Annotated in this window: 61 protein-coding genes and 6 pseudogenes (1 of these 67 running past the window's edge); 34 read left to right on the top strand and 33 right to left on the bottom strand. The window is 71.3% G+C overall.

Going from position 1 to position 54,956, the window contains the following annotated elements:
* The 9 genes from BGP03_RS09240 to BGP03_RS09200 form a co-directional block, all read left to right on the top strand.
* On the top strand, positions 1-757 hold the 3' portion of the coding sequence (locus tag BGP03_RS09240) for a lipid-transfer protein (RefSeq protein ID WP_296368809.1). 386 nt of this gene lie to the left of the window's left edge; only the last 757 of its 1,143 coding nucleotides appear in the window; the start codon falls outside the window, past its left edge; its stop codon occupies positions 755-757.
* Positions 754-1,191, top strand: coding sequence for an OB-fold domain-containing protein (locus tag BGP03_RS09235; protein ID WP_296368811.1), 438 nt, complete (start codon positions 754-756; stop codon positions 1,189-1,191). The genes BGP03_RS09240 and BGP03_RS09235 overlap by 4 nt, the downstream gene beginning before the upstream one ends.
* On the top strand, positions 1,188-1,682 hold the full coding sequence (locus tag BGP03_RS09230) for a MaoC family dehydratase N-terminal domain-containing protein (protein ID WP_296368813.1): 495 nt from the start codon (positions 1,188-1,190) through the stop codon (positions 1,680-1,682). Before BGP03_RS09235 ends, BGP03_RS09230 begins: the two co-directional genes overlap by 4 nt.
* Positions 1,679-2,086: an acyl dehydratase gene (locus tag BGP03_RS09225; protein ID WP_296368815.1), complete on the top strand. Its 408-nt coding sequence runs from the start codon at positions 1,679-1,681 to the stop codon at positions 2,084-2,086. The genes BGP03_RS09230 and BGP03_RS09225 overlap by 4 nt, the downstream gene beginning before the upstream one ends.
* Positions 2,077-4,431, top strand: a complete 2,355-nt coding sequence (locus BGP03_RS09220; RefSeq protein ID WP_296368817.1) for an acyl-CoA dehydrogenase family protein — start codon at positions 2,077-2,079, stop codon at positions 4,429-4,431. Before BGP03_RS09225 ends, BGP03_RS09220 begins: the two co-directional genes overlap by 10 nt.
* 55 nt (positions 4,432-4,486) lie before the next feature.
* Positions 4,487-5,260 (top strand): enoyl-CoA hydratase-related protein, encoded by a 774-nt coding sequence (locus BGP03_RS09215; RefSeq protein WP_296368819.1) that lies wholly within the window; start codon positions 4,487-4,489, stop codon positions 5,258-5,260.
* Positions 5,261-5,415: 155 nt separating this feature from the next.
* Entirely contained in the window at positions 5,416-5,664 is a 249-nt protein-coding gene (locus tag BGP03_RS09210) for an aromatic-ring-hydroxylating dioxygenase subunit beta (protein ID WP_296368822.1), read from the top strand.
* Positions 5,665-5,699: 35 nt separating this feature from the next.
* Positions 5,700-6,878: a thiolase family protein gene (locus tag BGP03_RS09205; RefSeq protein ID WP_298800763.1), complete on the top strand. Its 1,179-nt coding sequence runs from the start codon at positions 5,700-5,702 to the stop codon at positions 6,876-6,878.
* The gene (locus BGP03_RS09200) at positions 6,878-7,294 is read left to right on the top strand and encodes an OB-fold domain-containing protein (protein WP_296368825.1); all 417 of its coding nucleotides are present in this window, start codon (positions 6,878-6,880) and stop codon (positions 7,292-7,294) included. The genes BGP03_RS09205 and BGP03_RS09200 overlap by 1 nt, the downstream gene beginning before the upstream one ends.
* A 30-nt stretch (positions 7,295-7,324) precedes the next feature.
* On the opposite strand, the gene BGP03_RS09195 is transcribed toward BGP03_RS09200, so the two are convergent.
* The 4 genes from BGP03_RS09195 to BGP03_RS09180 are packed head-to-tail and all read right to left on the bottom strand — an operon-like array spanning position 7,325 to position 11,587.
* A complete protein-coding gene (locus BGP03_RS09195; RefSeq protein ID WP_296368827.1) occupies positions 7,325-8,233 on the bottom strand; it encodes a CoA ester lyase in 909 nt (302 codons plus the stop codon).
* Between the two features lie 8 nt (positions 8,234-8,241).
* A complete protein-coding gene (locus tag BGP03_RS09190) occupies positions 8,242-9,426 on the bottom strand; it encodes a CoA transferase (protein ID WP_296368984.1) in 1,185 nt (394 codons plus the stop codon).
* Between the two features lie 2 nt (positions 9,427-9,428).
* The gene (locus tag BGP03_RS09185; RefSeq protein WP_296368830.1) at positions 9,429-10,211 is read right to left on the bottom strand and encodes a citryl-CoA lyase; all 783 of its coding nucleotides are present in this window, start codon (positions 10,209-10,211) and stop codon (positions 9,429-9,431) included.
* A 26-nt stretch (positions 10,212-10,237) separates the two neighbouring features.
* Positions 10,238-11,587: an LLM class flavin-dependent oxidoreductase gene (locus BGP03_RS09180; RefSeq protein ID WP_296368831.1), complete on the bottom strand. Its 1,350-nt coding sequence runs from the start codon at positions 11,585-11,587 to the stop codon at positions 10,238-10,240.
* 57 nt (positions 11,588-11,644) lie between these two features.
* Here BGP03_RS09180 and BGP03_RS09175 point away from each other — a divergent pair, with 57 nt between their 5' ends.
* Entirely contained in the window at positions 11,645-12,352 is a 708-nt protein-coding gene (locus BGP03_RS09175; protein ID WP_296368833.1) for a GntR family transcriptional regulator, read from the top strand.
* A gap of 699 nt (positions 12,353-13,051) precedes the next feature.
* Here the strand turns inward: BGP03_RS09175 and BGP03_RS09170 are convergent.
* Entirely contained in the window at positions 13,052-13,450 is a 399-nt protein-coding gene (locus BGP03_RS09170; protein ID WP_296368834.1) for a hypothetical protein, read from the bottom strand.
* Between the two features lie 185 nt (positions 13,451-13,635).
* Positions 13,636-14,085: an amidohydrolase family protein gene (locus tag BGP03_RS09165; RefSeq protein WP_296368985.1), complete on the bottom strand. Its 450-nt coding sequence runs from the start codon at positions 14,083-14,085 to the stop codon at positions 13,636-13,638.
* Positions 14,086-14,432: 347 nt separating this feature from the next.
* On the opposite strand from BGP03_RS09165, the pseudogene BGP03_RS35825 reads away from it, so the two are divergent.
* Positions 14,433-14,993 (top strand): annotated as a pseudogene (locus tag BGP03_RS35825) (FCD domain-containing protein); the annotation flags it as partial.
* A 94-nt stretch (positions 14,994-15,087) separates the two neighbouring features.
* Here BGP03_RS35825 and BGP03_RS09160 read toward each other — a convergent pair.
* The 5 genes from BGP03_RS09160 to BGP03_RS09140 are packed head-to-tail and all read right to left on the bottom strand — an operon-like array spanning position 15,088 to position 18,248.
* On the bottom strand, positions 15,088-15,333 hold the full coding sequence (locus tag BGP03_RS09160; RefSeq protein ID WP_296368835.1) for a hypothetical protein: 246 nt from the start codon (positions 15,331-15,333) through the stop codon (positions 15,088-15,090).
* Positions 15,330-16,703, bottom strand: a complete 1,374-nt coding sequence (locus tag BGP03_RS09155; RefSeq protein WP_296368838.1) for an AMP-binding protein — start codon at positions 16,701-16,703, stop codon at positions 15,330-15,332. Before BGP03_RS09155 ends, BGP03_RS09160 begins: the two co-directional genes overlap by 4 nt.
* A gap of 8 nt (positions 16,704-16,711) precedes the next feature.
* Positions 16,712-17,503 (bottom strand): enoyl-CoA hydratase/isomerase family protein, encoded by a 792-nt coding sequence (locus BGP03_RS09150; RefSeq protein WP_296368840.1) that lies wholly within the window; start codon positions 17,501-17,503, stop codon positions 16,712-16,714.
* Complete coding sequence (locus tag BGP03_RS09145; protein WP_296368841.1) at positions 17,503-17,859, bottom strand: MaoC/PaaZ C-terminal domain-containing protein; 357 nt, start codon at positions 17,857-17,859, stop codon at positions 17,503-17,505. The genes BGP03_RS09150 and BGP03_RS09145 overlap by 1 nt, the downstream gene beginning before the upstream one ends.
* Positions 17,856-18,248 carry a MaoC family dehydratase N-terminal domain-containing protein gene (locus BGP03_RS09140; RefSeq protein ID WP_296368843.1) on the bottom strand — a complete coding sequence of 131 codons (393 nt, stop codon included), beginning with the start codon at positions 18,246-18,248 and terminating at the stop codon, positions 17,856-17,858. Before BGP03_RS09140 ends, BGP03_RS09145 begins: the two co-directional genes overlap by 4 nt.
* A 175-nt stretch (positions 18,249-18,423) precedes the next feature.
* On the opposite strand from BGP03_RS09140, the gene BGP03_RS09135 reads away from it, so the two are divergent.
* The 6 genes and pseudogenes from BGP03_RS09135 (at position 18,424) to BGP03_RS35810 (ending at position 21,442) form a co-directional block, all read left to right on the top strand.
* Positions 18,424-19,146, top strand: a complete 723-nt coding sequence (locus BGP03_RS09135) for a Phenylacetic acid catabolic protein (RefSeq protein ID WP_296368846.1) — start codon at positions 18,424-18,426, stop codon at positions 19,144-19,146.
* On the top strand, positions 19,146-19,436 hold the full coding sequence (locus tag BGP03_RS09130) for a hypothetical protein (RefSeq protein WP_296368848.1): 291 nt from the start codon (positions 19,146-19,148) through the stop codon (positions 19,434-19,436). Before BGP03_RS09135 ends, BGP03_RS09130 begins: the two co-directional genes overlap by 1 nt.
* Positions 19,437-19,446: 10 nt before the next feature.
* On the top strand, positions 19,447-19,728 hold the full coding sequence (locus BGP03_RS09125; protein WP_296368849.1) for a hypothetical protein: 282 nt from the start codon (positions 19,447-19,449) through the stop codon (positions 19,726-19,728).
* 447 nt (positions 19,729-20,175) lie between these two features.
* Positions 20,176-20,571: pseudogene (locus BGP03_RS35820) on the top strand (2Fe-2S iron-sulfur cluster-binding protein); the annotation flags it as partial.
* Entirely contained in the window at positions 20,463-21,092 is a 630-nt protein-coding gene (locus tag BGP03_RS35815; protein WP_363093472.1) for an FAD-binding oxidoreductase, read from the top strand. The pseudogene BGP03_RS35820 and the gene BGP03_RS35815, both read left to right, overlap by 109 nt.
* Complete coding sequence (locus BGP03_RS35810) at positions 21,047-21,442, top strand: hypothetical protein (protein WP_363093470.1); 396 nt, start codon at positions 21,047-21,049, stop codon at positions 21,440-21,442. Before BGP03_RS35815 ends, BGP03_RS35810 begins: the two co-directional genes overlap by 46 nt.
* On the opposite strand, the gene BGP03_RS09120 is transcribed toward BGP03_RS35810, so the two are convergent.
* The gene (locus BGP03_RS09120; RefSeq protein ID WP_296368852.1) at positions 21,377-22,423 is read right to left on the bottom strand and encodes a BtrH N-terminal domain-containing protein; all 1,047 of its coding nucleotides are present in this window, start codon (positions 22,421-22,423) and stop codon (positions 21,377-21,379) included. The two genes, BGP03_RS35810 and BGP03_RS09120, sit on opposite strands and share 66 nt — an antisense overlap.
* On the bottom strand, positions 22,423-22,959 hold the full coding sequence (locus BGP03_RS09115) for a PaaI family thioesterase (protein ID WP_296368853.1): 537 nt from the start codon (positions 22,957-22,959) through the stop codon (positions 22,423-22,425). Before BGP03_RS09115 ends, BGP03_RS09120 begins: the two co-directional genes overlap by 1 nt.
* Before the next feature lie 51 nt (positions 22,960-23,010).
* On the opposite strand from BGP03_RS09115, the gene BGP03_RS09110 reads away from it, so the two are divergent.
* Positions 23,011-23,613: a TetR family transcriptional regulator gene (locus BGP03_RS09110; RefSeq protein WP_296368856.1), complete on the top strand. Its 603-nt coding sequence runs from the start codon at positions 23,011-23,013 to the stop codon at positions 23,611-23,613.
* Here BGP03_RS09110 and BGP03_RS09105 read toward each other — a convergent pair.
* The 3 genes from BGP03_RS09105 to BGP03_RS09095 are packed head-to-tail and all read right to left on the bottom strand — an operon-like array spanning position 23,583 to position 27,080.
* Entirely contained in the window at positions 23,583-24,323 is a 741-nt protein-coding gene (locus BGP03_RS09105; protein ID WP_296368858.1) for a TetR/AcrR family transcriptional regulator, read from the bottom strand. The two genes, BGP03_RS09110 and BGP03_RS09105, sit on opposite strands and share 31 nt — an antisense overlap.
* Positions 24,324-24,381: 58 nt before the next feature.
* Positions 24,382-25,932: an AMP-binding protein gene (locus BGP03_RS09100; RefSeq protein ID WP_298800761.1), complete on the bottom strand. Its 1,551-nt coding sequence runs from the start codon at positions 25,930-25,932 to the stop codon at positions 24,382-24,384.
* A complete protein-coding gene (locus BGP03_RS09095; RefSeq protein WP_296368862.1) occupies positions 25,929-27,080 on the bottom strand; it encodes a lipid-transfer protein in 1,152 nt (383 codons plus the stop codon). Before BGP03_RS09095 ends, BGP03_RS09100 begins: the two co-directional genes overlap by 4 nt.
* 135 nt (positions 27,081-27,215) lie before the next feature.
* On the opposite strand from BGP03_RS09095, the gene BGP03_RS09090 reads away from it, so the two are divergent.
* From BGP03_RS09090 to BGP03_RS09050, 10 genes are all read left to right on the top strand, one after another.
* Complete coding sequence (locus BGP03_RS09090; RefSeq protein WP_296368864.1) at positions 27,216-27,656, top strand: OB-fold domain-containing protein; 441 nt, start codon at positions 27,216-27,218, stop codon at positions 27,654-27,656.
* A gap of 814 nt (positions 27,657-28,470) precedes the next feature.
* Positions 28,471-28,608, top strand: coding sequence for a hypothetical protein (locus BGP03_RS09085; RefSeq protein ID WP_296368866.1), 138 nt, complete (start codon positions 28,471-28,473; stop codon positions 28,606-28,608).
* Positions 28,609-28,851: 243 nt separating this feature from the next.
* The gene (locus tag BGP03_RS35805) at positions 28,852-29,097 is read left to right on the top strand and encodes an AMP-binding protein (protein ID WP_363093468.1); all 246 of its coding nucleotides are present in this window, start codon (positions 28,852-28,854) and stop codon (positions 29,095-29,097) included.
* An 18-nt stretch (positions 29,098-29,115) separates the two neighbouring features.
* Entirely contained in the window at positions 29,116-29,712 is a 597-nt protein-coding gene (locus BGP03_RS09080) for a hypothetical protein (RefSeq protein WP_298800760.1), read from the top strand.
* 82 nt (positions 29,713-29,794) lie between these two features.
* Entirely contained in the window at positions 29,795-30,442 is a 648-nt protein-coding gene (locus tag BGP03_RS09075; RefSeq protein ID WP_298800759.1) for a TetR/AcrR family transcriptional regulator, read from the top strand.
* Positions 30,443-30,480: 38 nt separating this feature from the next.
* Positions 30,481-31,293 (top strand): enoyl-CoA hydratase/isomerase family protein, encoded by an 813-nt coding sequence (locus BGP03_RS09070; protein WP_296368874.1) that lies wholly within the window; start codon positions 30,481-30,483, stop codon positions 31,291-31,293.
* A gap of 70 nt (positions 31,294-31,363) precedes the next feature.
* The gene (locus BGP03_RS09065) at positions 31,364-33,025 is read left to right on the top strand and encodes an AMP-binding protein (RefSeq protein WP_296368877.1); all 1,662 of its coding nucleotides are present in this window, start codon (positions 31,364-31,366) and stop codon (positions 33,023-33,025) included.
* 1 nt (position 33,026) lies between these two features.
* Positions 33,027-34,193 (top strand): thiolase family protein, encoded by a 1,167-nt coding sequence (locus BGP03_RS09060; protein ID WP_298800758.1) that lies wholly within the window; start codon positions 33,027-33,029, stop codon positions 34,191-34,193.
* On the top strand, positions 34,190-34,621 hold the full coding sequence (locus BGP03_RS09055) for a zinc ribbon domain-containing protein (RefSeq protein WP_298800757.1): 432 nt from the start codon (positions 34,190-34,192) through the stop codon (positions 34,619-34,621). Before BGP03_RS09060 ends, BGP03_RS09055 begins: the two co-directional genes overlap by 4 nt.
* Before the next feature lie 230 nt (positions 34,622-34,851).
* Positions 34,852-35,943 (top strand): IS110 family transposase, encoded by a 1,092-nt coding sequence (locus BGP03_RS09050; RefSeq protein ID WP_298800772.1) that lies wholly within the window; start codon positions 34,852-34,854, stop codon positions 35,941-35,943.
* A 159-nt stretch (positions 35,944-36,102) separates the two neighbouring features.
* Here BGP03_RS09050 and BGP03_RS09045 read toward each other — a convergent pair whose 3' ends face one another.
* The 14 genes and pseudogenes from BGP03_RS09045 to BGP03_RS08990 form a co-directional block, all read right to left on the bottom strand.
* A complete protein-coding gene (locus BGP03_RS09045; protein ID WP_296368882.1) occupies positions 36,103-37,041 on the bottom strand; it encodes an LLM class flavin-dependent oxidoreductase in 939 nt (312 codons plus the stop codon).
* The gene (locus tag BGP03_RS09040) at positions 37,038-38,588 is read right to left on the bottom strand and encodes an AMP-binding protein (RefSeq protein WP_296368884.1); all 1,551 of its coding nucleotides are present in this window, start codon (positions 38,586-38,588) and stop codon (positions 37,038-37,040) included. Before BGP03_RS09040 ends, BGP03_RS09045 begins: the two co-directional genes overlap by 4 nt.
* Positions 38,585-40,231: an NAD(P)/FAD-dependent oxidoreductase gene (locus BGP03_RS09035; protein ID WP_296368886.1), complete on the bottom strand. Its 1,647-nt coding sequence runs from the start codon at positions 40,229-40,231 to the stop codon at positions 38,585-38,587. The genes BGP03_RS09040 and BGP03_RS09035 overlap by 4 nt, the downstream gene beginning before the upstream one ends.
* Before the next feature lie 5 nt (positions 40,232-40,236).
* Positions 40,237-40,965: a hypothetical protein gene (locus BGP03_RS09030; RefSeq protein WP_296368888.1), complete on the bottom strand. Its 729-nt coding sequence runs from the start codon at positions 40,963-40,965 to the stop codon at positions 40,237-40,239.
* A 36-nt stretch (positions 40,966-41,001) separates the two neighbouring features.
* Positions 41,002-42,039, bottom strand: a complete 1,038-nt coding sequence (locus tag BGP03_RS09025; protein ID WP_296368890.1) for a Rieske 2Fe-2S domain-containing protein — start codon at positions 42,037-42,039, stop codon at positions 41,002-41,004.
* Positions 42,040-42,763: 724 nt separating this feature from the next.
* Positions 42,764-42,874: a hypothetical protein gene (locus BGP03_RS35800; protein ID WP_363093433.1), complete on the bottom strand. Its 111-nt coding sequence runs from the start codon at positions 42,872-42,874 to the stop codon at positions 42,764-42,766.
* A 121-nt stretch (positions 42,875-42,995) separates the two neighbouring features.
* Positions 42,996-43,247, bottom strand: a pseudogene (locus tag BGP03_RS35795) (TetR/AcrR family transcriptional regulator); the annotation flags it as partial.
* Positions 43,248-43,561: 314 nt separating this feature from the next.
* A pseudogene (locus BGP03_RS09015) lies at positions 43,562-44,602 on the bottom strand (cobalamin-independent methionine synthase II family protein); the annotation flags it as partial.
* 359 nt (positions 44,603-44,961) lie between these two features.
* A complete protein-coding gene (locus BGP03_RS09010; protein ID WP_296368892.1) occupies positions 44,962-45,465 on the bottom strand; it encodes a MarR family winged helix-turn-helix transcriptional regulator in 504 nt (167 codons plus the stop codon).
* Between the two features lie 105 nt (positions 45,466-45,570).
* Complete coding sequence (locus BGP03_RS09005; RefSeq protein ID WP_296368896.1) at positions 45,571-45,867, bottom strand: hypothetical protein; 297 nt, start codon at positions 45,865-45,867, stop codon at positions 45,571-45,573.
* Positions 45,864-46,376 carry a hypothetical protein gene (locus BGP03_RS09000; RefSeq protein WP_296368898.1) on the bottom strand — a complete coding sequence of 171 codons (513 nt, stop codon included), beginning with the start codon at positions 46,374-46,376 and terminating at the stop codon, positions 45,864-45,866. The genes BGP03_RS09005 and BGP03_RS09000 overlap by 4 nt, the downstream gene beginning before the upstream one ends.
* Positions 46,377-46,389: 13 nt before the next feature.
* A complete protein-coding gene (locus tag BGP03_RS08995; RefSeq protein WP_296368900.1) occupies positions 46,390-48,291 on the bottom strand; it encodes an MDR family MFS transporter in 1,902 nt (633 codons plus the stop codon).
* 301 nt (positions 48,292-48,592) lie between these two features.
* Positions 48,593-48,739, bottom strand: a pseudogene (locus tag BGP03_RS35790) (MarR family transcriptional regulator); the annotation flags it as partial.
* A gap of 124 nt (positions 48,740-48,863) precedes the next feature.
* The gene (locus BGP03_RS08990) at positions 48,864-49,202 is read right to left on the bottom strand and encodes a hypothetical protein (protein ID WP_296368901.1); all 339 of its coding nucleotides are present in this window, start codon (positions 49,200-49,202) and stop codon (positions 48,864-48,866) included.
* Between the two features lie 223 nt (positions 49,203-49,425).
* On the opposite strand from BGP03_RS08990, the gene BGP03_RS08985 reads away from it, so the two are divergent.
* The 4 genes and pseudogenes from BGP03_RS08985 (at position 49,426) to BGP03_RS08970 (ending at position 51,074) form a co-directional block, all read left to right on the top strand.
* Positions 49,426-49,584, top strand: a complete 159-nt coding sequence (locus BGP03_RS08985; protein WP_296368990.1) for a WhiB family transcriptional regulator — start codon at positions 49,426-49,428, stop codon at positions 49,582-49,584.
* Between the two features lie 38 nt (positions 49,585-49,622).
* The gene (locus tag BGP03_RS08980) at positions 49,623-49,757 is read left to right on the top strand and encodes a hypothetical protein (RefSeq protein ID WP_296368903.1); all 135 of its coding nucleotides are present in this window, start codon (positions 49,623-49,625) and stop codon (positions 49,755-49,757) included.
* Between the two features lies 1 nt (position 49,758).
* A pseudogene (locus BGP03_RS35785) lies at positions 49,759-50,388 on the top strand (phosphatase PAP2 family protein); the annotation flags it as partial.
* A 401-nt stretch (positions 50,389-50,789) separates the two neighbouring features.
* Positions 50,790-51,074, top strand: coding sequence for a hypothetical protein (locus tag BGP03_RS08970; RefSeq protein WP_296369002.1), 285 nt, complete (start codon positions 50,790-50,792; stop codon positions 51,072-51,074).
* A gap of 48 nt (positions 51,075-51,122) precedes the next feature.
* Here the strand turns inward: BGP03_RS08970 and BGP03_RS08965 are convergent, their stop codons facing one another.
* Entirely contained in the window at positions 51,123-52,313 is a 1,191-nt protein-coding gene (locus BGP03_RS08965) for a tyrosine-type recombinase/integrase (protein WP_299736071.1), read from the bottom strand.
* A gap of 133 nt (positions 52,314-52,446) precedes the next feature.
* Positions 52,447-52,671 (bottom strand): helix-turn-helix domain-containing protein, encoded by a 225-nt coding sequence (locus BGP03_RS08960; protein WP_296368907.1) that lies wholly within the window; start codon positions 52,669-52,671, stop codon positions 52,447-52,449.
* 236 nt (positions 52,672-52,907) lie between these two features.
* Between BGP03_RS08960 and BGP03_RS08955 the strand changes: the two genes are divergently transcribed.
* A complete protein-coding gene (locus BGP03_RS08955) occupies positions 52,908-53,231 on the top strand; it encodes a DUF3024 domain-containing protein (RefSeq protein WP_296368909.1) in 324 nt (107 codons plus the stop codon).
* A gap of 29 nt (positions 53,232-53,260) precedes the next feature.
* Here the strand turns inward: BGP03_RS08955 and BGP03_RS08950 are convergent, their stop codons facing one another.
* Positions 53,261-54,292, bottom strand: a complete 1,032-nt coding sequence (locus BGP03_RS08950) for a DNA methyltransferase (protein ID WP_296368911.1) — start codon at positions 54,290-54,292, stop codon at positions 53,261-53,263.
* Positions 54,293-54,571: 279 nt separating this feature from the next.
* On the opposite strand from BGP03_RS08950, the gene BGP03_RS08945 reads away from it, so the two are divergent.
* Positions 54,572-54,913 carry a hypothetical protein gene (locus tag BGP03_RS08945; protein ID WP_298800754.1) on the top strand — a complete coding sequence of 114 codons (342 nt, stop codon included), beginning with the start codon at positions 54,572-54,574 and terminating at the stop codon, positions 54,911-54,913.
* The last annotated feature ends 43 nt before the right edge of the window (positions 54,914-54,956 follow it).

Here is a 54,956-nt window from a genome sequence, read left to right as displayed (position 1 = left end):
CCAGCTGGAGCATCCGCACGGGTTCACCACGCCCGCGCAGTGGTACTCGATGATCGCCCGGCGGCACATGCACGAGTTCGGCACCACCCGCGAGCACCTGGGCGAGGTCGCGCTCGCCATGCGCGCACACGCCCAGCTCAACCCGCACGCGCAGATGCACGGGCGGCCGATGACGATGGAGCAGTACCGCGCCAGCCGGCCGATCGCCGAGCCCTACCTGCTGCTCGACTGCTGCCAGGAGACGGACGGCGCCGGCGCGGTGCTGGTGGTGGCCGCGGACCGGGCGCGCGACCTGCGCCACCGCCCGGTGCGCCTGGCCGGGCTGGCCGAGGGCCACCCGGACTCGCCCGACGACCTGGTGAACCGCCGCGACTTCTTCACCGTCGGGCTGACCAGGGCGGCACCGCGCGCGTTCGCGATGGCCGGGGTGACGCCGTCGGACGTGGACGCGGCGATGATCTACGACTGCTTCACCTTCGAGGTGATCCAGCAGCTGGAGGAGGCCGGGTTCTGCGCACGCGGCGAGGGCGGCCCGTTCGTGGCCGGCGGCGGCATCGCGCTCGGCGGGCGGCTACCGGTCAACCCGCACGGCGGGCTGCTCTCGGACGGGCACATCGCCGGGATGAACCACGTGGTGGAGGCGGTCGTGCAGCTGCGCGGCGACGGCGGGGAGCGCCAGGTCCCCGGGGCGGAGGTGGTCGCGGTGACCGGCTGGGGCGACATGGGCGACGGCGCCATCGCGGTGATGACGCGATGACCGGGCGGAACGCGCCCACGCCGCCGTTGCCCGACCCGGACGACCCTGTGCTGGGCGGGTACTGGGCCGCGGTCGCCCGCGGAGAGCTGGTCGTGCAGCGGTGCGCAGCGTGCGAGCAGGTGCAGTGGCCACCCCGCGACAGCTGCGGGCGGTGCGGCCCGGCAGAGCTGCGCTGGCTGCCCGTCGCGGGCACCGGCACGCTGTTCACCTGGACGGTGGTGCACCACACCACGGTCGCGGCCTACGCCGGCGCGCTGCCGTTCGCGGTCGGTGTGGTCGAGCTCGACGACGCGCCGGCCCGGATGCTGGGCCGGCTGCGCGGCGTGCCGCCGGAGAAGCTGGAGATGGACATGCCGGTGGAGGTGGCGTTCGAGCCGGTCGCCCCGGGCATCGCGCTGCCCGTCTGGCAGCCCGCCGGGGGCGGTCCCCGGTGAGCGGCGGGCTGGTCACGGACGAGGCGCGGGCCTGGATCGGGCGCAGCGACCCGCCGGTGACCGTCCACGTGAGCGCCACCGACATCGCGAAGTACTGCCACGCGGTCGGCGAGACCGCGCCCGAGCACTTCGACGAGGCCGCCGCGCTCGCCGCCGGGTACCGCGCGATCGTGGCCCCGCCGGGGTTCTACGTGGCCGTGCGAATCGGCGCGGCGCTGATCCGGCCCCGCACCGAGCTCGCCGAGGACGGCACCCCCGACGCCGACCTCCCCCCGGTCGCCGTGACGCAGGTGATGGCCGGGGAGACCCGTGCGCGATTCCCCGGCCGGATCCACGCCGGCGACCGGATCACCCTGGAGAAGACGATCACCGGGCTGACCGAGAAGTCCGGCTCGTCGGGCCCGTTCGTGCTGATGGGGCTGCGGCACCGGCTCACCAACCAGCTCGGCGAGGAGGTCGTGGTGGAGGACTACTCCCGGATCCTGCGATGAGCGGGCTCCCCCGGATCGGCGACCCGCTCGGGCCGGTCGGCCACCGGCCCGGCGCAGTCGAGCTGTTCCAGTACTCGGCCGTGCTGTGGAACTCCCACCGCATCCACTACGACGCCGACTACACCCGCGACGTCGCCGGCCATCCCGGGGTCGTGGTGCCGGGACCGCTGCAGGGCACCTATCTCGAGCAGCTGCTCACCGGCTGGGCCCGGCCGGGCCGGCTGGTCGAGCTGCGCTACCGCAACCGGGCGCCGGCCTACCTCGGCGATGAGCTGCTCGCCCGCGGGCGGGTGCTGGAGGTCGGTGCCGACGGCCGGACCGTCCGCTGCGAGGTCTGGCTCGCCACCGCGCAGGGCCGCACCACCACCACCGGCGATGCGACGGTCGAGCTGCGATGGACCTGACCCCCGCCGAGGACGCCTGGCAGCGCGAGGTGCGCGACGTGCTGCTGGAGCATCTGACCCCCGAGCTGCGTGCGGCGCTGCCCGGCTGGCGCGAGACCGCCGCCGCCGACCGCCACCCGGCCGTCCGCGGACTCCTGGCGGCGATGGTCGCGCGGGGCTGGTTCGGCATCGGGGTGCCGGCCGAGTACGGCGGCCAGGGCCGCTCCGCGGTCGACCAGTTCCTGTTCTTCGAGGCGTGCGACTACCTCGGCGCCCCGCACCCGGACCTGATGACCACCGTGTCGATCGGCCCGACGATCGCCCGCGTCGGCACCGCCGCGCAGCGCCGCCGCTGGCTGCCGGGCATCGTCTCGGGTGAGGTCGAGTTCGCGCTGGGCTACTCCGAGGACACGGCGGGCACCGACCTCGCGAACCTGCGCTGCCGCGCGGTGCGCGAGGGCGACGACTGGGTGATCGACGGCCACAAGCTGTGGAACACCGGCGCCCACCACGCCAGCCACGAGTGGCTGGCCTGCCGCACCGACCCCGACGCACCGCGGCACCGCGGGATCAGCATCATCGCCGTCCCGCTCGACAGGCCGGGCATCGCGGTCCGGGCGCTGCCCACCTGGGGCGGGCTGCGCACCAACGAGGTGACCTTCACCGGGGTCCGGGTGCCTGCCGACCACCTGATCGGCGAGGCCGGGCAGGGCTGGGCCCACGTCACCACCGCGCTCGCCCTCGAGCGGGTCGGCATCGCCGGCGTCGGCACGCTGCGCCGCCTGTTCGACGGGCTCACCGCCGAGCTGTGCACCGGCTCCGGACCGGACGGGGCCACCGCGGTCCGGCTCGCGGAGCTGGAGACCCGGGTGCGCGCGGTGCGCCTGCTCGCGCTGCGCACGCTGCGCGAGATCGACGCCGGCCGGCTGTCGGACGCCGACGCGGCGATGCTCAAGGTCACGGCCACCGAGCTGATGGCGGAGCTGTCGGACGCGGCCCTGGAGACCTGCGGGGAACGCTCCCGGCTGGCCCACGACGAGCCGGGGGCACCGCTGGGCGGGCTCGCCGAGCTGGCCTACCGCCGGTCGCCGTACCTGCGCTTCGGTGGGGGCACGAACGAGGTGCAGCGCACGATGGTGGCGCAGCGCCGCTACGGCCTGCCCACGTCGGCGCGGTCCGCGCCCGCCGCCGTCGAGCGGGTGTCGCGCCGGACGGGGGAGAGCCCTGAGCACCGCGCGCTGCGCGAGTCGGCGGCGGCCTTCCTCGGTGACCACGTCGACCGGCGGCGACTGGCCGACGGCGATGCGGGCCACCGCGACGCGCTGTGGGCGGCCGTGGGCGAGCAGGGCTGGCCCGCGCTGGCCGTCCCCGAGTGCCACGGTGGGGCCGGGGCGGCGCCTGCCGACCTGGCCGTCGTGCTCGCCGAGGCCGCGCGGGCCGCGCTGCCCAGCACCCTGCGCTCCACGGCCGCGGCGGCACTGGCACTGGCGCGGGCCGGCTCGCCCGAGCAGCAGCGGCAGTGGCTCCCCCGGCTGGCCGCAGGCGCCGCCGCCGCCGTTGGCACACCGTCCGGCCTGCCGGGACTGCGCGCGGACGGGCCGGGGTACCGGCTCGACGGCCACCTGCCCCGGCTGGACGACGCCGGGCCGGCCGCCGTCCTGGTGGCCGTCGCGGCCGACGACGCCGGCGGTCACCGGCTGGTCACCGTCGACACCGGAGCAGTCGGTGTCACCGTGGCGCCGCTGCGGTCGATCTCGGACGAATCGCTCGGCACCGTCGGGTGCACGGGGGTGGCGCTCGGGGCAGCGGACGTCTCGGCGCCGCTCGCGCCCGGCCGCGCCGACGACGTCGCCGACGTGTGCGCGCTGCTGGCCGCGGTCGAGCTGGTCGGCCTCGGCGAGGAGCTGCTGGAGCGGACGGTCGCCCACGTCAGCGGGCGCGAGCAGTTCGGCCGCCCGATCGGCAGCTTCCAGGCGGTGGCCCACCATGTCGCCGACATGGGCTCGGCGCTGGAGTGCGCGCGGCTGCTGGTCGGCGTCGCCCTCGCCGACCTCGGCGCCGGGCGCCCGGCGCGGCGGTCGGTCGCGGCGGCCAAGGCCCGCGCCGGGCGCGCCGCGACCGCGATCAGCAGGCTCGCCCACCAGCTGCACGGCGCCATCGGCTACGTGACGGAGTCCGACCTGTACCTGTACTCACGCCGCGCGACCGCCGTCGCGCTGTCGGCCGGTACGGCGTCCGAGCACCTGGCGCTCCTCGCGCGGCGCTACCGGGCCGGGCCGCCGAGCACCCTGGGTCTCGACGTGCTCGACACCTCCGGTCACCCGCACAGCCATAACCGTGCCCTGACCGCGCACCCTCGCAGCTGAACGGAGACACCATGCACCCCGACCTCGTCCCGCCGTCCCGACCGGCACGGCCGCTGTGAGCGTCACCGTCGACCGCGACGGCGCGGTCGCCGTCCTGACGCTGAACAGGCCCGACAAGCTCAACGCGCTCGACCACGCGATGCGCAGCGAGCTCGCGGAACGGGCCGCGGAGGTGCAGGCGGAGACCGCGGTGCGGGCGGTGGTGCTCACCGGCGCCGGGCGCGCCTTCTGTGCGGGCGGTGACATCGCGGCGATGAGCGCGCGTCCCGACGCGGTCCAGGCCCGCACCTGGATGCGCAGCGCGAACGCCTCCACCCTCGCGCTGCTGGCCATCGAGAAACCGCTGATCGTCGCGGTCAACGGCGTGGCAGCGGGAGTCGGCTTCTCGATCACCCTCACCGGTGACGTGCGGCTCGCCGCCGAGGGCGCCCGCATGATCGCCAGCTTCGCCAACGTCGGGCTGGTGCCCGACGGCGGCGGCCTGTGGCTGCTGTCGAGGATGGTCGGCCTGCACCGCGCCAAGGAGATGTTCCTGTTCGCCGAGACGCTCGAGGCGAAGCAGGCGCAGCGACTCGGCCTGGTCCGGGAGATCCACCCGGCCGGCGAGCTGCTGCCGGCGGCGATGGCCATGGCGCACCGCTTCGCCGAGGGCCCGACCCGGGCGTTCGGTCTCGGAAAGGCGCTGGCCCACCGTTCGGTCAGCGGCGACCTGGAGACCTACCTCGAGCTGGAGCTCGCGCACCAGACCCTGGCGATGGGGTCCGACGACCACCACGAGGGGATCAACGCGTTCCAGGAGAAGCGGGCCCCCCGGTTCCCCAGTCGCTGAGCGCCGGCTCCCGCCGGTGCTCCCGCGGACAGGACCAACTCCGCCTGACTCTTGACCGGCCTCGCATCGAGTGTAATTCTCCTGACCAATAGGTCGAACTAATTCGACGGATCAGGGGGCGGACGTGGCCGACATCGAGGTCCAGCCCGACGGGGTTGCCGTTCTCCCGGACGGTGCGCATCGTCTCCGGTGTCGAGCGCGAGCAGGTCGGACCGGGCGCCGTCACCGTGTACGCGACCTTCGCTATGCACGAGTTCCGGATGGACCGCACCCACGTCTGGGCCGGACGGCTCGAGTTCGACCTGGTGAGCCCCGCCGGTGACGGCGGGCTGCGGATGACCCGCAAGAAGGTGCTGCTCGTGGACCGCACCGGAGCCGTCCCGTCGATGGCCTTCCTGCTCTGAGCGAGCAGCCACACCCCCGACCCGAGAGGGCGCACGTGCGCAACGACCCGGCCCTGGCGGCCGTCACCGAGATCAGGCCCGGCCGCTATCCCGAGCTCGACGAGCTCGCGCTGAACTCCGCGGTGATCTCGGCGTTCCTCGACCAGTGGGAGGTTCGCCCCGGCGACATCGACGGGGTGCTGGCCGCACCGACCGGTGTGCTCACCGACGGCGGTGCGGACGTCGCGGTGCACGAGAAGGTCGCCGACGAGCTGGGCATCCGGCCGCGGTTCTCCCAGACGATGTACGCCGGCGGCGCGGGTTACGCGCTGATGGTCGCGCGGGCCGCGGAGGCCATCGCCGCCGGCCGCGCCGACGCCGTGCTGTGCATCTCCGCCGGCAAGTTCCCCAAGGTGGGTGCGGCCAGCGGCGAGAAGATCGCCAAGTTCGTCAGCCACCCCGAGTTCGAGTACCCCTACGGGACCTACATCCCGGTGCTCTACGCGCTGTTCGCGCAGCGCTGGATGGCCGAGACCGGCGCCACCGGCGAGGACCTGGCCGCGGTGGCGGTGGCCCAGCGACAGTGGGCGCTGCTGCACCCGGACGCGTTCATGCGGGACAAGGGCCCGTTGACCGTCGCAGACGTGCTGGGCTCGCGGATGATCGCGAGCCCGTTCCACCTCTACGACTGCTCGGTGCCGCTGGAGGGAGGTGCCGCACTGCTGGTCACCAGCGGGGAGCGGGCGCGGGCGGTCAACCGGCGCCCCGCCTACCTGCTGGGCTACGGGGAGGTGCACATGGAGGGTGCGGTCAGCATGCGGTCGACCTTCGACACCGGCGGCGCGACGGAGGCGGCCCGGCAGGCCTTCGCGATGTCCGGGCTGGCGCCCTCGGAGATCGACGTCGCCCAGCTCTACGACTCCTTCTCCGCAAACCCGCTGATGTACCTGGAGGAGTGCGGCCTCGCCGGGCGGGGCAAGGCTCCCGAGCTCTACCACAGCGGCGCCACCGCGCCCGGCGGGTCGCTGCCGGTCAACACCTACGGAGGGTTGATGTCGTTCGGGCACACCGGAGACGCGTCCGGGATGAGCATGGTCGTCGAGGGCGCGCTGCAGGTGATGGGTCGCGCCGGGGAGCGGCAGGTTCCGGGGACGTCCACGGCGCTGGTGCACACCCACGGCGGGATGCTCTCCGAGCACGCCACGCTGATCCTCGGCGACCGGGCGGAGTCCTGATGGCCCCCGTGAAGCCCGCTCCCGAACCCACCGCGCTGTCGGCGCCCTATTGGGCGGCGGCGGCCCGCGGGGAGCTTTCCGCACCGTGGTGCGAGCCGTGCGCGGACTGGGTGTTCCCGCCACGACCGCGCTGCCCGCGCTGCGGCGGTTCCGAGATGGGCTGGCGCGCGCCGGCCAGCACCGGTCAGGTCGTGACGTTCTCGGTGGTGCACCAGGCCGCCTACGAGGCCTACCGCGACGACCAGCCCTACGTGGTGGCGATCGTCGCGCTCGACGGCGGGCCCCAGCTGATGACCAACCTCGTGGACGTGCCCGACCTCGGTGCCGTCACGGTCGGGCAGCGGGTGGAGCTCACCTACGAGAAGCGGGGCCCCGAGATGCAGATACCCCAGTTCCGCCCGGTCGGCCGCAGCTGATCGGTGGGCAGCGGGCTCAGGTCGGCGCCCCTAGTAGGACGGGATGCGGGCGGCCCGGGCCAGCGTGGCCTCGGCGAGCTTGACGTGTGCGGCGTCGACGAGGACCCCATCGACACCCACGGCGCCGAGGCCCCGGGCCTCGCCGTGGCGGTAGGCCGCGACGTTGCGTTCGGCCCGGGCGATCTCGTCGGGGGTGGGTGCGTAGACGTCGTTGGCGATCGCGACCTGACTCGGGTGGATGGCCCACTTGCCGGTGTAGCCGAGCATCGCGGCGCGGCGGGCGTCGCGCTCGTAGCCCGCGGTGTCGCGGTAGTCGGGGTACGGGGCGTCGACCGCGTCGATGCCGGCGATCCGGGCAGCCACGAGAACCTTGGCGCGGGCGTAGTGCCAGAAGTCACCCGGGTACTCCCCGACGGGCACGAAGTTGGTGTCCACCCGCGCTCCCTGGGAGACCGAGAAGTCGCCCGCGCCGAAGATCAGCGCGTCCAGCCGGGGGCTGGCGGCGGCAATCGCCTCGGCGTTGGCGAGACCCTCGACCTCCTCGATCAGCACCTCGAGGCGGATCCGTTTCGTCATCCCGAGCTTGGCCTCGAGCTGGGTGAGCAGGACGTCCACCCACCACACGTCCCGGGCGGTGCGCGCCTTGGGCACGATGATCGTGTCGAGGTGTTCACGGGCGCCGGTGACCACCTCGATGATGTCGTCGTGGCACCAGGTCGTGTCCAGGCCGTTGACGCGCACGGCCCGTGCGGTGCGGCCCCACTCCAGCTCCCTGAGCGCGGTGACGGCCTTGGGTCGGGACGCCTCCTTCTGCGCGGGGGCGACGGCGTCCTCCAGGTCCAGGAAGACCAGGTCGGCGCCGGCGGCGGCGGCCTTGGCGAACATGCGCTCGTTGCTCGCGGGTGTCGCCAGCTCGGAACGGCGCAGAATCCCGGACATCGGACTCCTCAGAGCACGCCGCGGGCGCGCAGGTCGTCGATCTCGTCGGTGGACAGGCCCAGCAGCTCGCCGTAGACCTCGTGGTTGTGCTCACCCAGCCGCGGCCCAAGGTGCTCGATGCGGCCGTCGGCGCCGGAGAAGCGGGGCACGGGCGCCTGCACCGTCATCGCGCCGAGTTCGCCGTCACCGACCTCGACGAACACCCGGCGGTGCACCAACTGCTCGTCGGCCACCAGCTGGGTGATGTCGTAGACGGGCGCGGCGGCCACCTGCGCCGCCTCGAAGACCGCCATCGCCTCGTCGAGCGTCCGGGCGGCCACCCAGTCGGCGACGACCCGGTCCACCTCCCCGGCCCGCGCCAGGCGACCCTGGGGGTCGGCGAAGTCGATGTCGTCGGCGAGGTCGGCGCGGCCGATCGAGCGGAAGACGCGAAGCGCCACGGTGGGCGAGCTGCCCGACATCGCCAGCCACCGCCCGTCAGAGGTGCGGTAGGTGTTGCGGGGCGCCGAGATGTCCCACCGGTTTCCCGCGCGCGTGGGAACCAGTCCCAGCTGGTCGTAGCCCAGCAGGGTCTGCTCCAGCAGCCGGGTGAGCGGGTCGATGAGGTTGACGTCGATCAGCTGTCCCGGCACGCCGTGCACGTCGCGGTGGTAGAGCGCCATCAGCACGGCGTACGCGGCGTTCAGCGACGCGACGCCGTCGGCCAGCATGAACGGCGGCAGCGTGGGCGGCCCGTCGGCCTCGCCGGTGATGTCGGCGAACCCGCTCATCGCCTCCCCGAGCGTGCCGAAGCCGGGGCGCTCGGCCTTCGGCCCGGTCAGCCCGTAGCCCGTGACGTGCAGCATCACGATCCGGTCGTTCACGGCGCGGAGGCTGCCGTAGTCCAGCCCCCACCCGGCGAGGGTCTGCGGGCGGGTGTTGGCCACCACCACGTCGGCGTGCTCGACGAGCCTGCGCAGCAGGCCCTGGCCCTCCGCCACCCGCAGGTCGAGTGTGACGGCCCGCTTGTTGCGTGACACCGACTTCCACATCAGGCCGACGCCGTCGCGCTGGTGGCCCCACGAGCGGATCGGGTCGCCGCCCGTTGGCTGCTCGACCTTGATGACGTCGGCGCCGAACTCGCCGAGGTAGGTCGCGGCCAGCGGGGCGGCCGCGAGCGTGGCGAGGTCGAGGACCCGCACGCCGTCGAGCATGTTCACGAAGTGGCCGACCGCAGGTGCGCCGACGCCTCCTCGTCGGCGCGCTGCCACAGCTCCACGGCCATGGGCTGCTCGCTCTCCTCCAAGATGTGCCCGACGAGACCGATCGCCCGGGCCATCACGCCGAGCCCGCGCACCACCTTGGGCGGCAGGCCCAGCTCGTTGGTCAGCGCCCCGATCGCGCCGGTGGCGTTGATCGGCAGCGCCCGGTCGTACACGTGCTCGGCCTCGGCGCCGACCAGCCTCATCAGCGCAACGTACCGGCCCGACAGCCCGTTCTCCTCGGCGATCGCGAACAGCCGCGGGGTGCGGGGGTCGATCGGCTTGTGCAGCGGGTGGCCCAGCCCCGGGATGATCGCCCTGCGCTCCCGGACGCCGGCCACGATCTCCGCGGCGACCGCGGGGAGATCGGTGCTGCCGTCGGCCAGCGCCGCGTGCAGCATCGACGCCGCACCCTCGGTGGTCCCGACGAACACCGAGCCCAGCCCGCACAGCCCGGCCGCCACGGCCGCCTGCAACGACTCCGGTGCGCCGGCGTAGGTCATCCGGGCGGCGATCACGCTCGGGGTCAGCCCGTGTTCGACCAGCGTGATGAGCAGCGCGTTGTAGACCCGCGACTGCTCGGGCGTCGCCTCCCGCCCGGTCAGCTGCAGGAACGAGAAGTCGGCCAGGTTCATGTGGCCGAGGATCTCGCCGGGGAGGTCACGACCGCGGACGACGATCCGGTCGGAGGTGCTCCAGGCGATGTCGGACCGGATCGGCCGCGGCGTGCGGGACATGCGGGGTTCCTCTCGGGCGAGCACGGTCAGACGACGGCGGTGGGGCGTTCGAGACCGAGGTGGTGGCGCAGCGTCGGGCCGCCGTAGGCGGTGCGGAAGAGGCCGCGGCGCTGCAGGTGCGGCACCACCATGCGCGTCACGTCCTCGAACGCCCCGGGCAGGTGCGTCGCCGCGAGCACGAACCCGTCGCACGCGCCGCCGTGGAACCACTCCGCCATCTGGTCGGCCACCTGCGGGCCGGTGCCCACGAACCGCGGGCCCTGCAGCAGCGTGGCACGGTGCCCGGCGAGGTCCCGGACGGTGACGGTATCGCCGCCGATGTGCGTGCGCAGGTTCTGCACCAGGCCGCGGATGCCCGAGACGGACCCGATCAGCTCGTCGGTGACCGGGTCGTCGAGGTCGTGCACCGAGAAGTCGTAGTTCATCAGCTCGGAGAGCAGGGTCAGCGACGCCATGGGGTGCACCAGGTCGTTCAGGAACACCTGCTCGCGCTCCTTGGCATGCGCCTCGGACTCCCCCACCACCGCGTAGGCCATCGGGCACAGCTTCACCGAGCCCGGATCGCGCCCGGCCGCTGCGATGCGCTCCTTCTGGTCGGCGTAGTGGCTGCGCGCGACCTCGACGCCCGGGTCGCCGGTGAAGATCAGGTCGGCCCAGCGCGACGCGAACTCCCGGCCGCGGCCCGACGACCCGGCTTGGATGATCACCGGGCGTCCCTGGGGCGTGCGTGGCACCGTCAGCGGCCCGCGGACGTCGAAGTACTCGCCGTGGTGGTTGAGCTCGTGGACCTTCGACGGGTCGGCGTAGACCCCGCCCTCCCGGTCGTGGACGACCGCGCCGTCCTCCCAGGTGTCCCACAGTCCGGCCACGGCGTCGAGGAACTCGTCGGCGCGGTCGTAGCGGGCGTCGTGACCGAGGTGGGCGTGGACGCCGAAGTTCTGCGCTTCGCTGTCGTTGACCGAGGTCACGACGTTCCACGCGGCCCGACCACCGGAGAGGTGGTCCAGCGTGGCGAACGTGCGCGCCACGTGGAACGGCGGGTAGTAGGTGGTGGAGTAGGTGGCACCCAGCCCGATCCTCGACGTCGCCTGCGCCAGCACCCCCAGCACGACCGAGAGGTCCAGCTTGACCGGCCTGGCTCCGTGCCGCACGGCCTCGGCCACCGACCCGCCGTAGATGCCCGGCATCGCGAGCCGGTCGTCGAAGAACATCAGGTCGAAGCAGCCCTCCTCGAGCTGGCGCCCGATCTTGGCGTAGTACGAGGCGTCGAGGTAGCCGTGCTCGGTGGCGGGGTGTCGCCACGACCCTGCGTACACCGAGGTACTGCCGGCCTGCATGAACGCGACGAGCGACATCTTGTCGGTGCGTGGAGCCATCCCTGCACTCTCACATCTGATATGCCAGATTTCAAGTATCAGATGTAGTGTGACCGCGTGACGCGACGTGACTTCGGCATCTCCGGGACCGTCCGGGAACGGGCCGCCCGCGAACTGCGGGACCGGATCCTCACCGGGGTCCTGCCCGCGGGCAGCCGGGTGGACATCGACGCGATCACCGAGGAGTTCGCCACCAGCCGCACCCCCGTCCGGGAGGCGCTGCTGGAACTGTCGTTCGAGGGACTCGTTCGCGTCGCGCCGCGCAGCGGGGTCACGGTCGTCGGCATCGGTCCGCAGGACGTGCTCGACAGCTTCGCGATCCTCGGCGCGCTGGCCGGCAAGGCCGCCGAGTGGGCGGCCGAGCGCATCGACCCCGCGGGGGTTGCCGAGCTCCGGTCGCTGGCCTGCGAGGTGGCGACGAGCGCCGGCAGCGCCGCGATCGTCGACGCCAACTGGCGGCTGCACCGCCGCATCCACCTGGCCGCCGGATCACCCCGACTGGAGGCCCAGATCCGGCAGGCCGTGCGCGTCGTCCCGTCCAATTTCTTCGAGCTCATGCCCGCCCAGGAGGACCACTCGCTGGCCGACCACGACGACCTCATCACCGCCCTCGCCGAGGGCGATGCGGCCCGGTCGCGGACCGTCGCCGAGCGCCACGTGGTCGACGCCGGGCGATCGCTGGCCGGCTGGCTCGGTGGCGGCTCGGCTTCGCTGCGGACGCTGACCCGAATGCCCGCACCGGTCAGCGACACGACCGCTCGGTGAACGCCGCGGCGAGGGCGGCCTGACCGCGTTGCGACGATCGTGGCAGTTGAGTGTGTGGGCGGATTCTGGGGATCATCGCAACACTGGTGTCCTGGCCCTGGTGCGGAGGAGCATGGCGAGGCGCTGGGCCGGGCTGTCCCATCCGAGGGTCTTGCGGGGCCAGGTGGCCACACCGAAACGGATGTCGGCGGGCCGCGGCTGGCGCCGTAGCCCACCATCTCCGGGGCCAGCACCCGGTAGTCCCGGGCCAGCACCGGCATGGTGAGCCGCCCCGTCCGGCCACGCGCTCACCCCGGGCCCGACCCGTGCAGCAGCACGACGGTCCGCGCGCTGGCCCCGGCCTCCAGGTAACGGTGCGGATCCCGCCGACGTCGACGAACTTCCCGGCCAGCTCGGTGGCCACCACGGTGGTGTTCATGACTTGCTCCCCTCGAACATCACCCGCGGCCAGGGACTCGTAGAGGGCGCGGTCAGCGGCGGTGTCGGGGCGCAGGTGCCAGTTCCGGTCGACGAGGAACGCGTGCCACCAGCTCGACGACGCGACCAGCGCCACCCGGTGCGGCCCGTCGCCCAACGCCGATGCACTGCCGCGCCGAGCGCGTAGCAGCGCGCCGGTGTGGGGCCAGGCGGGTCCAGCCGCTCGGTCGCGATGTCGGCGAACTTCGCGATGGCGCCCTTGCCGGCGGTCACGCGCCAGCCCTAGCAGTTCACCGCCATCCGCAGCACGGGGTAGGGGAACTCGGTGCCGGCGTTGTCGTGGTCGAGCTGAGTGTTGGCCATCGCGTGCGGGAACGGCACGCCCTCGGGCTTGCGGTAGGAGTAGGCGATGTCGAACCCGGCGTCGAGCAGGCGACACGCGACCTCCCGGCCGATATCGGGAGCGCGGCGCATCAGCATCGGCATGTCGAACGGGCGGCCCCACGGGTTGGGCACCCCGCGCGAGCCGGCCGGTTCCGGCCGCCGGATCTCCATATCCTCGTAGGCCATCAGGCAGAACGACGGCACGACCTCCTCGCGGAAGGTCTCGTACTGGTCGTCGCCCGATACCAGGACGACGTCGGGCGCGAACGCGTCGAGGGCCTCGCGGCACCTCGCCATCCGGCGGCCAGCTCGGCGCGGTGCCGTGTCGCGGCCGCAGTGCCGCCGTCGTCGCCCCAGTCAGTGCGCATCCGCTCCGGCCAGTTCGCCGGGTCCTTCTGCTCGGCAGGGATGTCCGGATCCGAGAGCGTGCCGCAGGATGTCGGCCATGTGCTCGTCGGTGACCGCGAGCGGCGGGCAGTGCGTCAGGCCGAGGCCGAGGATCTCGCCCACGAGGGGCCTCCCGTGTCGTGGACCGCGCTATCCCGGTAGATGGCGGCGATCATGTCCAGTGCGTTGTCACGACCGATGGGATCTGCGCAGGTCGTCGTCGAGGCCGTCGAGGCCGGCCACGCAGGGGTCTCCAGCGCGGCGAACGGGTAGCCGGTGCCCAGCACGACGTGACCGGGACCGAACCGGGCGACCGCACGCCTCAGGCTGTCGGCGTCGTAGGCCAGCGAGTCGCACCACAGGTCCCGGGCACGCACCGTGGGTAGGCGCTCGCCCGCGCGGCCTACGAGCAGCTCCCCGCGGTCGAGGCGGGGCAGCACCGCCGGCAGTGCCCCGCCGGCGTGGGCGAGGCACAGCCGCATCCCGGGCCGCCGCTCCCGGCTGATGAGCAGGGCTGCCGACGCGGCAGCGGCCTCGCCCGGCATCCCCACGTCGAACCCGATCCCCAGGCCGCTGTGACGGCACCCAGGCCGAACAGCTGGCCGCCGCCCGGCCCGACCAGCTCCGCGAAGAACTCGTTCTGGGCGGCGGCCAGCACGACGGTCCCGTCGGCGGGCTCGCCGTGACACAGCGTCACAGGGATCGGCGATACGAGCTGCGCCGCCATGCCCTCGACGTCCACTCGGCCAAGCGGCCAGACGGCGCTCCGCCGACCAGCACCGGTTGTCGATCTCCCCGTACGGGCGCCCGGCGAGCAGGATGCGGGCGCTAGTCTCGTCGATCCGCTCCGTCCAGGGGCCACCGGCCGGGGTGGCCGGACAGGACGGGGAGGGTGAGCGCGATCGCGTGGGTGTGCACTCGATCGTCCTGGCGGGCATGGCCTTGGCGGTGGGCACGACGCTGGGACTGCGGATCCTGCGCGACCGTGGGCTGGTCGAGGTCCGTACCGGGCGGCGGGAGTTCGTCGCCTCCCTGCCCCACACGCCCGGCTGGGCAGGCTCGACCTGTGGTTCTCCGACACCGGCCGCGATCCGTCGGAGCTGTTCGAGGCCCGCTCCCATCTCGAGGACCTGCTCACCAGGATGGCCCTCGACCGCGCCGGGCCCGAGGACATGCGCGACATGGACTGGGGCGCTCGACGAGATGCATCGCGCCACCGACGCGGCGGGGCTACCTCGCGGCCAACCTGCGCCTGCACCGGGCGCTGGCCCGGGCGTCGCGACTCGCCGTACTCGCCGACGTGCACGAGACCTTCGTGACGTTGATCGACGCCGGCCTCGTGCGGGCGGTCCTTGTCGGCGGCACCGATGACCTCCTGCGGCACAACATCGATGTACACCGGGGGATCGTGTCCGCGGTACGTCACCGCGACGGCGAGGCACTCGACGAGGCTCTGCGACTGCACCGCCACGACCTCGTGCGCGAGACGACCCCGCCCACTCATCCGCTCCCGGGACCTGAGCGGTCCATCTCGGCGCGGGCTGATGTCACGGCGGCGACGCCTCCGGACCCGACTCCCCCGGGAACAGCTCGTCGGTGTGGCCCAGGTAGCCCAGGGCGAGGAACAGGTACGCGTCGGCCATCTCCAGCGCCCTCCCAACGGCCGGGCTGACCGCGGCGGCCTGCTCGGACAGCAGGCCCGCCCGCAGGGCGACGAGCCGTTCGCGCTGGAGGTCGGGCAGGAACCCGAGCACCGGCGGGGCCGCCTGCGCCGGCGTCTGCACGGTCGTCACAGGTTCCCTCCCAACGTCACGGTGGGCCGCTCGTCGACCGACCGGCTGTCGAAGATCCGCTTGGTCTTCAGCTCGTAGCGCGGCAGCGCCCCACTCGGGAGGACCTCGGTCTCGAGCCGGACGCCGAGGCTCTCGCGGAGGTGCCCACCGAGCGCGCGGCCCAGGTCCGCCGCCTCGGCTCCCGGGGTCGCGGCCTCCACCTTCACGAGCATGCGGTCCATCCCGTCGACACGGCTGATGTGCAGCTCGTAGTGGTTGGACAGGCCCGCCACCTCGCCGACCAGGTTCTCCACAGCCGTCGGGTAGACGTTGACGCCACGGATGGTGACCATGAAGTCGGCGCGGCCGAGCACGGTGCCGGGCATGTGCTTCCACGTCCAGCCGCAGCCGTGGTCGGGGGCATCGTCGATGCGCACCAGGTCGTGGGTGCGGTACTTGATGAACGGCTGCGCGAAATGCGTGTAGCTGGTCAGCACGTGCTCGCCCACCGCGTCCGACGACGTGACAGGCTCGCCGGACGCCGGGTCGACGGAGTAGGAGTGGCAGACGTCCTCGATCACGTGCACCCCGCCGCCCCACTCGTTGCAGGACTGGCCGATGAACAGTGCCTCGCCCACGCCGTAGGCGTCATAGACCTGCTCGGCCCCCCACGCCCGCTTCAGCTGGTCGCGGGTGGCGGGGATGGAGAAGCCGGCCTCGCCGCCACCGGCGAGCATGCGCACCCCGGCGTCGCGGACGTCGAGGCCCTCGCGCTTGGCCACCTCGGCGAGGTGCAGCAGGTAGGTAGGCGTGCCGCAGACGACGGTGGGCCGCCGCTCCAGGATCTGCCGGACGCGCTGCACACCGGTCGCCCCGCCGCCGGAGACGATCGTCAGCCCGAGGTTGCGGGCGCCCCAGTAGAAGCTCCAGAGCCCGATCCACATACCGAAGTCGAAGCAGAAGTACATCGAGTCCGACGGCCGGATCCCGTGGTCCCACATGCCGTAGCAGTACTGCGACCCCGCCTTGTGCAGCTCGTAGTGGGTGAAGGCCTCGTTGAGGAACCGGCCGGTGGTGCCGGTGGTGTGGAAGTACTGCTGCCACGTCTCCGGCCCGCGGGCGATGCCGCCAAACCCGTCGGCGCTGGCTTCCTGGTCGGCCACGTAGTGTGGCTTGTCGGTGAAGGGCAGCTTGTGGTGGTAGTCGTCCCAGGTGCGGATGTCAGCGGGCTTGACCCCGGCCGCGTCGTAGATGCGACGGTGCAGCGGCGAGTTCTCGTAGGCCCAGCCGACGAGGTGGCGGATGCGTTCGAGGTGCAGCGCGTCGAGCGTCTCGCGCGGGGCGGTCTGGGTCGGCGCGTTCCAGAACCGGGCCTTCTCCGGTGCGGTCATGGTGTCCCCTACCGGCCCTGCCACTGCGGCGGGCGCTTCTCGAGGAATGCCAGCGCGCCCTCACGGTGGTCCTCGGTGGTCTTGAGCACGCTCTGCCCCAGCCGCTCCAGCTGGCGCCCGGTCTCGGCGTCGACATCGGTACAGGTGTTGAGCACGAGCTTGGCCATGCCCAGCGCCAGTGGCGCCATCGTGGCGAGCCGGCCGGCCATGGCGACGGCGGCCTCCAGCGCGCCGCCGTCGGCGACCACCTCGGTGGCCAGCCCCAGCTCCAGGGCTCGCGGCGCGCGCAGCGTGCCGCCGAGCATCACGAGCTCCTTCGCCCGTCCCAGCCCGACGTGGCGAACGAGCCTCGAGCAGCCGCCCGAGCCGGGGATCAGGCCGACCTTGGCCTCGGGCATGACGAACCGGGCACTCTCCCCGGCCACCCGGAAGTCGCAGGACAGGGCGAGCTCGAACCCGCCGCCCGCGGCGACCCCCTCCACCGCCGCGATGACCGGCACCTCCATGGCCTCGACCGTGTCGAACACGTCGTGGATGCCACGGGCCAGTGCGCGGAACCCGCGCGTGCCCATCGCGGTGAGGTCGCCCATCTCGCTGACGTCCTCGCCCGCGGAGAACCCGCGACCGGCCCCGGTCAGCACCAGCACCCGGACCTGCGGGTCACCGGCGGCGTCCTCGACGGCATCACGCATCTCCGAGCGCATCCGGGAGTTCCACGCGTTGAGCCGGTCCGGGCGGTTCAACGTCAGCACGCGGACCCCGCCCGCGCGCTCCTCGACCATGAGGTGCTCGTAGCCCATCAGGCACCGTCCGCGGCCGGGGCGAGCGTGAGCGCCACCGTAGCGACGACCGTTCCACTGGCCTTCCTGACCTCAACGCCGGCGTCCGTGGGGACGACAAGCAAGACATCGCCGGGAAACACCGGGGCTGATAGCCGGGCAGTCGCCGAACGCAACGCAGCCGGGCCGAGCTGCGCGACGACGGCGTCGAGAGCGAGGGCAATGGTCAGCGGGCCGTGCGCGATCACAGAGGGCAGGCCGGCGGCCTTCGCGAACTCCTCGTCGACGTGCACCGGGTTGTAGTCGTCGACAGCGCCCGCGTACCGGGCGATCTGCACCCGATTCACCGGCCCTCGGGTGCACTCCTCGATATTCACGCCTGGGCCACCCTCTCGACGAAGGTGATCGACTGGCGCTGCACCAGGGCGCCGTCGCTGCCCGTGTACTCGGCGACGACCACCCCAAACTGGTTGGAGCCCTTGGTGAACACGTCATCGACAGTGACCCGGACGTGCACGGTCTCGCCCGCGACGAAAGGTCGCTCCCACTCGTAGCCGAGCCCGCCCAGCAGCGCCCGCGACAGGTCCATTCCCAAGCCGTCCACGACCGTGGTCTCGCCTCCGACCGTCGCGGCGAACGAGGGGACCAGGGTGGCGGTTCGTGCCCCGCTGTCGGTTCCGAGCGCACCGGTCAGGCGGACCAGCAGCTCCGGTGTGACCGCCAGATCCGCCTCCGCCAGGGTGCGCCCCTTTGCGCCTTCGTCCACGTCGACCTCCGTGTCGCTGGGGGGCCACGTTTTGCCCAACCCCTTGGTCGGGAGAATGTCTGGGTGGGCGCAGGCACGTCAAGAGGTGACCACCATTTAATTCGCCCGACCCGTCGGTTGACGAAACGCCAGGGTCGTGGATATGGTCCACGTCACTACGATGGAAGGAGTGCCGGTGACGGTCACCGAGGCGCCGCAGCGGGTCTACCGCGAAGGCGATCCCGACATGCCGGAGGAGTTCCACCAGCTCCTGGTGCGGATGCTGAGCCATCACCTGGAGAACTCCACCAACCCCCACTACACCGAACTGCTCGGCAAGCTCTGGAACAGCTGCATGACGCTGTGCCCAACTGAGCGGCTCAAGACCACCTTCGCGAAGCTCATGGCCCAGGAGGTGGAACACGGCGTGATCACCGCCCGGATCCTGGAGGGCCTGGGCGTCGGTCCGATCGACGCACCGATCAAGCAGTACCTGTTCCACCTGCCCATCGACACGTTCTGCGACTTGGCCTACTTCAACGGCCTGGGCGACCGGGTGGGCTGCTACATCGGCGAGACCTGGGAGGGCGTGCCCTACGAGCCGCTGCTGTCCGTCGCCGAGCGACTGCACAAGGACGAGGTCTTCCACGCCACGTTCGGCATGAGCAACCTCAAGCGCATCTGCTCGACGCCCGAAGGCCTCGATGAGGCGAACGAGAAGATCAAGATCTGGTGGCCGGCGGCGCTCGACATGTTCGGCCGCTCGGATTCGGACTTCTCCGACGCCTACGTCCGCTGGGGCCTGCGCACCAAGAACAACGAGGACCTGCGCCATGAGTACATCGCCGACACCCGCCCGATTGTGGAGGCGATGGGCATCGAGGTGCCCGCCGACACCGCGAACCGGCGGTTCCTCTGATGAGTACCGCGGACCCGCTGCTGACCCGCGCGCGCAGCGGGTGGCGGGTCCAGGTGACCCGGCCGGACCCGAAGGTGTCGCTGTTCGAGGTGGCGCTATCCGACTACAGGGAGTTCTTCTTCGTGGCCGTCGGAGAACGATCGGTCTCGGTCACCATGTACGACACCAGCGACGCGACCTACCCCGAGCCGCAGACGTTCATCTTCGCCAAGCCCTACGGCTGGGACAGCGGTCTGTCCGACGAGGAGGCCCTGCTGCAGGTGTGGCAGGCCGTCGGGGTGCAGCGATGACGGTGCGGCGATGACCAGCTTCACCGTCAAGGGCTCACGCAACGGGAGCCTTGTGCACATCACATGGACCGACGGGGAGATCAGCGGCGACTTCCCCACGGTGGACCTGCTGCTAACCGAGGCCGAGCTGGTCCCGATCCTGCACGCGGACGCCTACGCCGCCCGGGCCATGCCCGACCTCGACGGGCTGGCCGACGCGCCGCTGCGCGACCCGACCACGGCCTACCGGCTGATCGCGCACGTGATGGACAGTGTCCGCGAGACGACGGGCGACGCACCCGTCCAGACCTGAGCGACGAGCCCGACCGGCACGACGGCACAGAGCTCCGGTGCACCCGGCGCGATGAGCGGATAGCAGGTCGCCGGCACGACGCTGCGGTCGGGTGAATCGGGGCGGTGACCAACCTGCCCATCTCCCGCGAGCTGATGCACCGGCGGCACTGGTTCCCGGCCGCGGTGTCGAAGATCGATCTTCAACACGGTGTACCTCGACCCGAATCGCGACGTGGGGCACAAGCTCGGCCAGACCATCTACGCCTTCATTCTGCAGGCCTCGTACGGTGTCTGGAAGGGCGGCAAGGACGGCCTGGTCACGAGCGTCCGCTCCCTGCGCAAGCGCGACCTCACGATCTTCCGCCCGCGCGCTGACGTGTACGCCGAGATCCTGCTGCTGGCCGTCCTGTGCGCGACCGTGCTGTACTTCGCCGGCTGGACCGGGCTGCTCGTCGGCGTCGCGACGATGGTCTTCTCCAAGCTACTGGTGGAGGGCTTCAACTACCTCGAGCACTACGGCAGGGTCCGGGCGCCCGGCGCACCAACAGTGCGCAGATGCCGAGCGCCTTCCTCTGCTTCGTCTGTGCGCTGGTGCCCCCGCTGTGGACGAGCTACATCGCCAAGCCGTGGCTGCAGGACTGGGATACGGGGTTTGCCTCCCCCGACGAGCAGCGCATGGCGATGGACGAGAACCGGAGGATCGGCTGGCCCGAGTGGCGAGATCCCGTTCCCGCACAGCTGCACCGTGGGTACCTGCGGCACCTGCAAGTCCCGGCTGGTCAGCGGCAAGGTCCGGGAGATCACCGACTCCCCGATCGCGCTGTCGTCTCAGGAACTCAAGGACCGCTTCATCCTCCCCTGCCAGTCGCTGGCGCGCGGGCCCGTCGAGCTCGACGTCGCCGACCTCGCCGACATGCCCGGCCATCCGCTGGTGCACACCGACGTCGAGATGGTGGCGCGGCGCGAACTCACGCACGACATCCTGGAGGTCACCGTCCGGGTCAACGAGCCGTTGCCTACTCGGCGGGCCAGTACGTCGAGCAGAGCGTCCCGGGGCTGTCCGGCCCGCGCAGCTACTCCTTCGCCACGGGCGCGGCCGACCGCCCCGAGGACGAGTTCGCCTTCTTCGTCCGCCGGACCCCCGGTGGCGAGTTCACCGAGTGGCTCTTCGCCGACGACCGGACGGGCACGAGACTCGGAGTGGTCGGACCGTTCGGGAACCTGGGGCTGCGCCCGTCGGCCGTGCCCGTGCTGTGCGTCGCCGGGGGCAGTGGGCTGGGCCCCCATCAAGTCGATCCTGGAGGCCACCCGCGACGACGGCGTCCAGCGCGAGGCTCCTGTTCATCTTCGGGGCCCGCAGCACACGCGACCTGTATTGCCTAGAGGAGTCCGAGACGCTGGCCGGGTCCTGGGACGCCGACTACACGTTCGTCCCCGTGCTCTCGGAGGAATCGGCCGACTCGGTCTGGACCGGGGCCCGCGGCATGGTCACCGACGTCATCGCCGGGCTGCTCGCCGAGCTGCTCGCGTCGTGCGACGCCTACGTCTGCGGCCCGCCGGCGATGGTCGACGCGGTCGAGGAGCAGCCGCGAGCGCTGCGTCCCGGGGCAGCTTCTTCTACGCCGACCGGTTCCTGGACAAGAAGACCCAGCGGAAGGGGTGAGCGGTCAGGGCGCCAGCCCCTCCGCCGCCTCTGCCAACTTCTCGACCCCTTCGCGTTCCAGGGCAGGTAGTGCGGCTGCGATGTGGCGCACCGCCGCGAGGCGGTCCGGGGCAGGGGAGTCCCCCAGCCCGGCCGCGGCCACCGCCGACCAGGTCGCCGCGATCTGCTGGTAGACGTCGCGCGCAGCGCGGACCACCGGATCGGGGATCTGCCCGGCGAGATCGGCGAGGAACTCTCCCTGAAGGCGGCGGAACAGCCCGCCGCCAGTGCCGGCCTTCTCCACGAACACCCGCAGGGTGAACAGCGCCTTCTCCAGCTCCGGCCCGTCGAACTCCGCGAACCAGCGGTCCAGGTCGGCCACGAACGCCGTCACCCCGTCGACGCCGGCGGCCGACACCACACCGTCACCCAGCGCAGGGGCCGGCGCCGTCATTCCGCGGACCGCGTCGGCGCAGGCCGAACCGGCCACGGCCCGCAGGTCCGGCAGGCTCTTGGGGAAGCCCAGCCGGAAGCAGGTGTGCCGGGTCGGCATGGGGAACCCGCGGGCCGAGCGGGCCCTCGCCAGGTTGGCGCGGCTGATCGTCTGCGGCTCGGGCCGGTCGTTGTCCACCACCATGACGGTCCCCGCGTCGTCGTCGTAGCCGATCACGACGATGTCGTGGCGGCTCATCCGCATCTTCACCCGCAGGTAGGGCAGCTCGGCCATCTCGGCCCAGCACAGGGCCGGGCGGCCGGCGTCGAGCTCATTGCGCACCCAGGCCCACCCCTCGTCGGGATCATCGGTCGCCCGCAACTCGTGCTCGATGCCGAGCCGCCCGCAGAGCTGCTCGGTGAGCGACGAGCCCCGACCGACCAGGTAGAACGGCGTTCCGAGGCCCGGCCCGCGCAGGTAGCTGAAGCTCAGGGCGCCGCCCACGCCGAACACGAAACCCTCACCGAGCGGATCGCTGCCGTAGCTGAGCCCGGCCCACTCCAGCAGGTCGCGCAGCGCCCCGGAGCCACAGTGCCCCCCGAGCCGGTGCGGGTACCCCGCCACCAGTGATCCGCCCATCAGGCCCCCTCCGCCATCGTCTGGGGCACCGCCGCGCGGAAGCGGGCGATCGCGTCCTCGCCACCACCGGAGCCGAACCGCTCGAAATGCGACAGGTCCACCGTGACGAACACCGCTTCGGCCGAGAACCGCACCGAGCCGTCCGCCGCCGTTCCCCGAGCCGACATCATGACCCTGCGCCCGTCGCGGGCAGCCACCCGGCCCACCAGACGGTGCAATTCGCCGACCGGTACCGGCGCCATGTAGTCGACCGTCAGGCTTCTCGTCACCGCCGGCTCGTTCAGAACGTAGAGCAGAAACGCCACGAGATCGTCGCAGGCCGAGGCCAGCACGCCGCCGTGGACGACGCCGTGCGCGCCGGCGTGCTTCCGCTCGAAGCGGATGTCGGCCATCACCTCGTCACCGACCCGGAACACCTCCATCGCCAGGCCGGCGGGGTTGTCCGGTCCGCATCCGAAGCAGCGGGCCCCGTGAGGCTCCAGCAGGACGGCGTCCGCGGGGCGCGGTGGCAAGTCGGGCATGGTGGACTCCTGCATCCTTCGCGTCAGACTTCTTGACAGCTGTGACGGACCTGTCAGGCTGACATCATGACACAGCGTCGGCAACGGTTCCCCGGCGTTGCCCGTCGACTGCTGCACGAAGCGATACTCGATGCCACCGAGACGCTCGGAGGCCAGGCCGGGTGGGACGCCCTGCGGATGGCCGATGTGGCGACAGCCGTGGGGATCAGCCGGCAGACGCTCTACACCGAGTTCGGCTCCAAACCAGCACTCGTCCGAGCCGTCGTCCTCGATCGAGCGAATCGGCTGACGGCGTCCCTGACCGGAGTGCTCGCCGCGGCCGACAGCGACGTGCACGGCGCTATTCGCGCCGCCGTGCGGTTCCTGCTGGACGCGGCGCGGGCCGACCCGCTGGTCAAGTGCCTGGTTTCCGGGCCTGACGGTGATCTACTCGCCCTCGTCACCACCGGCTCCGCGCCGATCATCGACGGCACCACCCGGGCGCTCACCGACTACGTGACCGAGGTGCGCCCGGGCACCGACGCGCGCCGCGTTGCGGTGGCCGCGGACGCGTTCACTCGGCTCGTGATCAGCCACGTCGTCCTCCCCGACCGCGAGATCGACGACGCCGCCGACGACGTGGCCGACGTCATCGGACCCTACCTGATGGAGGTGCTGTCGGCGACCTGAACGGGCCACCCGCAGGATTTGCCGCTGTCGGCGTCATCCGGACCCACCGGAGGGCCAGACCCAAAGTCGACCTGTGCACCGAGCACGAGCCTGACCATCGTGCGGGCCACGTCGTCGATGTCATCGCGACCCGGATCGAACCACTTGTAGACCCAGCTCGTCATGCCCAGCAGGGCGTGGGCGGCATGCCGGGCGTCGACGTCGGGAAGCCCGCCCTCCGCGACGGCGGCGTCGACGATCTCCGCGATCCGCCGCACGTAGGCGCGCTCCTTCTGCCGGATGGCGACGTCGAACGAGCCGTCCAGACGCGGCCTCTGGTCGAAGAACACCGAGAACAGGCTCGGCTCCTCGGCCATGATCCGAACCTGGTGTTCGATCAGCGCGGCCACCCGGACCCTCGGGTCGGAGATCTCGGAGAGCTGGTCGAGCCGCTGCAGGGAGAGCGTGATGGCCCGGTCGAAGATCAGGTACAGCAGTTGAGCCTTGCTGCGCACGTAGTGGTAGAGGCTGGCCTTACGCAGCCCCAGGACGGTGGCGACATCGTCGAGCGACCCGGCGTCGTAGCCCCGCTCGTGGAACACCCTGGTGGCGGTGTCGATGATCTCCTCGAGCCGCCTGCGGTACTCGGGCGACGGTTCGGTGAGCCGTGGACGCCCGGGCCGACGTCGCGGAACAGCCGCTGTGTCGTCCCGACCCGCTGGTGAGGCCACTCGGTCACCCCCTATGCCGCCACTGTAGTGACTGCGACGACCAGCCGGGGCCTGCGGGTCAGGCCGGACCGCGGACGACCACCCAGCGCTCGACCTCGTGCCGCTGGATCTTGCCGGTGGTGCTGCGGGGCAGGTCGGTCTCGGCGACGAACCGGACGTCCTTGGGTACCTTGTATCCGGCCAGTTGCCCGCGCAGTACGCACAGCAGGTCCTCGGCGCTCAGCTCCGCCCCCTCGACGCGTGCGACGACCGCCACCGGCACTTCTCCCCACCGCTCGTCGGGCCGGCGGACGACGACCGCGTCCGCGACCCGGGGATCGGCCAGCAGGAACCGTTCGATCTCCGCCGGGTAGACGTTCTCCCCACCCGATTTGATCATGTACTTGACGCGGTCGACGAAGTCGAGGGTCCCGTCGGGGTTGCGGCGGAAGCTGTCGCCGGTGTGGAACCAGCCACCGCGGAAGTCCTCGGCGTTCGCCTCGGGTGCCGCCCAGTAGCCGCTGAACAGCGTCGGGCCCCGGAAGGCCAGCTCGCCGGGCGACCCGTCGGGCACGTCCTGGTCGTCCGGGTCGACCAGTCGCACCAGGCACAGCGGATTCTGCCGTTTCGTCAACGACACCGGTGCCTCCCCCACCGGCAGCCGGTTCCCCGAGGCCGGTGCCATCCCGCTCTCCGTCGAGCCGAACGTATTGGCGTAGGGACAGTCCAGCAGCCTGGTCAACTCGGCGATCTGCCATCGCGGCACAAGGTCCGCCATCGCGCCGACGAGCTTGATCCCGCGCACCGCGGACCCGTCGGCCAATGCGGCCAGCAACGGGTCGATCATGCCCGGCATCGCCACCAGCCAGCTCAACCGGTGCCGCGCCAGCGCGCCGACGATCGTATCGAGGTCCAGGCCGTCACAGACCACGACGCGCCCACCGAGCATCAGCGTGATCAGGCTCTGGTCGGTGGAGGCCATGTGGAACATCGGCGCCCACGCCACGAACGCGTCGTCGGCAGTGGCACCGGTAATCGTGGCGAACAACCCGGCGCGGGCGATCATCGCCCGGTGGCTGATCAGCGCCCCCTTGGGCAGACCGGTCGTACCGCTGGTGTAGAGGATCGTCAGGCCGGCCTCGGGGTCGACAGGTCCGGTGGCGCCGATGCCCACGGGCTCGGCAACGGCGATCCGCGCCTCGAGGTCCTCGCCCAGCACCACCACCGGGCCGACCCCGTGGTCGACCGATGCCAGCAGAGCACCGAACCGGGCCGAGACCAGTATCAGCACCGGCTCGACGAGCCCGATGCAGTGAGCCAGCTCGTCGGTCACCAGCCGCCAGTTCAGGCAGGCGGTGATGGCGCCCAGACGCCCGGCCGCGAGCTCCAGCTCGAGGTACTCGTGGCGGTTCTCGGCCAGCACCGCGACCCGGTCGCCACGGCGCACCCCCCACGCCACCAGTACCCCGGCCAGCCGCGCGACCCGGTCGTCGAGCTCCCGATAGGTCCAGCTCCGCGCGCCCTCCTCGATCGCGACCGCGTCCGGCGCTGCCCACGCCTGCTCGGCGACCAGGTCGGCCACCGTCACGGCGAAGCACGCGGACGGCACGCCGGGCCCGGCCCCGCTCATCGGCGGTCGGCCGTCAGGACGAGGGCGGAGCCGTCGGTGAGCGCCCCGGAGGTGACGACGCCGACCTCGTGACGCGGCACCTGCCGGTCCCCACCACGACCCTGGATCTGCAGGACCGCCTCGGCCACGGTGTTCATGCCGTGCAGGTACCCCTCGGCGAGCAGGCCGCCGTGGGTGTTGACCGGCAGCGGCCCTTCCAGCGACGTGTTGCCTGCACGGACGAACGCGCCCGCCTCGCCGCGCCCGCAGAACCCCAGCCCTTCCAGGCCCATCAGCACGACGCTGGTGAAACAGTCGTAGATCTCGGCGAAGTCGACGTCCGCCGGGGTGATGCCGGCGCGGCCGTACAGCTCGTCGCGCAGCCGATAGGTGAAGTTGCGGCTGTAGTCGTCGTGCATGATCTGGTCGCCGACGTCGAGCCCCGGCCGCGGACCGGCCCGGTACACGGCCGATGCCACGACCGCCGGCGGGTGCCGGAGGTCCCGGGCACGCTCGAGCGTGGTGACCAGGACGGCGCAGGCACCGTCGACCTCACTCGTGCAGTCCGCGACGCGGAACGGCTCGGCGATCATGGGCGATGCCAGGTAGGCATCGAGATCCAGCGGGCCACGCAGGATCGCCCGCTCGTTGGCCTGCGCGTAGCGCCGCTGTGCCATCGCGACGGCCGCGAGGTCACGGTCCGAGCCGCCGGTCTCGTGCAGGAAGCGCTGCGCCCACATCGCGATGTACATGAGGTACGCCGAGTAGCCGATCGGGTACCGGTACTGGGCGGCGGGACCGGGCAACGGCGTGCTGCCGACCCTCGATCCGGAGCGCCCGTTGAGCGCGCGGAACACCAGGACGTTTTCGGCATAGCCCTGCGCGACGGCCATCGCGGCCTGCTGCACCATGAAGCACGGGGACTGGCCGCCCTGGTTGAAGTCCATCACGAAGCGCAGCTCCGGCAGGGCGAGCGTGGTGGCGACCGCCTCGCCGGACACGGAGTCGTTGGAGAGGCTGAAGGTGACGACCCCGTCGATGTCGCTGGGCGGGATGCCCGCGTCCTCGGCCGCCGCTGCGGCTGCCGAGGAGGCGAGGTCGAGAACCGATCGGCCGGACTCCCTGCTGAAGGGGGTGTAGCCGACGCCGGACACCGCTGTCGCACGCATGTCGCCTCCTGCGGCGACCGTACGTATGCCCCCGGCGGTCGTCAACCGAGCGTTCGAGATTCGTCTGTGCCGTCGAACAGCTGTGCCGTCGAACAGCTGTGCCGTCGAACAGCTGTGCCCTGTTAGGTTCGCCCCATGCCCGACCAGGCCGTACCCGCGTCCCCCGCAGCGCCGGCCGCCGACGTGGACAGCGCGGCGCACTGGCGCACCCTGCGTCAGCACCGGCTGGCGCTGCAGGAGTGTGAGGCGTGCGAGCGCAGGAGGTTCCCGCCGACGCCGCGATGCCCGTTCTGCGCCGATCCGCGCTCGCGGTGGGAGACGGTCGCCGGCACGGGGACCGTCTACTCCGCGGTCACCGTCCACCGCACCCTCGACGCGGCCTTCGACGGCGAGACCCCCTACACGGTCGTCACCGTCGACCTCGACGGCGGTGGCCGGATGCTCGGCCGTGCCGCAGACGGACGGCTCGACATCGGCGACCGGGTGACGCCGAGCTACCTCGACCACGACGGCTGGACCGAGCTGCGCTTCGGCCTCGCGCGACCCTCTGCCCACGGCCGGACGGCACCCCGATGACCACCGATCCATCTCGACGTCGGCCGACCGGCCGCGGGGCCCTGCAGGCGGCCCTCGCGGTGGGCGGGGCCGTGCTGGGCGGCGCGGCCGCGCCAGGCCGGCGCCGCGTGCGGTGCCGGCACCCCCTCCCCCGCACCGCGGCGGGCACGGGACCCCCTGGTGCTACTGCACGGCGTCGGCGGCACGTGGCAGGTTTGGGGGGAACCCGTGCTGCCGCTGTTTTTGGGGGGAACCCGTGCTCCCGCTGTTGGAGCCGCATCACGACGTTATCGCGGCAACGCTGCGCGGCCGCGGCGGCGAGCCGTTCCCGCCCGGTGCCGAGGTGTCGCTCGACGTGATCGTCGACGGGTCGAGGCGGACCTCGACCGGGCCGGTCTCACGACGGTGCACCTGGTCGGGAACTCGCTGGGCGGCTGGGTCGCGCTCGAGCTGGCCTGCCGGGGGCGGATACGCTCGGTCGTGCTGTTCGGCCCGGGCGGCGCGTGGGGTCCACCGCGCGGAACACCGCCGTCACGACGACGATCCGCTGGACGCTGCTGGTCTTCGCCCGGCTCTCCGTCACGCGGATGCCATCGCCGCGCAGCCCCGCCTCCGCTCCGCGCTCCTGGGGATGAAGGTCGAGCACCCCGACAACGATTCCCGCTGCCTTCCTCGCCGGCGCAATCCGCTCGGCTGCCGAGTCACCGTCGATCCCTCGGCTGCTCCAGGTGCTCACGCGCCGCCAGCTCGCTCCGCTGCCCCCCGGGAACCGGTCCAGGTCGAGTGGGCCGAGCGCGACCGCGTCATCCCGTTCGAGCACTTCGGTCGACCGCTGATGGAGCGGGTCCCGGGAGCCGAGCTCGTCCGCGTGGCCGGCATCGGCCACGTCCCGATGTTCGACGATCCCGACGCCGTCGCCCGGCTGATCCTCGACGTGACGGGCGCGGTGGACCGGTCCGCGACGCCCGGCTGACGGAGTCCCTACGGTTGTTCCCTGAACGTCTACCCAGCGATGTAGCGGCCTCGACACGTCCTGACACGACGAACGGTCTTTGAGAATCCGCCGGCGACCGCCAACCCGAACTCATGCGGTCTCTCGGGCCGGGTGGACAACCGGCGCCCGTGCCGTCGGTCTCGGCCGAGGAGCGTGAGCGGTGAGCTGGAAAGCATCCGGAAAGGACACGATCGGCGACGTCATCGCGGCCAACACACAGGCATGTCCGGACAAGGTCGCCGTCCACTTCGACTCGGGCGGGATCTCGTTCGGCGAGCTGGACCACGCTCGACCGCCGTCGCCAACACCCTGCTCGGGTGGGGCGTGCGGTCCGGCGACGCGGTTGCCGTTCTGATGGAGAACCGGCCGGAGATGCTGGACTCCTGGTTCGGCGTCGCCATGACGGGCGGCCTGTACGTCTCAGGGCCTGGGCGATCGGGGGCGCAGGCGGCTACGGCGCCGGCCTGACCCGCCACCTCGCCGAGGGTGGGGAAAAAGGTCGTCGAGCTCGACCGCCCGCTGCGACCGGCACGCCGCGCCGGGGCGAAGTCCGACGTGATCGACGCCGAACGCCCCGCCCGCGACGCGCGGGCCCGCACGAAGCTGGCGGCACCGAAGACGGAACCACACCGGACGGCGTTGGCGGTGTTGCTGGCCGGGCGACGCAGCGCCGTGGACGCCGCCAGCACCGCGCAGCGGCAACTCCGAGCGCTGGTGATCACCGCCCCAGAGCAGGTGCGGGCCCGGTTCCGCGGCCACTCCACCCCGCACACTGATCGATATCGCCAGTCGGGTTCGACCCGGTCGTGCGGTCCTGGCGGCCTGCGTTGTTCGGCGTTCGGTGTGCCCAACGAGATCGCCGAGGACGAGGTGATGGCCTGCGTGGTCCCCGCGCCGGGCGCCACGTTGACCCCGGCCGAGCTGGTGGATCCCTGCGTCGCCACCATGCCGTCGTTCGCAGTACCCCGGTGCCTGGACTACGTGGCAGAGCTCCCGAAGAACCCGATGGGACGGGTACTGACGACCGAGCTGCGCGATCGCGGCGTGACAGAGACGACCTGGGACCGCGAGAAGACCACATAGTCTGTCCGACATGTAGAATGTGCTTCGATATTGTGTGCTAGCGTCGACGAGTCCGTCAGTACTCGATATCCAGGGAGTTCCTGTGGTCAGGACCGGTGCAGCAGGCGTGCCGGGCGCCGATCGGCGTGACCGGCGCGTGGCCACCCGTCGCCACATGATCCTCACCGCCGCCGCCACGTCGATGGCCGAGCACGGGTACGAGCGGGTGACGCTGGAGCAGATCGGTGAGCAGGTCGGGCTGTCGGCGACCGGGCTCTACCATTACGTCGGCGGCAAGGAGGACATCCTCGCCCAGCTGATGACCGACACGATCGCGGAGATCGGCCGCGAGACCGACGTGCTGGCCGCCGGCTCCACCGACCCCGAAGTGCTGTTGCGCGCCTTCGTCCGCGCGCACCTGCGGGTCGCGGTGACGACACCGGCCGGACGGGTGCTGAGCAACCACCAGGACATCGTGGTCAGCGAGACCTACAGCGACGTCATCCGGGACGCGCGCCGCCGCCACGAGCGGCGACTGGAATCCATCCTCGCGGATGGAGCGGCCGCGCAGGCGTTCCGCGCTCCCGATCCGCGGACCACCGCTCGGTTCGTCCTGGGCGCTCTCAACGGGGTCCCCCGATGGGCAGGCCCGCAGGCCACCGCCGCCGCCACCGACAAGATCGGTGACCAGCTCGTCGACCACCTGATCAGCGGCATCGGGGTCGGTGCGTCTCCACCGGGCTCCCGATGAACGGGCAACCGACCGGATCGATCCACGAAGGGGTGGGAATGACCGAAGTCCGAGAGGTTCCGCAGGCCGAGTCGCGCTTCACCGAGCTGACCTATGCCGTGATCGACGGCGTCGCCCGGATCGCGCTGAACCGTCCCGCCGAGCTCAACTCCTTCAGCACCAACCTGTACCGCGAACTCCGCGACGCGGTCCGGTTGGCCACCATCGACGACGGGGTCGACATCGTCGTCATCACCGGCACCGGCCGTGCCTTCGCCACCGGCGGCGACCTCAAGGAGGTCTTGGCGTACCTCGAACCCGGTGCCGATCCGCTCGACATCTACCGCTTCGAGGACAACCTGCCCTTCGAGACCGTACGGCAGTGCCCGAAGGTCACGATCGCGGCGGTCAACGGGATCTGCATGGCCGGGGGCCTCATCACGACCATGTCGTGCGACATCTCCGTCGCGGTGGCCGACGCCGTCTTCGCCGCTCCGGAGGGCAAGGTCGGCGTGGCCGAGGGCTGGATGCCGGCCGTCATGTTCGGCCGGGTGAGCCTGTCGAAGATGCGCTACCTCGCCCTGACCGGCACCGCGATCCCGGCCGACAAGGCCGAGCGCTGGGGTCTGATCACCGAGGTCGTGCCCGACGCCGCCGCGCTCGACCGCCGCGTCGACGAGATCATCGCCGAGGTCCGTGGCACCTCGCCCGCTGTGCGGCGGTCCTACAAGCAGACCATCAACGACATCGCCCCGGCCGGGAAGATGGGCGACTTCCGGGAGGGCACCGGCACCCCCGACGGCATCGAGGGCCTGCGCGCCTTCGCCGAGAAGCGACCGCCGCGGTACCGCAACGGCTCGCACCCGATCTGACGCCACCCCGCAACCGCAACGGGCCGGATCGGGCCGACCCTTCCGAAGGATCGACACACGGGAGACGACGATGCGTGACTGGAACGGACTGCTCACCCAGCTCACCCCGGAGAAGGCCGCCGACTTCCGGTCGCAGGGGTACTGGGCCGAGGATCGGCTCTGCCACCAGGTCGACGAGGCGGTGTTGCGAACGCCGGAAAGGGCGGCCGTCGTGGACCGGGGCGGCTCCACCAGCTACGTGGAGCTGCAGCGGCTGAGTCACGTGGTCGCGGCCGGCCTGGCCGGGCTCGGCGTCAGGCCCGGTGACGTCGTGAGCTGGCAGTTGCCCAACCGGCTCGAGGTGGTCACGCTGATGGTGGCCTGCACCCGCCTCGGTGCCGTGTTCAACTCGCTCGCGCCGATCTTCCGCGAGCGCGAGGTGTCGACGATGCTGGCATTGGGCGCCCCGAAGGTGGTGGTCACCGTCGAGTCCTTCCGCGACTTCGACCACGCCAAGATGATGAGCTCCATCGCCCGGTCCCTGCCCGAGATCCCCACAGTGGTGGTGATCGACGGTGCCGGCGGTGACCTCGGCTGGCCGCAACTGCTGTCCGACGGGGAGGCACGGCTCGACGCCGAGGGCCCGGTCGACGCCGGGACCAGCGCGGACGCTGTCGCGCAGCTCGCGTTCACCTCCGGCACCACCGGCGAGCCCAAGGGCATCCTGCACACCCACAACAGCCTCTACTACGGCGGGCGCGTCATCGTCGAGCGCCGCGAGCTGACCGCCGACGGGGTCTACCACATGGCCTCCACCCTCGGGCACCAGACCGGCATCCTGTTCGGCATCCTCGCCCCGATCCACCTCGGTGCGACCATGGTCCTGCAGGACGTGTGGGACGCGGGCGACTACCTGGACATGGTCGAGGCGAACGGCGTCACCATGACCAACGGGGCGACGCCCTACCTGCAGGACACACTGGAGCGCGCCGACTTCGCGGCCAGGGACACCACCACGCTGCGGCAGGTCGGCTGCTTCGGGTCGGGCTTCCCCAGCCCGCTCGCCCGCCGGGCCGCGGAGATGCTCCCCGACGTCGAGTTCTACGGGATCTGGGGGATGACCGAGGTCGGCCTCGCCACCTCGCACTCCCCCGGCGATCCGCGCGAGATCGTGTGCGACACCGACGGCCACGCCGTGTTCCCGATCGAGGTGGCGATCCGCAGCGACGACCTCACCGAGGAGCTCGGCCCCGACGAGGAGGGCGAGATGGTCGTGCGCGGCCCGTCGCGGCACCTGGGCTTCCTGCAGCCCGGTCTGGCTCCGTCGCACTTCCTCGACGGCGACTGGTACGTCACCGGTGACCGGGGCCGGATCCGTTCCGACGGCCGGCTGGTAATGACCACCCGGAGCAAGGACATCATCATCCGAGGCGGCGAGAACATCCCCGTTCTGGAGGTCGAGAACGTCCTGATCGAGCACCCCGACGTCTGGTCCGCCGCCGTGGTGGCCGTGCCCGACGAGCGGCTCGGCGAGAAGGCCTGCGCCTGCCTCGTCCTGCGCCACGGCGCCTCCTTCGACCTGGCCGAGCTGCGACGCTGGCTGGCGGAGAAGAAGGTCACCCGCCAGTTCTGGCCCGAGTACGTGCAGGTCTACCCGGAGTTCCCGGTCACCCCGAGCGGCAAGATCAAGAAGTTCGCGCTGCGCGAGCAGGTAGCGGCGATCGCTACCGGACCCATCGGTCGAGGAGCCTGACGTGATGAGCGACAGCCCGCTGCGGGATGCGATCGCCATCGTCGGCGTCGGGGAGTCCGCCTACTCCCGCCGGTCCGCGGTGCCGGTGCCGACCTTGATGGTCGAGGCGGTGCGCGACGCCATCGCGGACGCCGGCATTGACGTCGACGAGGTCGACGGGATCGTCTCCGACGCCGCGGTCGCCCCCCACCTGCTGCCTGCCGACGAGCTCGCCGCCAACCTCGGCCTGAGCGACCGGGTCTTCACCGCGCAGATGTCGGTGGGCGGCGCGGGCAGCGTCGGGGCGCCCCTGCTGGCGGCCCAGGCCATCGCGACCGGTGCGGCGAAGACCGTGGTGTGCTACTTCGGCGTCGACTGGGGCTCGGCACCAGGCGGCCCGTACCGGTTCCACGGCACCGACCCGTACAAGGCGAGCCTCGAGATGCCCTTCGGCTTCTACGGGCAGCCGGTCTACTTCGCCGCCGTCGCTCGCCGCTACATGCACCGCTACGGCCTCACCCCCGAGGACCTCGCCGACGTCGCGATCTCCACCCGCGCCTGGGCGGCGCTGCACCCGGGGGCGATGAAACGCACACCACTCACCCGCGCGGACTACCTGGGCTCACCCATGATCGCGGACCCGCTGCGGGTGCTGGACTGTTGCCTACTCACCGACGGCGCCGCGGCGTTCGTGATGACCTCGACCGCGCGGGCACGCGACTGCCGACACCGCCCGGTCTCCGTGGCCGGCGTGTCGTTCAGTGGTGCGGCCATGTCCGGGCACTCCTACCTGGCCCAGCACGAGGACTACCTCGCCACACCGGCTCAGGTGACGGGACCGCGGGCGCTCGGGATGGCCGGAATCCGCCCCGAGGACGTCGACTTCGCCGAGATCTACGACTGCTTCACCATCAGCTGTCTGCTGCAGGCCGAGGACCTGGGCTTCGCGCCGAAGGGCGCTGGTGCCGCGCTGTTCGCCGACGGGCAGGCCGCCCCGGGCGGATCGCTGCCGATCAACACCCACGGCGGCCTGCTCTCTCACTCCTACGTGCTGGGGATCAACCACGTCGTCGAGGCGGTGGCGCAACTGCGCGGCGGGTGTGGCGACCGGCAGGTGCCCGGCGCGGAGGTCGGGCTCGTGTCGGGATACGCGGGCTGGGAACACGCGAGCCTGGTGCTGACCGCATGAGCGCGCCCGATGACAGCGCCGCCGGCCCGTGGGTCCCCGACACGACGTGGCCGGTCCTGCAGGAGTTCTGGGCCGCCGCACGCACGGGTCACCTGGTGTTCCCGCGCTGCACGGCGTGCGGCCGGTACCAGTGGTACCCCCAGGCGATGTGTCCGGCGTGCCGCGCAATGGCGTTCGCCTGGGACGAGGTCGCGCCCGACGGCTACGTGTTCAGCCACACCACGCTGCGGCGCAGCTTCGTCCCCGGTGCGGACGGCCAGCAGGCTCGGCACATCGTGTTGGTCAAGTTCCTGCACGTGCCGGGCGTCACCCTGGTCACGAACGTGCGCGAGGACGTCGAGCCCCGGGTCGACCTGCGGGCGCGGATCGCCTTCGACGAGGTCGGGCCCGGGGTGTCGCTTCCGGTCAGCGAGCTGTACGAGGTCTGACAGTGAGGATGTAGGGGAGCCCCGCAGCGGTCGTCCTGACCCAAGCACTGACTGGCTGCGTGCCTTCAACGGGATCTGTCGGTCGGTCCGCTGCGGGGCTCGTTGTGCACTCGCCAGACTCGCGGTGTGACCTCATAGGTGCCACCAGGCACCCATCACTGTCTTGTCCACTCGCCCGGCTGGTGCGTGCTGCCCTGCCCGGTCGAGAGAACAGGTCAGCCATGCCCACGATGACACAGCCCGATCCCGTCCCACAGTCGACCGTCGAGGTGACCGGCGGGGTGGATACGCACAAGGACACCCACACCGCCGCCGCGCTCGATGCCGCCGGACGAACGTTGGGGACCGCGCAGTTCCCGACCACCCCGGCCGGCTACGCCGCGCTGCTGAGCTGGCTGCGCGGCTTCGGCACCCTGATGCTGGTCGGGATCGAGGGCACCGGGGTCTACGGTGCCGGGCTCGCCCTGTGTCTGCGGGTCGCCGGGGTGGCGTTGGTGGAGATCGACCGCCCGGACCGCAAGACACGGCGCTGGCAGGGCAGGTCCGACCCGGTCGACGCCGAGGCCGCCGCCCGGACCGCGCTTGCCGGGCACCGTACCGGTGTCCCCAAGCACCGCGACGGCACCGTGGAAGCGCTGCGGCTGCTGCGGGTGGCCCGCCGCAGCGCCGTGGCTGGTCGTGCGGATGCCCAACGCCGGATGAAAGCCCTGGTCGTGACCGCCCCGGACACCCTGCGCAGCGTGCTGCGCGAGCTGAGCGACCGCCGCCTCATCGATCTGTGCGCCACGCGGCGACCCGACCGGGCCGCCGCCGGTGACCCGACCGTCGCCGCGGTGATCGCGTTGCGGGCCCTCGCCCGCCGCCACCAGCAGCTCTCGATCGAGATCGACGAGCTCGACGCGCTGATCGCCCCGCTCACCGAAGCGGTCAACCCCACCCTGTGCGGACTGTTCGGGGTCGGCCCCGACGTCGCCGGACAGCTGCTGGTCACCGCCGGGCAGAACCCCGACCGGCTGCGCTCCGAGGCCGCGTTCGCGATGCTCTGCGGCGCAGCCCCGCTACCGGCGTCCTCGGGACGCACCCACCGACACCGGCTCAACCGCGGCGGTGACCGCCACGCCAACTGCGCGCTGCACCGGATCGTGCTGTGCCGGCTGCGCTGGGACCCCCGCACCCGCGCCTACGCCGAGAAACGCACCGCCGAGGGTATGAGCAAGAAAGAGATCATCCGCTGCCTCAAACGCTACGTCGCCCGCGAGGTCTACACCGCCCTGCTCAGTCCCCGCCCTTCCTCCACCCCGGCCATCCCTTCCGCCGCGTAGGAGGAGTCCACGTGGAGCGCCCGCAGCGCAGCGAGGACGAACGACGTTGACACCGACCAGCGGCGGAAGACGATCTACCGGGAGGAAGGCAGCCACGACACCGCTCAACCGGAACGATCTTCAAACCACCGCTTGACAACCATAGGAGCATCCGCCCGGTCACACCGTTGCGGCGAGCCGGGCCCGCACGCCGGCGAGCCGCTCGTACTGGCCCAGGACGTCGACCGCGGTCGGCATCATCACGAACGCCTCGGCCCCGGCGTCGCGATACCGGGCCAGCGCGTCGGCCACGCGGTCCTCGCTGCCGATCACGCACCACCGCTCGATGGCCTCGACGGGCAGGCCGTACTGGCCGGCGACGAACCGCTCCAGCTCCCCGCGACCCGTCTCGGCATTGTCGGTGACGTGCACGAACACCAGCATGACGGTGGTGCACACCGGGCGGTGGAACTCCTGGGCGTGGGCCCGCAGATCCTCGACCGCCCGGCGCACCCGCTCGGGTTCCAGCCACACCGCGAACCAGCCCTCGGCGAGCCGAGCCGCGCGCCGCACCGCATGGGCCGAACGACCGCCGACCACCAGCGGAGGCCGCGAGGACGGCACGGGTTCCAGCTTCGGCGAGCGCACCGGGAGCAGCGGGCCCGGATGGTCCACGGCCTCGCCGCGCAGCAAGGCGTCGACGACGCCGATGGCCTCGTCGAGCCGGCGGCCCCGCTGTGCCACGGGGTAGCCGGCAGCCTCGAACTCGGCCGGGTTCTCCCCGCCGACACCGACGCCGACGATCAGGCGGTCGGGAGCGAGCGCCGCGACCGTCCCGAGCTGCTTGGCCGTCCACACCGGGTTGCGCATCGGCAGCAGCAGCACGCCAGTGCCCAGCACCAGCCGCTGGGTCACCGCGGCGACGGCGGCCAGCGCCCCGCACGGCTCCAGGACCGGCGGGTGGAAAGTCAAGTGGTCACCGACCCAGCCCGAGTCGAACCCGAGGTCCTCCGCCAGCCGCGCGGCCGCCAGCAGCGGTGGTGTGCCCAGCCGCAGCGGGTCGAAGTTCGGCAGCATCACGCCGAAACCGGACTCCCGCACTGTCAGGGGCGCGCTCACGCGGTTGCGACCTGGCCCAGCTCGCCGTCGTTGATCCGCTTGGTGAGCTCCCGCTTGAGGATCTTTCCGACCGGGTTGACCGGCAGCGCGTCGATCAGGTGATAGGTCTTGGGGATCTCGAATCCCGCGAGCCGGCCGCGGCAGAACGCGATGAGCTCCACCGCGTCGATGGTAGCGCCCTGCGCCGGCACGACACACGCGCACACCCGCTCGCCCCACTTTTCGTCGTGGGCACCGACGACGGCCACCTCGCGGACCGCCGGATGCTCGACCAGCACGCTCTCGACCCGTACGGCGTAGACGTTCTCGCCTCCGGTCTTGATCACTTCCTTGCCGCGGCCCTCGAAGTAGAAGTACCCGTCCGGGTCGCGGCGCAGCATGTCGCCGGTGTGGAACCATCCCCCGCGCCAGGCACGCGCGGTCTCCTCGGGGTCGGCGTAGTACTCGGGAATCACCGATGCGCCGCGCAGCAGCAGCTCACCAGGGGTATCGGGTGCGACATCACGATCCTCCTCGTCAACCAGGCGCCACTCGAGCCGGGCATCCAGCCGCCCGACCGACTGCCGGCGTTCAAAGACGTCCTTGCCGCGCAGCAGGCAGGTCGTGGTGTTCTCGGTCTGGGAGTACAGGTAGAACAGCTCGGTGTCCGGCAGGTACTTCGCCACCACGTCACGGTTGAAGAAGTTGCCGCCGGGGACGAACAGCTTCGTGATGCTCGACAGGTCGTAGTCGTCGATGCCGGCGTCGACGAGCCAGTTGAACAGCACCGGCGGCATCAGGAAGACGTAGCTGACCTTCTCCCGGTCGATGATCGAGAGGAACTCGGTGGGGTCGAACTTCGGGGTGACGATCGTGGACGCGCCCACGATCATGTGTGTCAGCGTCGTGACCAGGATGGACGCGTGATACGGCGGCATGGGGTGCAGGCAGACGTCCTGCGGCCGGAAGCCGATGTTCCACTGGAACGCGTAGTGGTTCTGCAGCACAGTCGAATGGGTATGCACCCCGAGCTTGGGCAGGCCGGTCGTGCCGCCGGTGGAGAACAGGATCACCGGGTCGTCGTCGCCGACCCCCGCCGGGAGCGGCACCCCCGCGCCCGACGCCACCATATCCTCGTAAGCCAGAACGCCGTCCGCCGCCGGCCGGGGCCCGATCTCCACGACCGTCGCGATCCCGGCCAGTAACCCGGCCGCACGCATCGCCGACACGCGATCACGATGGTCCGGCCCGACAACCAGCACCCGGGCACCGCACTTGGCGACCAGCGCGTCGATCTCGTCGTCGAGGCGGCGGGTGACCATCGGCGCCAGGACCGTGCCCGCCTTCGCACACGCGAAGAACAGCTCCGGCATCTCGACGCAGTTCTCCAGCACCGCGGCGACGGTGTCGCCCCTGCCGAGACCCAGCCCGGCGAAGCCGCCGGCCAGCCCTCTGGTCCGGTGCTCCAGCTCGGCATAGGTGAGCGAGCACTCGCCGACCGTGATCGCCTTCTTGGTCGGGAACTCCTGCGCGTGCGAGGTGATGAAACGCCCGAGGTTCATCGTCATGCCGGGGCTCCTTGCGGTCGGCGCCGCACCGGCGCGCTGGGGTTGAGCACGAAGCCGTCGTAACCGCGCGCCGCAGCGGCGTCGCACGCCTTGCGGTACGTCCCGACGCCCGCGACGTAGGGGTAGACGACGCGGGGTTTGCCGGGCACGTTGGCACCCGTCCACCAGGAGTCCACCGCGCCCAGCAGGGTGCGCGCCGCGACACGCGCGGCGTGCTCGACCCACCCGTCCTCGGCTTCGACCGTGGGCTCGATGAGGTCGTGACCGTTGCGACGCAGGTGCTCCAGGCAGTCGCCGATCCAGTCGACGTGCTGCTCGATGCAGGTGGGCATGTTGGAGAACACCGAGGGGCTGAGCGGACCGGTGATCGTGAACAGGTTCGGGAACCCGGCGGACATCAGCCCCAGGTGGTTCCGGGGTCCGTCGGACCACTTCTTCCGGAGCTCGACACCGTCCCTCCCGACGATGTTCATCGCCAGCAGCGATCCGGTCATGGCGTCGAATCCGGTGGCCAGCACGAGGACGTCGAGCGGGTACTCGGTGTCGCTCGTGCGCAGGCCGCCGGCGGTCACCTCCTCGACCGGGGTGCGATGCAGGTCGACCAGTGTCACGTCGTCGCGGTTGTACGTCTCGTAATAGCGGGTGTCCAGGGCCGGGCGGCGGGTGCCGAAGGGATGGTCGCGTGGCGTGAGCACCTCCGCCGTGGCTCCCTCGCGGACCACCTCACCGATACGGGCACGCACGAAGTCCGCAGCCACGTCGTTGGCGGTGCGGTCGGTCAGCACGTCGGCGAACCCGCCGAAGACGAATCGCATCCCGCCCTCGTCCCAGAGGCCGCGGTACAGCGCCTCCCTCTCCTCCGGCGACACCGACAGGGCCGAGCGCGGGTCGACGTCGAACGGGAAACCGCCCAGCGAGCGGCGGCAGCGCTCGCGGATCGCGTCGTAGTTCGCCTTCACGTCGGCGCTCTGCACAGGGTCGGACGGCGCATTGCGCGCAGGGACGCTGTAGTTGGGGGTGCGCTGAAAGACGGTCAGGTGCTCGGCCTGCTCGGCGAGCAGCGGGATCGACTGCACTCCCGACGAGCCGGTGCCGAGTACCCCGACACGGCAGCTGGTGACCTCGACCGGCTCGTGCGGCCATCGTCCGGTGTGCAGCACCGGCCCGCGGAAGTTTTCGACGCCGGGCAGTGCCGGAACGTTCGGTGTGGACAGGCAGCCGACCGCGGAGATCAGGAACCGGGCGCGGACCTGCACGCCGGTGTCGGTGCGCACCGACCAGCAGGACCCTCCCTCGTCGAACGTTGCCGCCACCACGCGGGTGTCGAACCGGATGTCACGCCGCAGGTCGAACCGGTCAGCGACGTGCTCGAGGTAGTGCAGGATCTCCGGTTGCGACGCGTAGCGCTCGCTCCACTCCCATTCCTGCTGCAGCTCCTCGGAGAAGGAGTAGGAGTAGTAGACGCTCTCGGAGTCGCAGCGGGCGCCCGGGTAGCGGTTCCAGTACCACGTGCCGCCCACCCCGGACCCCGCCTCGTAGCCGCGTGCGCTGAGACCGAGCTCGCGCAGCTTGTACAGCATGTAGAGGCCCGCGAAGCCGGCCCCGACGACGACCGCGTCAACGCCGTCGTCCGCCCCGCGCACCGCGCTCACCGCTGCCCCGCGCCGAGGACGGGGAACCGGGGTGCGACGAAGGACGTGCGGCCCGCCTTCCAGAACAACGTCTCGCCCAGGTGCTCCGCCACATCACGACGCGGCAGGTCGAGCGGGTCGGCGTCGGTCGGGCGCGACTCGAGGTGCTCGGTCAGCTGCAGCCAGTACGTGGCCGGGCCGAGCCTGGTCACCTCGTGCGCCGGCGCCGATGCCACGACGTCTCCGCCGATCAGGTCGACGTACGCGGGCCCCAGCACCGTCCCCCACCACATCTCCGGGAGCCACGCCCGCAGGTTCTGCGGTGTCAGGTAGACGAAGCCCGGTGGCTCACCGTCCGGGCCGTCCGCGCCGGGCAGGACGTCGACATAGCCGAAGTCGGCCCCGAAGGTGGACGACACCTCCCGTACGAATCCGGCGAGACCGTCCGGGCCCGCTGCCGCGGCGTCGCACTCGAGCGTGATCGTGGCGTGCGTGTCGGTGGGATAGAACATCGGATGCACTCCTCCGCGGACCCGCCCGGGAGCGCGGGACTCCCAGAAGATCTCTCCGCCGGGGCTGCCGTGCACGGAGCGCACTGCCCGGGCCGAGCCGCCCCCGTCCCCCGGGCTCCGCAGCCCGGGAATCGCCCCGGGAACGTGCCGAGCAAGTATCGAGAACAGCCGGGCGAGCGCGTCGGCCCCGATGAGCGGGTCCCGGGTGAAGACCTGAGCGATGTGTGTTGTCATCCGGATGTCAGTGATGACATCCGGACGCTGTGGCGGTCATGCCTCCCCCGTGACGGCGGAGACCGCGGGCGTCGTCGCTGCCTCGGGATAAAACTGGTCCGACCAACGCCGGTAGGCCAGATAGGGCTTGGCCTCCTCGGGAGGCAGCGGGGGTCGCGCGATGTAGGTCATGTGCTCCCACACGACGAGGTCCCGATCCACCTGACGACGCAGGTGCTCGATCCGTTTGGCCGCCCGTTCGGTGGGCACCTCGGCATTCGGCTCGTGCCTGGGGACGAAGTTCGTCATCCGCAGGTCGGAGAGGGTGTCGTCGATGGGCGTGACCGACTGAATCTGGACGGTGTCGTCGATGCCCTCGAAGCGGAACAGAGCGATGCCGATCCCCCATCCCTGGATGTCGAGGTGTCCGACCTTCCCCCCGGCGGGAGTCAGCCACGTGTCGCCCTTGCCCCGGCCCCAGACCATCCGCTGCCGGGAGTGCCACAGCGGCCCCTCCCCGGAGAACTCGACGATCTCCGGCACGTCCGTCGCCTCGTGGACGTACTTCTGGTGCGCCGGATCGGCCAGGTTCTCGCCGAGGAACTGCGGCGCCACGGGACGGTTGAGCCACTCGCCGGTGCAGTGCGGGTGTACGGGATAGAACGTGTCGGCGTCGTACCCGGGGATCGTGGGTAGCTCCCACGTCGGCTCGCCGCCTGCGGCGTCGTACCAGAGCATGACCAGACCATTGACCTCGTGGACCGGCCACACGGTGACGCGCTGGCCCCGGTTGGGCTTGGTGCTGTAGGGGATCTCGGCGTTGCGCCCGTCGGCGCTCCACTGCCAGCCGTGGAACGGGCAGACGAGGTTGTCGCCGCACACCGAGCCGCCGTAGCCCATGTGCGCCCCGAGGTGGGGGCAATACGCATCCATGATCGACAACGCGCCTGACTCTCCGCGGAAAGCGACGAGATCACGGCCGAAGTACCGCAGCGGGACGACCTTGCCGACCTCGAACTCCGCCGACCAGCCCACATGGAACCAGCCCGTGGGGTGGTTCCGGTACGGGAAGCCGCGGCTCGACGCACTCCGCATAGGCGGTGACGCAGTGTTGACCACCCGAGAACCTCCATCGAACACAACGGGCCTACATCTGCAGCACCCTAGTTATTGCAACGATACTCACGATGTCGAGGATCATTCGAACATCGGAGGCCCGTACTGTCAAGGCAGAGCGACCCTCGAACAGACTCTCGGAGGCACTCGGAGCGCACGGACAGCCGTGCTGCCTGGGCGCCGGAAATCCGGGCGTCGACGGAGTCGCACCGTGTCGGGGCGCCCGACGCCAGCTTCCGGACCCTTCTGCCGAGTACCTCTACAGAGGTCACAGCGCGCCCACCGAGCGATGGGACCCTCAAGCGCAACATCGATCAATGAGGGAGCGGAGGAGGAGCTCGACCGTGTCGTCGGCATACGCGTCAACGTTTCGGCCAGCCGGGACCGCAGTTCGAGCGCGGTGGCGACGGTGCGGACCATCGCAGCACCGACGAGACAGTCTGAATCCCGCATCCGGGCCTGTCACAGGCACCGGGCCAGACCGTGTCGCCGCGAGTCAGTTTGCGTCAGGTCCAGGCGCTACACCTCCTTGGATTGTCGTCGCCTCGCGCATCGTGGAGATCGCGCAAATGCGTGGTACAGCCGACCTCGACTGCCCGCGAGAACATCTCCAGGAACAGCAATTCCCCGGCCGCCAGCGGCCTCATGACTTCGTTTCCGTCTTGGAGGTAGCGGAACTGATCGGCGGCGAACGGGTGCATCGTCACGCCTCGGGCGGGTCCAACCGTCCGGTGAGGTAGCGCTGCAGGTTCGGCGCGACGGCGGCGACGACGGTGGTGTGGTCGGCGGAGGCGAGCGGTTCGAGGCGGAGCACGTAGCGCACCATGCCCAGCCCGATGACCTGGGTGTCGGCCAGCGCGGCCGGAGCTCGGGCTGGTCGGGGCCACCGAGCTGACCACGCGGCCCAGGATCACCCGGCTGATGAATTCGCGCATCATCGCTGCGGCGGTCTCGTGTCCGGCGATGCTGCGGATCAGCGCCACCATCGCGCCGCCGCCGGTGGTGTCCCAGACGGTCAGGAAGGTGTGGATGAGGCGGGCGGCGAGCTGGTCGGCGTCACCGTCCAGCAGCCGCGGGAGGATCTGGTCGGGGTCGAGCGGGATCCGCAGGGCGGCCAGGAACAGCGCGTCTTTGCCGCCCAACCAGTGGTTGACCATCGCGGCGTCGACGCCGGCCTGCTCGGCGATGGCGCGGACCGTGGCCCCGTCATAGTCGCGTTCAGGTGAACACCCGACGGGCCGCGGTGACCAGCGCCGCGCGGGTGTCTGCCGCGCTGGCTGGTCGTCGGCCCCGGGGACGGGCGGAGCGTGGTGTGCTCACGCTGTCGATCTGTGCAACGCCGGGCGCCGCGGGCCGATGACACGGCAGCTGCCACCGGTTCGTTCGCGGAATCTGGTGTCCACCACAGTTGCCGGGAGGCGAGTTCGGCGCCCTGGGCCATGCTCGCCAGTTTGGCCCAGGTGACCTTCGGGTCGATCTTGAGGTAGGTGGCGAAGGTGGCGAATCCGCAGTCGCTGGAGGCCAGGACGCGTTCCCGGCCGACGACCGTGGCGTAGCGGATGATCCGCTCGGCGACCAGTTCGGGGTGCTCGATGTAGTTGGTGGTCGAGTCGATCACCCCGGGCAGGATGATTTTGTCGTCGGGGAGGGGGATGTCTTCGAAGACGCGCCATTCGTGTTCGTGGCGGGGGTTGGCCCCTTCGAAGGAGATGGCCGAGGCGCGGGCAGTGAGCACGATGTCGAGGATGTCGCGCAGGGGCACGTCGAGGTGGTGGGGGCCTTCGTAGTTGCCCCAGCACAGGTGCAGCCGCACCCGGTCGGGTGGGATGTCGCGCAGGGCGTGGTTGAGCGCCTCGATGTTCTGGGCGATGCGGCGGCGGAAGGCGTCGAGGCCCGGGTCCTCGCCCTCGTACATCTGACGGGACATGCCCAGGTCGGGGCAGTCGACCTGCAGCACCAGCCCGGCCGCGTGGATGGCGTCGTACTCGGTCTTCATCGCCTCGGCCAGCGCGGCAAGGTAGGCCTCGTGGGTGGGGTAGTGCCGGTTGGCCAGGAACACCGCGATGACGCCGGGGGAGGCCGCGGTCAGGAACACCTCCTGGGCGCCGGCGCCCGCGGCGCCCGCGGTGGCCGCGGTGATGTTGGCGATGTCCTGCTCGACGGCGACGGTGCTCGGGTAGGTGACGTCGCCGGTGCAGGAGGGCATCGTCATGTCCGCCATCGCCTCGCCCAGGATCCGACCGGCGAGTTCGGGGAACTCGTCGAAGTCGTGGATCGGGATGGCCTCGGTCTGACCGTCGAAGCCGGTCAGCCGTTCCTTGACGTAGGTGGAGTAGCCGATCTTCCCCAGCTCGCCGTCGTTGATGACGTCGACGCGGGCCGCGAGCTGGTCGCCGATGACGCCGGCGACCGCGTCGCGCACCTGCTCCGGTTCGGGGACGGGCCCGCCGCGTTCATGATCGGCTAGTGCCTGCCGCAGCGGCTCGGGACGGGGCAGGCTCCCGGTGTGGGTGGTCAGTATCCGCTCGTCGCTACGCAACATGGCTGCGGTTCCTTCCCTGCAGGTCGAGTGCCCTTTCATCAAGGCTCGTCGTGCGGTGTGCTGGTGCCGAGGAAGCGCTCGAGGTCGACGACTCCCCGGGTGGCCTCCGCCCACATGGCCTTGGCGGCCTCGATCTGATGACGCTGGACTGCGGCTCGCTCCCGGGCCTGTGACGAAGGGGCGTCACCGCGCCCAGCGGGCCACCCCAGATGAGTCGGCCTGCCCGCAAAGCGATCAGGCCGCGTGGCCCGGGTAGTCCGTCACCGGGTCACCTCCACGGTGCCCGCCATCAGGGCTTGGACGGTACTCCTCAATCCATAGCAGGAAAAGGTGCAGGCCCCGGAGAGGAGCTACTGAACTCAGAGGAGGTGTTCGACGAGATCCGCGAGGTGGCGGAGCAGCGGCGCGGCGACCGCACGCTCGACATCGTCGAGCCGATTCCAGGTGGTGGTCAGGTGACCCGCCACGACCGATCGTTTCGCGGCGAGCAGTTGCTCGCCGCGTTCGGTCAGCGCCAGCACCCGCACCCGTCCGTCGGGGGTGCCGACGGTGCGCTGCACGAGCCCGTCGCGTTCGAGGGTGATGACGCCGCGGGTCACGGTCGGTTGGGTCAGCCCGGTGTGGTCGGCGACGGCGACGACTCCGTCGTTGCCGCGTGCTCGTACGGCGTCGAGGAGTACCAGCTGTGGGACGGTGATGTCGTCGAACAGCGGCTGCAGGCGGCCGCGGGTGCGCCGGGCGGCGGCCAGGAACACCAGTACCGCGTCGGCGAACTCTTCGGCCGCGGTCTCGGGTGACATCATCTGCGCGGCGCTGGCCACCCCGTTGAGCTGCACAGTGCTGGCGTGCTCGTCGTTTCGCACCGCGGCTCCTTTCCGTCCGGTTGCGCGACCACGCGCGAGCCGCTGCCAGGCCACCTGCCCCCGCTGAACAATAACGCTGACCGGCGCCCTCCAACGCCTCGATGATCAGGAGCCCGGTGTGACCGTCATAGCTGGAGCCTCGACGGGGGCAGCTCGTTCAGGTTCGGCCGCTGCGACCGCGCGAAGCCGGGCGCGCACCGCCAAAGTCAGCTCGATGATGAGGACGGCGAGGCTGACCACCAGCAGGACGGCCCCGACGATGAGATCGTTGCGGGTGCCGGTCACCCAGTCCTGGCCCTGTGGCTGGTAGCCGACGGTGAACGGCGCCACGACGAGCCACATCCCGACCGCGGCGAACAGCAGGGACACGATGGCGTGCACCCGGGGGGCGAACGGGATCATGACTGCTCCGTGGTGTGGGTCGGGATGGCCGACCGGTTGGTGGACAGGCCACCCCGGTCGTGTTCGGGGTTGTCGCGGTTGAGCGCGTCGACTAACGGCCGGAGCAGGTTGACGAGCTCGTCGGCCGGGCCGCCGGCCACGCCCGTGGGGGTTGCCGAGTCGGTGCCGCGCAGGGAGTCCGGGTCGGGGTAGGGGCTGCGCCGCGGCGGGAGGCCCCCGGCGGCGCGGAGCCTGCTGGTCAGGTCGGCGAGCAGGGCGATGCTGGCCAGGAGGGCGAGGATGGCCAGGCCGAGGCCGGTGAAGAAGTCGGTGGTGGTGGCGTTGGTCCAGCCCGTGCCCTCGGGCTGGTATCCCAGGGCGAACGGGGCCAGCATCAACCAGCCTCCGGCCAGCAAGGCGACGATCCCACCGGCCAGCCCGACGGTCGCGGCCCCGAGCGACCCGCGCCCGGCGTCACCGCCAGGCGTGGCCCGGGCGTGGCCGGTGTGGTGCGGTGCGGCTCGCCCCACGGGCGACAGATCATTACCGAGCCGATCCGACATGCTGGTCCTCTCGATCATCGTGGGTGGCGGGGAGCTCCGCGGTGGCGCCCGGTGTCGGGGTGGACCCGGTGACGCCGGCGAGCGCGGCGGCCAGCGCGCGGCGCGCCACGGGTCGCAGGACTTGCCGGGCGGCGGTTTGTGCGCGTTCGTGCTCGCTGCCCCCGCTGGGCGGCGCGAGTCGGGCGGCGGCGGCGGTCAGGTGAGGGTTCGCCCCGTCGGTGCGTTGTAGGTGATCGGCGAGCCATGCGAGCGCGACCGCCGCGACGAGCAGGGTATGCGTCGGCGCGGGGTCGGTGCCCGGGCGGAGCGCGGACGCGCCGGGCCCGCGCAGCGGGACCTCGCGCAGGAACAGGACCACGAGGAAGCCGAACACCGCGAACGGGACCGCGGCCAGGAACGCGGTCTGCAACGCGTCGGCGAAGCCGGTGATCACCGCGGTGTGGATCGGCTCGGGGAGGTTCATGATCTGCGCCGGGGTACCCAGCGACGGACCGCCGACCGGGAGACCGGCGGTCGGCACGCCGGCCTCGGCGAGCCGGTTGGGGATGGTGTCGCGCAGCCGGTGGGTCAGCAGCGCCCCGAACACGGCCACCCCGACCGCGCCGCCCAGGGAACGGAAGAACGTCGCCCCCGAAGTGGCCACACCGAGGTCTTTCCGGTCGACCGCGTTCTGGGTGGCCAGCACCAGGACCTGCATCACCAGGCCGATACCCACGCCGGTGATGAACATGAACAGCCCGGCCATCGCCAGGGGGGTGTCGACCTGCAGCCGGCTCATCAGGGTCAGCCCGACGGCCGCGACGAGCAGCCCCACCACCGGGAAGATCTTGTATCGGCCGGTGCGGGTGATCGCCCGCCCGGACCCGATCGACGCGATGAGCAACCCAACGACCAACGGCAGGGTCAGCAGCCCGGATGCGGTCGGGGTCTCGCCCTTGACGATCTGCAGGTACTGGGGCAGGAAGATGATCGCGCCGAACATGGCGATGCCGACGACGAACCCGGCCAGGCTGGTGATCACGAAGCTGTGGTTGCCGAACAGATGGGGGGGCATGATGGGTTCCCGGGCGCGGCGTTCCTGCCACACCGCGGCGCCCAGCATCACCACCGCGACCGCGAACAGCCCGTAGGTCCAGCCGGAGTTCCAGTCGAACTCCTTGCCGGCCAGGCTCAGCACCAGCAGCAGGCTGCTCACCGCGGCGACGATGAAGAACGCCCCCAGCCAGTCGATCGCGTGCAGGCGGCGCGGGAAGGGCAGCTTCAACACCCGCTCGGTGACCAGCAGCGCGACAAGACCGATCGGGATCCCGACCCAGAACGTCCAGCGCCACGACAGGTGCTCGACCAGGAACCCGCCCAACAACGGCCCGGCCACGGTGGCGACGCCGAACACGGCACCGATGTAGCCTTGGTACCGGCCCCGTTCCCGGGGGCTGACCACGTCACCGATGATCGCCTGAGCCAGCGCCATCAGCCCGCCAATGCCCAGCCCTTGCACCGCCCGGAACCCGACGAGCTGGATCATGTCCTGAGCAAATCCGCAGGCCAGCGACGCGACCAGGAAGATCCCGATCGCCGACTGGAACATGATCTTGCGGCCGTAGAGGTCGGACAGCTTGCCCCAGATGGGGGTCGAGGCGGTCGATGCCAGCAAGGTCGCCGACACCACCCAGGCCAGCTGGTCCTGCCCACCCAGCTCTCCCACGATCGTGGGCAGCGCGGTCGCGACGATCGTCTGCGACAACGCCGCGACCAGCATGCCCAGCATCAGCCCGACCAGCACCACCATGATCTGGCGGTGGGTCAACACCGGCATCCCCTGCGCCGCAGCCGGGCGGGCGGAGGCTGGGCGGGTCGCTACAGTGGGCGGTGAGGAACTCATCAGGTGTCACTCCGTTCGGGGTGGTCGGCGGGCCGAAGCTGCGGTGCCGTGCTGGCGGGGGCGGGCGGCCGATCCCGTGGTCATGGCAACGGGCTCGATACCGGGGAGGAAGCGCTCGAGAAGATCGGCGAACAACACCTGATCGCGAACCGGGCATGAGGTCGGCAGTTCCCGTACCAGCCGGCGACGCAGCTCGCGGGTCGATTCCAGGGCATCGCGTCCGTGGACGGTCAGTTGTAGCCGGCAGGCCCGCCGTCGTGCGGATCGGGCACCCGGCCAGCACCTTCGCGTGTTCCAGAGCTGCGATCTGGCGGCTGATCGTGGAGGGATCCAGGTGGATCCGGTCCGCAACCGCCGTGGGCCGCAGCGGCCCCTCGTCGTAGAGGCACCCGAGAACGCAGTAGGCCGAGCGTTCCAGCAACCGTCCCCCGGCACTCGAGACGTACATGCACCCGCTGTGCCCGCCGGACCAGCTCGGTCAGCCCGCGCTCGATCCGAGCCAGTGGATCCACGCCCGGCGACGATTGCATGACTGCTACATATCGTGATAGATGCACTAGCCACACGTCTAGCTACGATGGCGATGTCGGCTCCGCTCGCGTCTCGGGCCGGGTGATCGCCCACCGACATCCGCGGCGATCCTCGCGTCGCCGACGGAGCGGTGCGGCGCTGTCCCGTCGCAGCTCGCACGCGTCGCTGAGAAATGCTTCGGTCTGGGCGATGCCACGCGTCGTCTCCTTGATGACGATGAACTCAGCGAGCTTGTGGCGCCGCCACGTCGGCGGACACGCCTTGACAGATTGGGCGGCAATGGCGGGCTGGCCGCACATTGCGGCCCCGTAGTCGGCGCATCCGGCCAGCACCAGCCATGCTCCGTAGCGGAGGACGTTACCGGCGATCTCGGCCACCACCCACCCAAGAGCACGACCGATCCCGGGATACGTGTTACGCACCGGCCCCACCTCCACGCCGACCGGCCACACGGTGCCTGGCCGCGAAAGGGCGGGCGCTGATCACGCCGATGTGGCCAGCCGCCGCACCCGCGGGGAACGCTACGCCACTTTATATAGCAGGAACAGCCCTCTTGTCGTACGATCTGCACTATTCGGGCCGCCTGTGGCGGTCCGCTGAAAGCTGTTCTTCCCGGTCGGGGACGCCGGGCCGGCGCAGCGGCAGATCGCCGCGGCCAAGGCGGTGTGCCGCCGCTGCCCGGTGACCGAGGAGTACCTGGCCTGGGCGTTGCACGCGCGCTGTGGCCGGTCATCGGCGGCCTGGTCTGGTCGGTCGGAGTGACCCTGGCCGGGTACGGGCTCGGGTCGGTGGTGCCAAACGTGGACCGCTACCTGCTGCCGGTGATCGCCGCGGTCGTGATCGTCTCGCTGATCCCGCACGGGCTCGAGCTGCTGCACTCCCGGCGCCGCCCACCACGCCACACAGCGGCTTCGACTGACGGGCAGGCGCGCTGAGATGCCAGGGCTCGGCGACATCCTCGACGGCGCGGTCGAGGACACCCAGACGTTTCTGAACTGGGCCAACCGCGACGGGTTCGACGCGGTGACCGCCTTCGCCACCCGGACCGGCTGGCTCCACCCGGTGATGGCGGGCTACGCCACCTACGGCGTCGTCGGGTTCGCGGCGTTGCTGCTGGCCGGGTGGTGGCTGGCCCGCCGCGCGACCAACGCACCGGCCTCGACCGCTCCGTCCTCATCTGCGCCGTCCCCCGTCCCGTCCGCTTCGTCGGCTGCCGGTCGGCCGGCGCGGAAGATTGCGACGGCACTGTGGGCCCCGGTGGGGATGCTGATCGCGCTCCGGCTCAACCAGATCGTGGTGGCCTCGGTGCACGAGCTGCGGCCCTACATCGTGCTGCCCGCAGCGGAGGTGCTCGTCGCCCGCCGCGCCGACTACGCCTTCCCGTCCGACCATGCGGTGATGGCCGGCGCCGTCGCGGCCGGGGTGTGGCTGGCTTCCCGACCCCTCGGGTACCTCGCCGCCGCGGCGGAGCTGCTGATGGCGTCCGCCCGGGTGTATGTCGGCGCGCACTGGCCCGGGGATGTGCTGGTCGGGCTGGTCTTCGGCGCCGCGGTCACGATTCTCGGCTACCTGCTGTGGCGCACGCCGCTGACCTCGGCGGTGTTCAGGCTGGCCCGCTCCAGGCTGCGGCCCCTGCTGACCGCGCACGCCACCGCGCTGGAGAACCTCGAGGCCGAACCCGACCGGACCGAGGGGGCCCAGCTCGTTGCGGATTCGTCCGGGGACGGCAGCGACTTGCCGTGGGTTCCTCGCCGCACCAATCGGGGACAATGTCGAGTTCGCCATCGGGCACTCCGGCGTCAGCGCTGGTACCTGCGATTCGGCCGCTACGTGTTCCTCACCGAGGACCGGCTGAACAAGGCCGAGGGCTTCTTCACCCGCCACGGTGGGAAGCTCGTCACGATCGCCCGGTTCGTCGAAGGGCTGCGCCAGGCCAACGGTATCGTCGCCGGGCTTGCCGGAATGCCGTGGCGGTCCTGGTGTTCAACGCGCTCGGCGCGCCGATCTGGGTCGGGACCTGGAGCGCGGTCGGGTACCTCGCCGGCAACCCGGCAACCATCTCGACGCTCATCTACGCCCAGGTCAGACGCTACGAGCTCTACTTGCTCATCGCGCTCGCCGTCGTCGCGCTCGCCGTCGAACGCGCCGACCGCGACGCCGAGACGGCCGTCCCCAACCTGTTCCAGGCGCCTACCCAGAACCAGGACCGCACCGTGGTCCAGGGCCGCCGACCCGGCCTGGGACGGTCCTGATCGGTCACCCGCAAGTGCCCGAGGCGAACGCCTCATCGCACGCCCAGCTCATGATGGATTCGGTCGGGGTTCGCGCCAGTCGGGGGCCTCGGGGCTGTCGGCGACGGCCTTGGACCAGCGCTCGGCGAGTCCCTCGAGGAGTCGGCTTTCGACTTCGGCGGCGACGTGGGAGTAGGTCTGCTGGATTTTGTCGTCGAGGATGTGCCCGAGCCTGCGGGCTTGGGCGATCTCGGGCACGTTGTCGGCGATCATCCACGTCTTGTGGCTGTGGCGCAGCCCGTGAAACGTCAGCCCGGTCTTTGCCGGCGAGAGCCGTACGTGCGGACGGGTTTGGGTCAGGTTGCCGTCGGCCGCGGGACGCATCGCGCGGCGCCCGAAGTTGCTGCGCCGGTGCCACTCCCCCTCCGGCGAGACGAACACGTGCGGGTGGTTGTGGCCCTCGAGGTGGGCGCGCAGCAGCTCGACCAGGAAGTTGGGCAGGGTGATGGTGCGGGCGGACTCGGCGGTCTTGGGCGGGCCTAGCTCGAGGCCACGGCTGGACTCGTGCAGCGTCCCGACGTCAGGGTCGATGACGATCAGTCCGTCGTCGAGGTGGGTGTTGGCGCGGCGCAGGCCGACCAGCTCGCCCCAGCGGGCACCGGTCCACGCCGCAGTCACGATCAGTGTGGCCGCGGCTGGGCCACCGATGGGTAGGCGGGCGGCGTTGTCGGCTACAGCGAGCGCTTCTTGCGGGGTGGCCCAGATCCGTTCCACCCGTCGGGTGGCGCGGTGGCGGCCACGGCGCCGCGACCGGATCGGGTTGGCCACGATGAGCCGCTCCTCGACCGCGTCAGCCAACATCAACGACAGCAGTTTCGTCACCCCGGACACGGTCGACAGGGCGTAGCCGCTCGCCCGGAGTTGCTTGGTCCACGCTGCGGCCTTGATACCGGAAATGTCGGCGAGCCCTTCATCGCCCCAGCGGGGAAGGATGTGGCATCGCAGCATGCTGCGGTAGTAGTCCTCGGTGCGGATCGCGACATCGAGGGCGTCGAGCCAGTCCACGCTCCACTCTCGCAAGGTGGTCTTCCCCGCGGCCGGGTCGATCCACGTGCCGTGGCGTTGCTCGGACTCGAGTGTGTTGGCGTGCTGCCCGGCCGCGGTCTTACTGGTGAACCCGTTGACCGCGCCGATGGTGCCGTCCTCGCGGCGATAACGGACCCGCCAGCTGCGGTTACCGCTCTGCTCCACCCAGGCCATGTCGTGGTGTCCCATCCCTCATCACACGGCAAACCAGTCTTGGCGACCCCGCAAGCCCGAGACGCCAACGTCCATGGACGCTCCGATACGGCCAGAGCGGAACCCCTGCTCTGCCCAGCAGACGGGTGATCGGTCATCGTCGGCGGATCGGTCGGCGACGCAGCGGCGTCGTTGGTCCGGCCGGGCGCGCGCCCGCGGCGGCGATCGCTTCCACATCAGCGCGGGAGAACCGCAGATGCTTGCCCATGAAGGTGCACGGCACCCGGCGCTCGGTCACGCGGCGACGCAGCCACGACTCCCGCACTGCCAGCAACTCCGCTGCGTGGCCCGGGGTATAGAGCGGGAGAACCCCCGCCATGGGGACGCTAGGTCCCACAGCGGGCCGCACCGAGCAGCCCGGATCCGCCTCCGCCACATCGGTGCCCAGACGTGCGCCGGGCGCGGCCGCGGCGCTCACGGCCGGGCGGGATCGATCGGGTCCAGTCATCGCCTGCACCCGATACCCACCCAGCGTTCCTCGGCCGGCGCACCGCCCGCCTCGAAACCGCCGGATGTCGGGGTTACGCGGCCCGCGGGTGTGTCAGGATCGGCTCCGTGGCCGTCCCGGAGATCCATGTGCAGCGCATCGCGGCGTACTGCGCGACCCGGGTGCCCGCGCAGGCGCGCGACCAGATTCGAGTCGAGCACACAGTCCGCGGCGCCACGGTGACGATCATCGAAACGCGCCCCCCCTGGGACGGGACCGACGCGGCGTGGACCCGGCGGCCGATTGCGCAGCTGCGCTACGACGGGCGCCGGTGGCGGCTGTGGTGGCCCGATCGCCGCACCCGCTGGCACCCCGTCGACGCCGCCCCGACGGTGTCGCCTGATCCGCTGATGAAGATCCTCGACGATCCCGGCTCCGCACCGTTCTGGTAGGCCGCCGGCGATTCGCCAGCCGCGGCGTCTCACGCGGCCGGGTTCGCGTCGCACGGGCTCGCCCCTGCTCGCCCGGTCCGAGCCGCCGCATCCGCCCGGCGCGCTCCCAACGCGGCCGGGTTGTCACCGGTACCGGCCGCGAACGCACCGGGCCTGTCCGTGCGGAACAGCAGGACGTCCTCGTGCGCGATGAGGTGCAGGGGCAGCCCGGCGTCGCGCTGTTTGCGGATGAAGTCGCGCTGGAAGAACGAGCCGCGGGCGACGAGGCCGTCGTCGGCGACGCGGCCGAGCAGGGCGACGCAGCGCTCCACGGGCACCAGTCCGGCGCGGGTGCCGCAGGCGAGGATCTGGGAGGGCAGGTCGATCAGTTCGGCGTGCTCCCGCCACGGCCGGACGGTGATTGCCACGTGCGCGCCGGGACGCAAGACTTCGGCGAGGGCGGTGAGGATCCGCTGGAAACCGGCCAGAAGGCGATGGTGACCGATGTTGGCGAGGTTTCCCCGGTCGAGCAGGTTGCCGTAGAGGTGGTGGTACTTCTGCACGCCGCCTCCAGGGATGACCGACACCTGCCCGTGGGTGGAGGGACCGTAGGGCGGGGAGGTGACCACGAGTGCGACGTTGCCCGTGTGGCGCGCGGGCAGCAGCGTGGCGAGTTGACGTGCGTCACCGTGCAGCACGCCGGAGTCGTCGAGCACGGCCGGGTCGATGCCGTGCTGGCGGGCGAGGGTGAGGTTGGCGCGGGCGACGTCGACCCAGTGCGGCTCGTACTCGACGCCGACGGCGCGCCGACGGAGGTGGACGGCCTCGACGAGGGTGGTGCCGATGCCACACATCGGGTCCAGGACGAGGTCCCCGGGGCGGGTGTAGTGGGCGATGGCGTGGGCTGCGACGGCGGGCAGCATCTTCGCCGGGTGCGCGGTCGACTCTGCGGTGTACCGCTCGCGGCGCTGGCTGGCGGGGGGCCGCTGCGCGGTGGTCCACACCGACAGCGGCAGGTCCTCGATGTCGGGAACAGCGGCGGACGGGCCAGCCGCGGGTTCGGGGTGAGCGGTGGCGGGCATGACGGTAGCTCCCGGGTCGGCGGGCGAGGGACGGCGAGCGGGCAAGCGGGTCACGGTTGCGGCGACCGGGCCGTGGCGGGGTGGGCGCCGCCGCCGTGTCCGACAACCCGCGAGTTGCATGACAGCGCGATGAGGGACGGAACGTTGCTTAGGCCCTGGACCTCGGTCTGCGACCTGCTTCGCGTTGTCCTGAGGTGTTGTGAGTACTCTTCAGGATTCATGAGGCTTGACTCCACTTGGTGAGTTGAGATCGGAAATACTGAAGACGGGAGACGTGGGTTGACGCTCGGCGTCGTACGAGATCTGCGTTCGGTCCGGGCACCGGTCGATGCGGAGGAGCTCGCGGCGTTCGAGACCGACGTGGTGGCCGAGTTTGTGATGGCACGCTCGGCGGCTGGGCTGGCCGACAGCACGATCCGTGGTGAGGTCGGTCAGCTCGACAAGGTCCGCGGCTGGTTCGGCCGCCCGGTGTGGGAGATGGACCCGTCCGACGCCGACCGCTACTTCGGCCAAGAGCTGCGCTCGGGGTCGAAGGCGACCCGGATGGCGCGGGCGCAGGCGGTCCGGGTCTTCTTCGCGTTCCTGCAGCTGCGCCATGCCGCGGAGATCCACGTGATGTGAGGTTCCCCCGGTAGCCCGGAGTGTCGGTTACCTGGCGGATGCC

The sequence above is a fragment of the Pseudonocardia sp. 73-21 genome, from assembly GCF_001899645.1.
Classification (GTDB): Bacteria; Actinomycetota; Actinomycetes; order Mycobacteriales; family Pseudonocardiaceae; genus Pseudonocardia.
This window is presented reverse-complemented; position numbering and strand designations above follow the sequence as displayed.

Bases quoted from the DNA above. Each gene is read 5' to 3' on its own strand.
- BGP03_RS09190 (WP_296368984.1), bottom strand. From the start codon at position 9,426: ATGCTCGACGGCGTGCGGGTCCTCGACCTCGCCACGCTCGCGGCCGCC.
- BGP03_RS09180 (WP_296368831.1), bottom strand. From the start codon at position 11,587: ATGGCTCCACGCACCGACAAGATGTCGCTCGTCGCGTTCATGCAGGCC.
- BGP03_RS09030 (WP_296368888.1), bottom strand. From the start codon at position 40,965: ATGACAACACACATCGCTCAGGTCTTCACCCGGGACCCGCTCATCGGG.
- BGP03_RS09150 (WP_296368840.1), bottom strand. From the start codon at position 17,503: ATGGGCTACGAGCACCTCATGGTCGAGGAGCGCGCGGGCGGGGTCCGC.
- BGP03_RS09220 (WP_296368817.1), top strand. From the start codon at position 2,077: ATGGACCTGACCCCCGCCGAGGACGCCTGGCAGCGCGAGGTGCGCGAC.
- BGP03_RS09005 (WP_296368896.1), bottom strand. From the start codon at position 45,867: ATGATCCCGTTCGCCCCCCGGGTGCACGCCATCGTGTCCCTGCTGTTC.
- BGP03_RS09125 (WP_296368849.1), top strand. From the start codon at position 19,447: ATGACCAGCTTCACCGTCAAGGGCTCACGCAACGGGAGCCTTGTGCAC.
- BGP03_RS09130 (WP_296368848.1), top strand. From the start codon at position 19,146: ATGAGTACCGCGGACCCGCTGCTGACCCGCGCGCGCAGCGGGTGGCGG.
- BGP03_RS09040 (WP_296368884.1), bottom strand. From the start codon at position 38,588: ATGACGATGAACCTCGGGCGTTTCATCACCTCGCACGCGCAGGAGTTC.
- BGP03_RS09055 (WP_298800757.1), top strand. From the start codon at position 34,190: ATGAGCGCGCCCGATGACAGCGCCGCCGGCCCGTGGGTCCCCGACACG.
- BGP03_RS09025 (WP_296368890.1), bottom strand. From the start codon at position 42,039: ATGCGGAGTGCGTCGAGCCGCGGCTTCCCGTACCGGAACCACCCCACG.
- BGP03_RS09200 (WP_296368825.1), top strand. From the start codon at position 6,878: ATGGCCCCCGTGAAGCCCGCTCCCGAACCCACCGCGCTGTCGGCGCCC.
- BGP03_RS09050 (WP_298800772.1), top strand. From the start codon at position 34,852: ATGACACAGCCCGATCCCGTCCCACAGTCGACCGTCGAGGTGACCGGC.
- BGP03_RS09110 (WP_296368856.1), top strand. From the start codon at position 23,011: ATGACACAGCGTCGGCAACGGTTCCCCGGCGTTGCCCGTCGACTGCTG.
- BGP03_RS09095 (WP_296368862.1), bottom strand. From the start codon at position 27,080: ATGCGTGCGACAGCGGTGTCCGGCGTCGGCTACACCCCCTTCAGCAGG.
- BGP03_RS09120 (WP_296368852.1), bottom strand. From the start codon at position 22,423: ATGGGCGGATCACTGGTGGCGGGGTACCCGCACCGGCTCGGGGGGCAC.
- BGP03_RS35805 (WP_363093468.1), top strand. From the start codon at position 28,852: ATGTCCGGACAAGGTCGCCGTCCACTTCGACTCGGGCGGGATCTCGTT.
- BGP03_RS09085 (WP_296368866.1), top strand. From the start codon at position 28,471: ATGGAGCGGGTCCCGGGAGCCGAGCTCGTCCGCGTGGCCGGCATCGGC.
- BGP03_RS08960 (WP_296368907.1), bottom strand. From the start codon at position 52,671: ATGGCGGGGGTTCTCCCGCTCTATACCCCGGGCCACGCAGCGGAGTTG.
- BGP03_RS09070 (WP_296368874.1), top strand. From the start codon at position 30,481: ATGACCGAAGTCCGAGAGGTTCCGCAGGCCGAGTCGCGCTTCACCGAG.
- BGP03_RS08950 (WP_296368911.1), bottom strand. From the start codon at position 54,292: ATGCCCGCCACCGCTCACCCCGAACCCGCGGCTGGCCCGTCCGCCGCT.
- BGP03_RS09090 (WP_296368864.1), top strand. From the start codon at position 27,216: ATGCCCGACCAGGCCGTACCCGCGTCCCCCGCAGCGCCGGCCGCCGAC.
- BGP03_RS09235 (WP_296368811.1), top strand. From the start codon at position 754: ATGACCGGGCGGAACGCGCCCACGCCGCCGTTGCCCGACCCGGACGAC.
- BGP03_RS09115 (WP_296368853.1), bottom strand. From the start codon at position 22,959: ATGCAGGAGTCCACCATGCCCGACTTGCCACCGCGCCCCGCGGACGCC.
- BGP03_RS09155 (WP_296368838.1), bottom strand. From the start codon at position 16,703: ATGACCGCACCGGAGAAGGCCCGGTTCTGGAACGCGCCGACCCAGACC.
- BGP03_RS09165 (WP_296368985.1), bottom strand. From the start codon at position 14,085: ATGCCGGGCGAGGCCGCTGCCGCGTCGGCAGCCCTGCTCATCAGCCGG.
- BGP03_RS09225 (WP_296368815.1), top strand. From the start codon at position 1,679: ATGAGCGGGCTCCCCCGGATCGGCGACCCGCTCGGGCCGGTCGGCCAC.
- BGP03_RS09100 (WP_298800761.1), bottom strand. From the start codon at position 25,932: ATGAGCGGGGCCGGGCCCGGCGTGCCGTCCGCGTGCTTCGCCGTGACG.
- BGP03_RS08995 (WP_296368900.1), bottom strand. From the start codon at position 48,291: ATGAGTTCCTCACCGCCCACTGTAGCGACCCGCCCAGCCTCCGCCCGC.
- BGP03_RS09185 (WP_296368830.1), bottom strand. From the start codon at position 10,211: ATGTCCCGCACGCCGCGGCCGATCCGGTCCGACATCGCCTGGAGCACC.
- BGP03_RS09170 (WP_296368834.1), bottom strand. From the start codon at position 13,450: ATGGCGAGGTGCCGCGAGGCCCTCGACGCGTTCGCGCCCGACGTCGTC.
- BGP03_RS09065 (WP_296368877.1), top strand. From the start codon at position 31,364: ATGCGTGACTGGAACGGACTGCTCACCCAGCTCACCCCGGAGAAGGCC.
- BGP03_RS08965 (WP_299736071.1), bottom strand. From the start codon at position 52,313: ATGGCCTGGGTGGAGCAGAGCGGTAACCGCAGCTGGCGGGTCCGTTAT.
- BGP03_RS09195 (WP_296368827.1), bottom strand. From the start codon at position 8,233: ATGTCCGGGATTCTGCGCCGTTCCGAGCTGGCGACACCCGCGAGCAAC.